The sequence below is a fragment of the Marinobacterium zhoushanense genome (assembly GCF_014641945.1).
Classification (GTDB): Bacteria; Pseudomonadota; Gammaproteobacteria; order Pseudomonadales; family Balneatricaceae; genus Marinobacterium_D; species Marinobacterium_D zhoushanense.
The window spans coordinates 230686-288356 of the sequence record NZ_BMIJ01000006.1 but is presented as its reverse complement, the minus strand read 5'-3'; the positions used below and the strand labels follow the sequence as shown (position 1 = coordinate 288356).

Annotated in this window: 44 protein-coding genes, 1 pseudogene and 2 riboswitches (2 of these 47 only partly in view); of the genes and pseudogenes, 18 read left to right on the top strand and 27 right to left on the bottom strand. The window is 55.9% G+C overall.

What is annotated here, in order from left to right:
• The 5 genes from hemH to IEX40_RS15480 all read right to left on the bottom strand — a co-directional run.
• A protein-coding gene (gene hemH, locus IEX40_RS15500; RefSeq protein ID WP_188749900.1) for a ferrochelatase crosses the window boundary here: on the bottom strand, positions 1-450 show its start. 648 nt of this gene lie to the left of the window's left edge; the window shows 450 of its 1098 coding nt (coding positions 1-450); its start codon is at positions 448-450; its stop codon lies beyond the left edge, outside the window.
• 109 nt (positions 451-559) lie between these two features.
• Positions 560-1069, bottom strand: a complete 510-nt coding sequence (locus IEX40_RS15495) for an META domain-containing protein (RefSeq protein WP_229680789.1) — start codon at positions 1067-1069, stop codon at positions 560-562.
• A 143-nt stretch (positions 1070-1212) separates the two neighbouring features.
• The gene (gene fabV / locus IEX40_RS15490; protein ID WP_188749898.1) at positions 1213-2406 is read right to left on the bottom strand and encodes an enoyl-ACP reductase FabV; all 1194 of its coding nucleotides are present in this window, start codon (positions 2404-2406) and stop codon (positions 1213-1215) included.
• Between the two features lie 85 nt (positions 2407-2491).
• Positions 2492-3265, bottom strand: a complete 774-nt coding sequence (locus IEX40_RS15485) for an ABC transporter permease (RefSeq protein ID WP_188749896.1) — start codon at positions 3263-3265, stop codon at positions 2492-2494.
• Complete coding sequence (locus IEX40_RS15480) at positions 3262-3918, bottom strand: ABC transporter ATP-binding protein (protein ID WP_188749894.1); 657 nt, start codon at positions 3916-3918, stop codon at positions 3262-3264. Before IEX40_RS15480 ends, IEX40_RS15485 begins: the two co-directional genes overlap by 4 nt.
• Positions 3919-4065: 147 nt before the next feature.
• On the opposite strand from IEX40_RS15480, the gene IEX40_RS15475 reads away from it, so the two are divergent.
• The 3 genes from IEX40_RS15475 to IEX40_RS15465 all read left to right on the top strand — a co-directional run bounded on the left by IEX40_RS15475 (position 4066) and on the right by IEX40_RS15465 (position 6922).
• Complete coding sequence (locus tag IEX40_RS15475) at positions 4066-4497, top strand: MaoC family dehydratase (protein WP_188749892.1); 432 nt, start codon at positions 4066-4068, stop codon at positions 4495-4497.
• A 126-nt stretch (positions 4498-4623) separates the two neighbouring features.
• Positions 4624-5157: a 2-thiouracil desulfurase family protein gene (locus IEX40_RS15470; RefSeq protein ID WP_188749890.1), complete on the top strand. Its 534-nt coding sequence runs from the start codon at positions 4624-4626 to the stop codon at positions 5155-5157.
• Between the two features lie 52 nt (positions 5158-5209).
• Positions 5210-6922 (top strand): proline--tRNA ligase, encoded by a 1713-nt coding sequence (locus IEX40_RS15465; protein WP_188749889.1) that lies wholly within the window; start codon positions 5210-5212, stop codon positions 6920-6922.
• Here IEX40_RS15465 and IEX40_RS15460 read toward each other — a convergent pair.
• The 3 genes from IEX40_RS15460 to IEX40_RS15450 all read right to left on the bottom strand — a co-directional run bounded on the left by IEX40_RS15460 (position 6915) and on the right by IEX40_RS15450 (position 11671).
• Positions 6915-10007 carry a putative bifunctional diguanylate cyclase/phosphodiesterase gene (locus IEX40_RS15460; RefSeq protein WP_188749887.1) on the bottom strand — a complete coding sequence of 1031 codons (3093 nt, stop codon included), beginning with the start codon at positions 10005-10007 and terminating at the stop codon, positions 6915-6917. The two genes, IEX40_RS15465 and IEX40_RS15460, sit on opposite strands and share 8 nt — an antisense overlap.
• Before the next feature lie 149 nt (positions 10008-10156).
• Positions 10157-10438: an acylphosphatase gene (locus tag IEX40_RS15455; RefSeq protein ID WP_188749885.1), complete on the bottom strand. Its 282-nt coding sequence runs from the start codon at positions 10436-10438 to the stop codon at positions 10157-10159.
• Complete coding sequence (locus IEX40_RS15450) at positions 10439-11671, bottom strand: YihY family inner membrane protein (RefSeq protein WP_188749883.1); 1233 nt, start codon at positions 11669-11671, stop codon at positions 10439-10441.
• Positions 11672-11802: 131 nt separating this feature from the next.
• Here IEX40_RS15450 and arsC point away from each other — a divergent pair, with 131 nt between their 5' ends.
• The 5 genes from arsC (at position 11803) to IEX40_RS15425 (ending at position 15777) form a co-directional block, all read left to right on the top strand.
• Positions 11803-12153, top strand: a complete 351-nt coding sequence (gene arsC, locus IEX40_RS15445) for an arsenate reductase (glutaredoxin) (RefSeq protein ID WP_188749880.1) — start codon at positions 11803-11805, stop codon at positions 12151-12153.
• Positions 12150-12752: an NAD(P)H:quinone oxidoreductase gene (wrbA, locus tag IEX40_RS15440; protein ID WP_188749878.1), complete on the top strand. Its 603-nt coding sequence runs from the start codon at positions 12150-12152 to the stop codon at positions 12750-12752. Before arsC ends, wrbA begins: the two co-directional genes overlap by 4 nt.
• A 15-nt stretch (positions 12753-12767) precedes the next feature.
• Positions 12768-13151: a DUF2069 domain-containing protein gene (locus tag IEX40_RS15435; protein ID WP_229680788.1), complete on the top strand. Its 384-nt coding sequence runs from the start codon at positions 12768-12770 to the stop codon at positions 13149-13151.
• Positions 13135-14796 (top strand): SufS family cysteine desulfurase, encoded by a 1662-nt coding sequence (locus IEX40_RS15430; RefSeq protein WP_188749874.1) that lies wholly within the window; start codon positions 13135-13137, stop codon positions 14794-14796. The genes IEX40_RS15435 and IEX40_RS15430 overlap by 17 nt, the downstream gene beginning before the upstream one ends.
• A 72-nt stretch (positions 14797-14868) precedes the next feature.
• Complete coding sequence (locus tag IEX40_RS15425) at positions 14869-15777, top strand: LysR family transcriptional regulator (protein WP_188749872.1); 909 nt, start codon at positions 14869-14871, stop codon at positions 15775-15777.
• 13 nt (positions 15778-15790) lie between these two features.
• On the opposite strand, the gene IEX40_RS15420 is transcribed toward IEX40_RS15425, so the two are convergent.
• Together IEX40_RS15420 and IEX40_RS15415 are read right to left on the bottom strand one after the other, a co-directional pair.
• Positions 15791-17785, bottom strand: coding sequence for a DNA topoisomerase III (locus IEX40_RS15420; RefSeq protein WP_188749870.1), 1995 nt, complete (start codon positions 17783-17785; stop codon positions 15791-15793).
• Positions 17766-18554: pseudogene (locus IEX40_RS15415) on the bottom strand (fructosamine kinase family protein); the annotation flags it as partial. The gene IEX40_RS15420 and the pseudogene IEX40_RS15415, both read right to left, overlap by 20 nt.
• A gap of 183 nt (positions 18555-18737) precedes the next feature.
• Here IEX40_RS15415 and IEX40_RS15410 point away from each other — a divergent pair.
• Complete coding sequence (locus IEX40_RS15410) at positions 18738-19916, top strand: BaiN/RdsA family NAD(P)/FAD-dependent oxidoreductase (protein WP_188749865.1); 1179 nt, start codon at positions 18738-18740, stop codon at positions 19914-19916.
• A 19-nt stretch (positions 19917-19935) separates the two neighbouring features.
• On the opposite strand, the gene IEX40_RS15405 is transcribed toward IEX40_RS15410, so the two are convergent.
• Positions 19936-22503: a thrombospondin type 3 repeat-containing protein gene (locus IEX40_RS15405; protein ID WP_188749864.1), complete on the bottom strand. Its 2568-nt coding sequence runs from the start codon at positions 22501-22503 to the stop codon at positions 19936-19938.
• Between the two features lie 575 nt (positions 22504-23078).
• On the opposite strand from IEX40_RS15405, the gene IEX40_RS15400 reads away from it, so the two are divergent.
• From IEX40_RS15400 to IEX40_RS15380, 5 genes are all read left to right on the top strand, one after another.
• Positions 23079-25265, top strand: a complete 2187-nt coding sequence (locus tag IEX40_RS15400; protein WP_188749862.1) for an OsmC domain/YcaO domain-containing protein — start codon at positions 23079-23081, stop codon at positions 25263-25265.
• Positions 25266-25324: 59 nt separating this feature from the next.
• Entirely contained in the window at positions 25325-25561 is a 237-nt protein-coding gene (locus tag IEX40_RS15395; RefSeq protein ID WP_188749860.1) for a putative signal transducing protein, read from the top strand.
• A complete protein-coding gene (locus IEX40_RS15390; RefSeq protein WP_188749859.1) occupies positions 25551-26342 on the top strand; it encodes an SDR family oxidoreductase in 792 nt (263 codons plus the stop codon). Before IEX40_RS15395 ends, IEX40_RS15390 begins: the two co-directional genes overlap by 11 nt.
• 242 nt (positions 26343-26584) lie before the next feature.
• Positions 26585-26791 carry a cold-shock protein gene (locus IEX40_RS15385; protein WP_188749857.1) on the top strand — a complete coding sequence of 69 codons (207 nt, stop codon included), beginning with the start codon at positions 26585-26587 and terminating at the stop codon, positions 26789-26791.
• A gap of 176 nt (positions 26792-26967) precedes the next feature.
• Positions 26968-27162, top strand: a complete 195-nt coding sequence (locus tag IEX40_RS15380) for a hypothetical protein (RefSeq protein ID WP_188749855.1) — start codon at positions 26968-26970, stop codon at positions 27160-27162.
• Positions 27163-27172: 10 nt separating this feature from the next.
• On the opposite strand, the gene IEX40_RS15375 is transcribed toward IEX40_RS15380, so the two are convergent.
• Both IEX40_RS15375 and IEX40_RS15370 read right to left on the bottom strand, forming a co-directional pair.
• Complete coding sequence (locus IEX40_RS15375) at positions 27173-27880, bottom strand: general secretion pathway protein GspB (protein WP_188749853.1); 708 nt, start codon at positions 27878-27880, stop codon at positions 27173-27175.
• Positions 27881-27882: 2 nt separating this feature from the next.
• Positions 27883-29640, bottom strand: coding sequence for an ExeA family protein (locus tag IEX40_RS15370; RefSeq protein WP_229680786.1), 1758 nt, complete (start codon positions 29638-29640; stop codon positions 27883-27885).
• A gap of 291 nt (positions 29641-29931) precedes the next feature.
• Between IEX40_RS15370 and IEX40_RS15365 the strand changes: the two genes are divergently transcribed.
• The 3 genes from IEX40_RS15365 (at position 29932) to IEX40_RS15355 (ending at position 36156) form a co-directional block, all read left to right on the top strand.
• Positions 29932-31347 (top strand): sigma-54 dependent transcriptional regulator, encoded by a 1416-nt coding sequence (locus tag IEX40_RS15365; protein WP_268235797.1) that lies wholly within the window; start codon positions 29932-29934, stop codon positions 31345-31347.
• Positions 31348-32759: 1412 nt separating this feature from the next.
• Positions 32760-35147 carry a prealbumin-like fold domain-containing protein gene (locus IEX40_RS15360; protein WP_188749849.1) on the top strand — a complete coding sequence of 796 codons (2388 nt, stop codon included), beginning with the start codon at positions 32760-32762 and terminating at the stop codon, positions 35145-35147.
• 157 nt (positions 35148-35304) lie between these two features.
• On the top strand, positions 35305-36156 hold the full coding sequence (locus IEX40_RS15355) for a DsbA family protein (RefSeq protein ID WP_188749848.1): 852 nt from the start codon (positions 35305-35307) through the stop codon (positions 36154-36156).
• Positions 36157-36211: 55 nt separating this feature from the next.
• On the opposite strand, the gene IEX40_RS15350 is transcribed toward IEX40_RS15355, so the two are convergent.
• A complete protein-coding gene (locus IEX40_RS15350; protein WP_188749846.1) occupies positions 36212-39136 on the bottom strand; it encodes an Ig-like domain-containing protein in 2925 nt (974 codons plus the stop codon).
• 65 nt (positions 39137-39201) lie between these two features.
• A riboswitch (cyclic di-GMP riboswitch) is annotated at positions 39202-39301 on the bottom strand.
• A gap of 1120 nt (positions 39302-40421) precedes the next feature.
• Positions 40422-40524: riboswitch (cyclic di-GMP riboswitch) on the top strand.
• 64 nt (positions 40525-40588) lie between these two features.
• Here IEX40_RS15350 and IEX40_RS15345 point away from each other — a divergent pair.
• Positions 40589-43210, top strand: coding sequence for an Ig-like domain-containing protein (locus IEX40_RS15345; RefSeq protein ID WP_188749844.1), 2622 nt, complete (start codon positions 40589-40591; stop codon positions 43208-43210).
• A 141-nt stretch (positions 43211-43351) separates the two neighbouring features.
• On the opposite strand, the gene IEX40_RS15340 is transcribed toward IEX40_RS15345, so the two are convergent.
• The 13 genes from IEX40_RS15340 to IEX40_RS15280 all read right to left on the bottom strand — a co-directional run.
• Positions 43352-46450 carry an MSCRAMM family protein gene (locus tag IEX40_RS15340; RefSeq protein WP_188749842.1) on the bottom strand — a complete coding sequence of 1033 codons (3099 nt, stop codon included), beginning with the start codon at positions 46448-46450 and terminating at the stop codon, positions 43352-43354.
• A 602-nt stretch (positions 46451-47052) separates the two neighbouring features.
• Positions 47053-49233: a type II secretion system secretin GspD gene (gspD, locus tag IEX40_RS15335; protein ID WP_188749840.1), complete on the bottom strand. Its 2181-nt coding sequence runs from the start codon at positions 49231-49233 to the stop codon at positions 47053-47055.
• Positions 49226-49831 (bottom strand): hypothetical protein, encoded by a 606-nt coding sequence (locus IEX40_RS15330; RefSeq protein ID WP_188749838.1) that lies wholly within the window; start codon positions 49829-49831, stop codon positions 49226-49228. Before IEX40_RS15330 ends, gspD begins: the two co-directional genes overlap by 8 nt.
• Positions 49832-49835: 4 nt before the next feature.
• Positions 49836-50432, bottom strand: a complete 597-nt coding sequence (gspM, locus tag IEX40_RS15325; protein WP_188749836.1) for a type II secretion system protein GspM — start codon at positions 50430-50432, stop codon at positions 49836-49838.
• Positions 50429-51520: a PilN domain-containing protein gene (locus IEX40_RS15320; protein WP_188749834.1), complete on the bottom strand. Its 1092-nt coding sequence runs from the start codon at positions 51518-51520 to the stop codon at positions 50429-50431. Before IEX40_RS15320 ends, gspM begins: the two co-directional genes overlap by 4 nt.
• Positions 51510-52463: a type II secretion system minor pseudopilin gene (locus IEX40_RS15315; protein WP_188749831.1), complete on the bottom strand. Its 954-nt coding sequence runs from the start codon at positions 52461-52463 to the stop codon at positions 51510-51512. The genes IEX40_RS15320 and IEX40_RS15315 overlap by 11 nt, the downstream gene beginning before the upstream one ends.
• Positions 52444-53178, bottom strand: coding sequence for a prepilin-type N-terminal cleavage/methylation domain-containing protein (locus IEX40_RS15310; protein ID WP_188749829.1), 735 nt, complete (start codon positions 53176-53178; stop codon positions 52444-52446). Before IEX40_RS15310 ends, IEX40_RS15315 begins: the two co-directional genes overlap by 20 nt.
• The gene (locus tag IEX40_RS15305; protein ID WP_188749827.1) at positions 53175-53573 is read right to left on the bottom strand and encodes a type IV pilus modification PilV family protein; all 399 of its coding nucleotides are present in this window, start codon (positions 53571-53573) and stop codon (positions 53175-53177) included. Before IEX40_RS15305 ends, IEX40_RS15310 begins: the two co-directional genes overlap by 4 nt.
• Positions 53563-54069, bottom strand: coding sequence for a GspH/FimT family pseudopilin (locus IEX40_RS15300; protein ID WP_268235803.1), 507 nt, complete (start codon positions 54067-54069; stop codon positions 53563-53565). Before IEX40_RS15300 ends, IEX40_RS15305 begins: the two co-directional genes overlap by 11 nt.
• Positions 54017-54451, bottom strand: a complete 435-nt coding sequence (gene gspG, locus IEX40_RS15295; protein WP_188749823.1) for a type II secretion system major pseudopilin GspG — start codon at positions 54449-54451, stop codon at positions 54017-54019. The genes IEX40_RS15300 and gspG overlap by 53 nt, the downstream gene beginning before the upstream one ends.
• A 35-nt stretch (positions 54452-54486) precedes the next feature.
• Complete coding sequence (locus IEX40_RS15290; RefSeq protein WP_188749821.1) at positions 54487-55704, bottom strand: type II secretion system F family protein; 1218 nt, start codon at positions 55702-55704, stop codon at positions 54487-54489.
• Positions 55705-55710: 6 nt separating this feature from the next.
• Positions 55711-57429, bottom strand: a complete 1719-nt coding sequence (gspE, locus tag IEX40_RS15285; protein ID WP_229680784.1) for a type II secretion system ATPase GspE — start codon at positions 57427-57429, stop codon at positions 55711-55713.
• A 166-nt stretch (positions 57430-57595) separates the two neighbouring features.
• Positions 57596-57671, bottom strand: partial view of a metallophosphoesterase family protein gene (locus tag IEX40_RS15280; RefSeq protein ID WP_188749817.1) — the end only. Its footprint extends 785 nt past the window's final position; 76 of the gene's 861 nt are visible here — the last part of the coding sequence; its start codon lies off the right edge, out of view; its stop codon occupies positions 57596-57598.

Here is a 57671-nt window from a genome sequence, read left to right as displayed (position 1 = left end):
TTGCGGATAAAGCGGCAACACCAGCAAACGCCTGACACCCTGTTCCTGCATGCGCTGAATGACCGTTTCTATCGACGGGTTTCCATAGCGCATCGCGAACTCGATCACGACCGGCAATCCCTCAGCCTCAGAAAATCGTTCGGCCAACGCCTCAGCCTGAGCATGGGTATGCAGGAGCAGTGGGGATCCACGCTCCGTCCAGACCTGACGATAGGCTTCCGCCGAGCGCCGAGGCCTGGTGTTGAGTATGATACCGTTAAGAATCAGCCACCAAAGTGGCCGTGGCAGCTCCACAACCCTTGGATCCCAGAGAAACTGCTTCAGGTAGCGGCGCAACGCCTTCGGAGTCGGCTCATCAGGGGTACCAAGGTTGGTCAACAGCACCCCGATACGATCCTCCCGCTGATGACTGTAACTCTTGTCTGCACCTTGAACACTGCGATACTTCATAACAACGACGCCTCTCCGGATGGCGAATTGGGTGAGCCGGCGTAGTGTACTTAAACTACACCAGTCACGACCAGCCGCAGGGCCCGTTCCGTTTTCGCGCCAGGGCAGATCAACCGTGATAGGGCCCACTCTTGACGGAGTCGCTAATCGCCTGCGTGTTATCGGGGCGCATGCGTATCGGCAGAGCACCCTCTTCGAAGTAGAGCAACAGCTCACCATCCGCCGTCAACCTGCCGCTTCTCACACCGCGCAAGCGATTGAGCAACAGTGCCTCCTGAAACATGATCGGCTCAGCGCAAATTCGGCGTGTAACCCGCATCTCACCAAACAACAACTGACCTTCCCGGCCCAGCGCATAATCGCCGAGAAAACGATTGCAACCGGCCATGCCACCAACTCGCTGCTGTTTACCAAAAGCGATACGGGGTGAATATTGCCCCTGCACCTCTCGCGCTCCGATTGATGACACCACCCATTCACCCTCCAGCTGCTCAGCACTGGCAATGACCCTTCCGGGCGGAACGGAGATCTGGGCGGTTGATGAGGAGGTTCCGACACAGCCGGAAAGAACTCCGACTATTGGAAAAAAGATATAGGCGAGCATCGTCCTGATATTCATAGCCAACTCCTTTCGGCTCTAGTCAAACGGTCGTTCAATTATTGCACAGCAGCGATAATTTCGCCATCCGATCTGCCCGCCTCGCTGAGAGACAAGCAAATAGAAAAGGCGCCCTGAGGCGCCCTTTCCATACGGATTCGATATCAGATATCGATCACGTCAAATTCGACCACGGGATCGACATCGGCATCGTAATCGATACCATCGATGCCAAAACCGAACAGCTTCAGGAACTCATCCTTGTATAGCTGATAGTCGGTCACTTCGAACAGGTTTTCGGTCGTCACCTTGGGCCAAAGCTCCTGACAGGGTTTCTGCACGTCATCACGCAGCTCCCAGTCGTCCATACGGTAACGGTTGCCTTCGTCAAGCACTGCACTTTCGCCGTACAGCCCTGTGCTGAAAAGACGATAGACCTGCTCCATACAACCTTCATGCAGGCCTTTTTCACGCATTACCTTGAATACCATCGACAGGTACAACGGCATCACCGGTATTGCCGAGCTGGCCTGCGTGACAACAGATTTCAGAACCGCCACATTGGCCTGACCACCCTCTGCTGACAGTGCGGTATTCAGCTCGCTGGCAGCACGATCCAGATCCTGTTTTGCCTTGCCCAGGGCACCATGCCAATAGATCGGCCAGGTGATTTCCGTGCCGATATAGCTATACGCGACGGTTTTACAACCAGGAGCCAGCACATCCGCCTCTTTCAGCGCCTGAATCCACAGCTCCCAATCTTCACCGCCCATAACGGTCACGGTATCGGCCACCTCTTGATGGGTCGCCGGCTCGACTTCCGCCTCGATGATGCAGTCCTTGTTGGTGTCGATCGCCGTGGAGCGGTAAGGCTCGCCGATAGGCTTCAGCGAAGAGCGTACAACTTCGCCGCTGTCCGGCATTTTGCGCACCGGAGACGCCAGCGAGTAGACCACCAGGTCAACCTGACCCAGATCCGCCTTGATCAGATCAACGGTTTTCTGCTTCGCCTCGTGAGAGAACGCATCGCCGTTCAGGCTCTTCGCATAAAGCCCCGCCTCATGCGCAAGACGCTGGAACGCGGCAGCGTTATACCAACCCGCAGTACCCGGTTTTTTCTCGCTGGCCGGCTTTTCGAAGAACACGCCGATGGTCGCCGCGCCGCTACCGAAAGCAGCGGCGATACGTGATGACAGGCCGTAGCCACTGGAGGCCCCGATCACCAGTACCTTTTTAGGACCATTTTCCAGCGGCCCCTGAGCCTGGGTGTACTCGATCTGCTCGCGCACGTTCGCTTCGCAACCGGCCGGATGAGTAGTGGTACAGATAAAGCCTCGGATTTTCGGTTTGATAATCATCGTCAGTCGTATCGGTGTCCAGTGAATTTAGAGGCGGCTAAGATACCCCATTTCCGGGTTTGATAACACAATATCCGGAAACGTCTTAGAGCCGGAGTTGATCGAAACGGGTAAAGCAACGGCGCAGAATCAGGTTCACAACGATCAGCGTGCCCAACGCCGTTGCGCCTACCAGCATCAACATCACCAGTATCTGGTAACGAATCGCTTGTTCAGGATCGACGCCGGCCAGGATCTGCCCACTCATCATGCCCGGTAATGAGACCAGGCCCACCGTCATCATCGCGTTGACCGACGGAATCATACCCGCCTTGATCGAGTCCCGACGCAGTCGCTGAGAGGCCTCCTGCCAGCTCCCACCCAAACTGAGGATCAGCTCAACTTCGGCCCGCTGCTGTCTCAGACTGCTCAGCAACCGCTCCAGCGACAGCGAGATCGCGGTCATCGCGTTACCGGCAATCATGCCGCCGAGAGGTATAAAATATTGCGGTCGGTACCAGGGCTCAACCTGGATCACCAGGCTGGTTACCATCGATGTGATCAACGTAAAAGTGACCGCCATCGACACGAAAGTAGGCCCCATAATCGCCACCTCCGACTCGTCGACCCGGCTGTGTATCGCCTGTGCCGCCCAAAACAGCATCCAGAGATAGAGCAGCAGGATCAACAGCGGATGTTCGAGATCGAAAATAAACTGCAACACGTAGCCGACCAGGGCCAGCTGCAGAAACGTGCGCACTGTCCCAACCAGCAGGTCTCGCTCCATCCTGAGCTGATAGTAGAGCGAAGCAGCCGCAGCCAGCAGAATAAACAGCAACGACAGCAGTAACTGCCCCCAACCGATCTCGATAACGCTCATTCAACCAGCTCCAGCCGCGCTTGGTTCAAGCGGTATTGGCGCCCGTACAGGTCCGGCAACCCCTGGTGACTGACAATAATTTGCGTCATGCCTGCCGCCCCCGCCTCGGCCAACACCCTGACAACCAGCTGAGCGTTCTCCTGGTCAAGCGACGCGATCGGTTCATCACACAACAGCACGTCGGGAGTCAGCATCAGCCTTTGTAACAGCGCTACGCGGGCTTTCTGCCCGGGCGACAGCCGTGTAGCGTTAGATTCCAGATCGATATCAAGATTTACGCTGGCCAGGGCGTCACGAAGGCGGTCGTCACTGAACTGCATCCCCTTATAAACCCGTAACGACAAGCCTAAACACAGGTTGTCGCGCACACTTCCCTCCAACATCACCGGCGTTTGTGGCAGATAGGCCATCGTTTTTCTAAGCTTAGGCATCTCCCAGCGTGCAGCCTGTTCACCCCGCAACCAAACCTGCTCCTCGTTACCGGGCTCCAGTGCACAAAGCCTTTTCAAAAAGGTTGACTTGCCACAACCGGAAGGCCCAGTAATCAGCAGCCGTTCCCCGGTCGCGATTACCATGTCGGTAGGCTCGAGCAACAAAGTGTCGTTGCGGCTTATTGCAAAACCGCGCAGTTCTATGACCGCTGCGTCCGTCATGCCTCCCCCTTCGCCATCCAGGCCCGTTGCGCTAAAATCCGACGAATATTGCATTGCAACATTTTGGCACTATCCTTCGCATCCTATTACACGCTCCATTAAGGATAGCGGTAGAGAATTTCACTATTACCTAACTGAGTACTTATAATGCACGACCAGCACGGCTACTACCTCGAAGACCTCGAGATCGGCATGAGCGAATCCTTTGCCAAAGTCATTTCGGAATCGGACGTCAACATGTTTGCGGAGATCTCCGGCGACAACAACCCTGTACATATAAATGAAGAGTACGCGAAGCAAACGGCCTTTGGCGGCCGTATCGCTCACGGCATGTTCAGCGCCGCACTGATCTCCGCCGTCGCGGGCACACGCCTGCCAGGTCCCGGATGCATATATCTGGATCAACAGATCAAGTTCAAAGCACCGGTACGCATCGGTGACACCGCCCGGGCAACAGTGACGGTCACCGATATCAATGTAAGACGTAAACGGGTTACCTGCCGTACCGATGTACATGTGGGTGAAAAACTGGTTGCCACCGGCGAAGCCACATTCATGGTAGACCCTCGCCCTGCCTGAAAATTGAGCACTCATGCTTGACGCCGATCACAGCAGGACCAAAGTCGATTTGTATCCGGTTGCAATCAGGGCTTAAAATTTGCCCGGCAGAATAAGAACAATAAAACAAACCGGAAGAACAGACTCATGGACAAGATACTGGTAAGTGCCTGCCTTTTGGGCGCACCGGTCCGCTACGATGGCGGACACAGCTTGATCAACCATCCAAAAATTGCCCGCTGGAAAAGTGAAGGCCGCCTTATCTCGGTCTGCCCGGAGGTGCTCGGTGGACTGCCGACACCCCGCCCACCCGCCGAAATTCAAAACCGATTTCCGATCCTGGTTACCACACGAGATGGACGAGACTTTACGCCGCAGTTCTTGGCCGGAGCCGAAATGGCGATGGATATCGCCCAGGAGTACAACGTCTGCTGCGCGTTGATGAAAGCGCGCAGCCCTTCGTGCGGCAACCGGACCACCTACGACGGCAACTTCACCGGCACGGAGTCCAACGCTCCCGGCATCACCGCGAACGAACTGATCAGAGGCGGCATACCGGTCTTCAATGAAAACGAGCTCGACGAGCTTATCGAGTTTATCGACTCACGCCCCCGCGACCCGCAATCGCGATTCAGCGACGAGCCGATTAATGACTATCACTACGGTTCGACTTGTGGCTGAGCTGCGCGCCCCATAAAATGGGTGCCATTTTTCATTTGGGACAAGCGGAGCCATGCGAGCAAGTCAATATCTGATCGCCACCCTTAAAGAGACCCCGGCCGACGCCGAGGTCATCAGTCACCAGCTCATGCTGCGCGCAGGCATGATCCGCAAAGTCGCCGCCGGGCTCTACACCTGGTTGCCGATGGGCCTGCGCTCGCTGCGTAAGGTGGAGCGGATCGTCCGCGAAGAGATGGACGCCGCCGGTGCCCAGGAAGTGTTGATGCCGGCTATCCAGCCCGCCGAGCTCTGGCAGGAGTCCGGCCGCTGGGAACAATACGGCCCGGAACTACTGCGTGTGAACGACCGCCATCAGCGCGAGTTCTGCGTCGGGCCCACCCACGAAGAGGTTATTACCGACCTGATCCGCAACGAGATCCAGAGCTACAAGCAGTTGCCGGCCAACTTCTACCAGATTCAGACCAAGTTCCGCGACGAGATCCGCCCCCGTTTCGGCGTTATGCGTTCACGCGAGTTCATCATGAAGGACGCCTACTCCTTCCATACCAGCCGCGACTCGCTGCAGGAAACCTACGACAAGATGTACAACGCGTACATCAAGATCTTTGAGCGCATAGGTCTGGATTTCCGTCCCGTTCTCGCCGATACCGGCTCGATTGGTGGCAGCTCCTCCCACGAGTTCCACGTGCTGGCCGCTTCCGGCGAGGACGATATCGCCTTCTCCGACAGCAGTGACTATGCGGCTAACGTCGAGCTCGCAGAAGCGCTGCCGGTAGGCGAGCGCGGTGCACCGTCCCAGGAGATGTGGCTGGTCGATACCCCCAATGCCAAAACCATCGCACAGCTGGTGGAGCAGCACGGTATCGCGATCGAGAAAACCACCAAGACATTGATCGTCGCAGCCAGCGATGAGATCGAAGCCGATTTCGTTGCCCTGCTCGTCCGTGGCGATCATGAACTGAATGAGATCAAGGCGGAAAAACTGCCTCAGGTGGCCTCGCCTCTGCGCATGGCCACTGAAGAGGAGATCCGCGCCGTGATCGGTGCCGGCCCCGGCTCTCTGGGCCCAGTCAACCTGCCGATCCCCTGCATCATCGATCGCAGCGTGGCAACCCTGAGCGACTTCGGCGCCGGCGCTAACATCGAAGACAAGCACTACTTCGGCATCAACTGGGAACGCGACCTGCCGACCCCGGAAGTTGCCGACCTGCGCAACGTCGTCGAGGGTGACGCCAGCCCCTGCGGCAATGGCAAGCTGGTGATCAAGCGCGGTATCGAAGTCGGTCACGTGTTCCAGCTCGGCAACAAATACTCCACCGCAATGGGTGCCACCGTCCTCGACGAGAATGGCAAGGCGATCACCATGGAGATGGGCTGCTACGGCATCGGCATCACCCGCGTCGTCGCTGCCGCCATTGAACAGAACTACGATGACAAGGGCATTCTCTGGCCCCAGAGCCTGGCTCCGTTCACTGTCGCGCTGGTACCGCTGAACTACGACAAGTCGGAAGCAGTTCGGGCCAAGGCGGATGAGCTATACGCCGCGCTGACCGAAGCTGGAGTCGACGTGCTGTTGGATGACCGCAAGGAGCGCCCAGGCGTCAAATTCGCCGACATGGAGCTGATCGGCATTCCACACCGCCTGGTGATCTCCGACCGCGGGCTTGGTCAGCAGACGCTCGAATATAAGGCTCGACGTGACGCCGAATCCCGCGACATTGACGCCAGCGAAGCGGTATCCTTCCTGCTCAGCCAGCTCAGCTGATCGATGAGAGGGGCGCGATCTCATCGTCGCGCTCCTCCCTCAACGGCCTCAGCACCAACCCCAGCGCCTCATCCGACAGCCAGGATTCCAGCGGCGCCGGTCGAGCAAAAAGATAGCCCTGATACAGAAACACCTTGTGCGCCTTGAGCCACTCCATCTGCTCCTGGGTCTCCACACCCTCAGCGATGACATGCATCCCCAACCCCTCAGACATGCGACCGACGGAGTTGACGATCGCCTTGTCCGGCTCTGAATGAGGCAGCTCGCGAATAAACTCGCGGTCGATCTTAAGGTGCTCTACCGGAAGGCGCTTAACGTAGGCCAGCGACGAATAGCCGGTGCCGAAATCATCGACGGCAACCCGTATACCCATTTCACGTAACGCCTGCAGCACCTGAATAACCCGTTCGGGATGTTCCAGGAACTGTCGTTCAGTGACCTCAAGGGATATCCAGCTCGGCTCACAGGCGGACTCGTCCAGAATCCTCAACAGCCGTTCAATGAAGCCGTTATCCAGCAGTTGCTGACCGCAGATATTGATCGCCACGCAGGAGCCTCCCGGAACACGCCGCGCCAGCAGCGACGCCGCGGAGATGGCTGATCTTAGCAACCAGGGCTCCAGCAACATGATCCAGCCGCTCTCCTCCAGCAGTGGGATAAAGCGATCCGGACTGATCAGCTCGCCCTGCTCGTCGCGCAGTCGCATGAGCGCCTCGAACTGCTCGATCCGCCCGCTGACCGCGTTGACGACCGGCTGATACCAGAGTTCAAATCTTGCTTCTTCGATCGCACGCTTCAGGTACTCTTCGAGATTCAGCTGCTCGCGGTTGCTATCGGCAAAATGCGGTTCGAACACGGACACCTGGCCACGCATCCCCTTGATGTTGTTCAGGGCAACCAGAGCCGCCTGCAACAGCGGCTCAAACTGGCGCGAATGCTCCGGCCAGTAGGCAATACCCGTAGAGAAACTGATTTTGATCAGCTGCCCGGCCAGCTCCATCGGTTCCACCATATGAGCCCTGATGGTTTCGATCTGCTCAAATACCAAGGCTTCATTGCCTTCACAGACCAGCACAAAACTATCCGCGCTTAGCCTGGCGACCAGAGCATTGGGTGCTGCCTCAACCAAGCGTCTGCTGAACTGCCGGATGGCGGTATCACCGGCGCGATATCCAAGGCTATTGTTGATCATGCGCAAGCGGTCGATATCGATCACCATCAACGCCAACCGCTTATCCGGCGCCATCAGCGACTCGAACTCCCGTGCCAACTGAACACGGCTGGCCATGACCCGCAGCAGATCCTTCTCCCCGAGCCGATTCAGCTGCTCTTCCGTTTCAAGGTACTGAGTGATATCGCGAACCGTCATCGCATAATGAATCACCCCCTGGTAATGACAGATACGATGCAGCACATAGTTGATCGTCCGAGCCTTTCCGCCTCGAACCAACTCCCCGCTACCCTCGGCCCGGGCTCCATCCTGACCGAGTCCGGCCATCAGAACGCGCAGATCATCATCCAGATGGAAACCCAGATCTTTAAACCCGATCGACGTATCCCCGGCATTTGCAATGCCCAATAGATCCTTTGCCCGTGAGTTTATGAACCTGATGGTAAGGTCAGCCTGCACCAGGAGAATCATCTCCTCCGATGCATTCAGGATCATGCCCAGCTCGAACTCCTGACGGCCGTGCGTATCGAGCCGGCCGGATTCCGAGAGTACGATCAGGTGATGAGGCTGGCCCCCGATCAGAAGATGGGATACGCAGGCGTGCAGCAACCTCGGCGGCTCTGAATCCACAATCAGCTCCGCTGGCCCAGCCCGTAGGTGTCCGTATCGGCACAGCTCAGGCAAGACCCTATGGACGGCAAAGGCGTCCTCCGCTTCCTCCAGGCGGCAATCCAACAAGCGACGGGCGGCATTGTTGCCTCTGACCAGGCGCTGTTCCTGATCGAACAGCAGCACGCCCTCGCCAAGCTGAGCGATCAACGACTCATTCTCTTTGGCGCGCACGTTCGCCTCTTGCTCGAACCGGCGACTGCTCATCAACGCACGCTCGACCTGAAACGACCGTCGCAACAACTGGATACAGAACAACAGCAGGGACACCAGCAACACCAGTGACCACAGCAGCTGCAGTAACGATTGCTCCCGGGGGAACAGTGATATGCTGTCGCGCATGATCACGAACCAGGGCATCGAGGGGGCATGCACGGCCAAGGTGGCCTGACTGCTACCATTGATGGGCTGAGCACTTAATCGCACCCTGGCCGACACTTCCCCTGCGGCCTGACTGATACTGATATAGAGATCTTGCTGAGGTGCGGTCTCAAACAGCGAGCTCGATAGCTGACCACGGGGCATTTCGTACCCGCTTTGCCAGTAGGGCAGACCACTGCTATCGATCAGCAGCCGCCCCGCGTTATCGGCCAGGAGCAATTCACCCGGTGCCAACTCCATCTCCAGTAGCGGCCCAAGCAGATAGTTCGCATCGACATTGAGCACCAGCATCCCATCGCCATCAAGCGCTTCGGCGCTGGCAAGCCGCAGTACGAAACGCACCATTGGCCTAAAAGGTCTCTCGATCACCCCCTGCTCAATATTGAGATCAAGCGGCGAAAGGTAGAGCTGCCCGGGCACCAGAGACTGTGCCTGGCGAAAATAGTATCGATCAGATTTGTCCTGCAATTCAGATGCGGGCACTACCAGCACCTCAGCGCCATGCACTCGATGGACCCGCACCCGCTCCCGACCCTGTTCATCCAGGTAACGCAGCTGTTGAAGATAGGGACGATCACCGAGGTAACGACGCCAGACCTGCTCCAACTCGGAGCTGTTGAGGTCAGGATTTGCCTGCTGCTCGCGAAATTGGGACCCTTGACCCAGGAAAATAAGATCGGAGTAAATGGAGTTGATCTGGCGAGAAATGGCATAGCCCGCGGCGACCGCCCGCTCGGCTGTCTGGCTAACCTGTATGTCCTTTCTTTGGCTATAGTCGAGCGCCCAGAACGCGATCATTCCGGTCAGGAAGAGCGCGACGACCGACAGTACACCCCAGGCTGCTGTTCTGGTTTTCAGCTGCATATATCCTTATGCTCCATTGCTGTACCGGATCCACGTACCTCCGGCGGCGTGTTCGGCGGTAGGAAGCTGTCCCCTCAGTGTAGTCTGGATTTTCCGCCCTGGTAGCCGCCATGGCTACTCAAGTCACCCGGACTGACCGCCTTTATCGATCAGGCATCCGCCCTGATTTCAAAGCTTTCGAACTGCTCCGGCGACACATCGGTTGCCTCTACCGAGGTTACTCTTGCTGAGTCAGGGCCTCGGTTCAACCAAGCCTCTACGTGACGTACGGCGCGCTCATCGCCACACAGCATCGCCTCCACACGGCCATCGGCAAGATTCCGCACCCATCCAGTTACGCCGTTGGACTGGGCATGTTCCTGGGTAAAGCGGCGGAACCAGACACCCTGTACCCGACCACTCACCACCAGATGAGTACAGATCTCGGCCATTCAATCCTCCTGTTTTTGTATTACCGAACCGCTAAACAGTGCGCTCAACGACAGATTCAACGTATCCTGGCGCCGCTGACTGAGCTCATCCAGACGCTCACCGACCCACTGTTTCCATTCGCTATCTGCCTGGCTTAATCCGGATGGCAACGGCCAAGGCAACAGTGCCTGGAGTTGAGCCAGGGTAAAGGTCGACAGGTCCCGACTCAGCAGATAATGGCCATGTTCGGTCCTGCGAACCAGCCCCGCCGTCATCAACAGCTGGGCATAGTCATCCCAACGCCCTTGATCCAATGCCGGAACGTCATGCAAAAGCCGACTGTCCTCCAGCGGCTCACCACGCTGCTGCGCCCGCCAAAGTCGTTCAAGTACCGAAAGCAGGGTATAAAAATGGGGTTCGCGACGTTTCCGGTTACCCGCGTGATAGATAGTCAATGCCCGTGATAGCTCTGCGCCGAGCAGAGCGATGGTCCAGCAGATAAAGATCCAGACCAGAAACAGTGGTACAGCGGCGAACGCTCCGTAGATCAGCTCATAGGAGGGGAATTGGGTCACGAACAGCGCAAAGCCGCGTTTGGCCAGTTCAAACATGAGCGCCGCCGCCACACCGCCGATCAATGCGTTCTTCAACGGCACCCGGCAGTTCGGCACGGCGGCATACAGCAGCGTAAATGCCAACGTCGACAACAGCGGTGGAAAGAGCGCCAATAGCTGGGCCTGACCAACCATGGCCGTGGCATCGGTGAACAACGGCAGCGATGCCACGTAGGAGGTCAGCAGCAAGCCGAAACCGATCAACAGCGGCCCCAGACTCAGTACTGCCCAATAAAGTAGGAAACTGGACATCCCCTTGCGCGGCTCACTGACCCGCCAGATCCGGTTTAGCGCTGCCTCGATATTTTTCATCATCATGATCGATGTGATCAGCAGGAACAGGATACCGACCGCCGTCAGCTTGCGCGCCTGACTGGTAAACCCTGCAAGATGCTCCTGCACTACGGCGCCGGTGGCGGGCACGAAGTTGTCGAATACCCACCCCTGGATCATCTCCCCCACCCCCTGAAATGAGGGTATAGCCGCCAGCATCGCGTAGGAGACGGTCATCAGCGGCACGACTGCGAACAAAGTGGTATAGGTCAGCGCGGCAGCGTTGAGTATGCCTTGGTTGGCTTTGTACTGGCGCACCAGATCACGCAGGAACAGTAGCGCTACTGGTAACGGGCGTTTGATCATTCCTAATCCTCTTCGCTCTTCATAGCGGTATGTCATAACGGCGCGCGGGGGCTCGCAGCTTTGTAACCATCTGACAAGCCTATACAATAGGGCGCCAAATCAAGCAATGAAAGTGCCTCGACGGAGTTCCCATGGCGATCATCATCTACCATAACCCTCGCTGCTCGAAATCGCGCGAAACCCTGCAACTACTTCAGGACCGGGGCATCGAACCCGAAATTCGCGAATATTTGAAAGATGTTCCCTCCGCAGCAGAGATTAACGAACTGCTGAGCAAGCTCGGCATTGGGGCACGCGACCTGCTGCGTACCAAAGAGGCCGAGTACAAGGAGGCGGGCCTGGACGATGCATCGCTGGATGATGCTGCCGTGATCGCGGCGATGACCCAATACCCGAAACTGATCGAGCGTCCGATCGTCATCAACGGCGCGCGTGCACGTATCGGCCGTCCGCCTGAGTCGGTGCTGGAGATCCTGGAGTGAGCGACCCGTACGTCCTCGTTCTGTACTATAGCCGTCATGGCGCTACCCGCTCCCTGGCCCGTCACATCGCACGCGGTATCGAAGAGAGCGGGATGCGTGCCATGCTACGCACGGTACCGCCCATCTCCGCCACCTGCGAGGCGGTAGCACCCGCAGTGCCTGAGCAGGGGGCGCCCTACTGTACCGAACAGGAGTTGGCCAACTGTTCCGGCCTCGCCCTGGGCAGCCCAACCCGCTTCGGCAATATGGCGGCGCCCCTGAAGTACTTTATCGACTCCACCAGCAGCCTCTGGTTGTCCGGTGCTCTGATCGACAAACCCGCCTGTGTTTTCTCCTCCAGCGCGTCGATGCACGGCGGCCAGGAGAGCACACTGTTGAGCATGATGCTGCCGCTGCTGCACCACGGCTGCGTTCTGGTGGGCCTGCCGTTTAGCGAGGATGGCCTGAACAGCACCGACGCCGGCGGTACCCCCTACGGCCCGACCCATGTATCCGGGTCCGAAGGGCTACAGGATATCAGCGCGACAGAACTGGAGCTGTGCCAGGCACAGGGCCGCCGCCTGGGCCGGATCGCCCGTACACTGAGACCCACAGCTTAAGGAATGCCAGACACCATGTCTCTCGCCTGTAAAACCCGATTCACCCGGCGGCTGACCCTGGGCAGCTATGCTGGACTGCTGGTGCTGTTCAGCCTCTGGTATCTGCTGCTGTCACCCGCTCAGTCAGACCACCCCTGGGTCATCTGGCTGGTCCACCTTCTGCCGCTGCTCGCATTTCTGCCCACCATCATATCAGGCAACCCGCGCGGTCATGCCTGGCTCTGCTTCGTGCTGCTGCTCTATTTCCTCGAAGCGGTGGTGGCGGCCCTGGTACCCAACACCCGGTGGTTGGGGCTGATCGAGTCCCTGCTGCTGGTCACACTTTTCACCAGCGCAATGCTCTATGCCCGCTGGAGAAGCAAGCTGACCAAGGCCGAGCACGATGCCGACCGAGTTTGATCCGTCACGCGTCAGACGGGAGTTTCCGATCCTCTCGTCGCGCGTCAACGGGCAGCCACTGGTCTACCTCGATAATGCCGCGACCACGCAGAAGCCTCGCGTGGTGATCGAGGCCATCAGTCAGTACTACAAGCGCTACAATGCCAACGTTCACCGGGCAGCCCATGCCCTGTCGGCACAGGCCACCACAGCCTTTGAACAGGTACGCCGCAACCTGGCAGAATGGATCGGCGCCACCTCCACCGATGAGCTGATCTGGACCCGGGGCACGACCGAGGCGATAAACCTGGTCGCGCAGAGCTACCTGCGCCCCCGGCTCAAGGCCGGCGATCGCATACTGCTGATGGAGTGTTCCCACCACGCCAACATCGTGCCCTGGCAAATGGTGGCAGAGATATGCGGTGCCGAGATCGATGTACTTCCCTGCGCCGACGGCGAGATCGATCTTGAGCTGTTTAAACGCTTGCTAAGTCGTCAGCCGCAGCTCGCCGCACTGACCCATACTTCCAATGCCCTGGGCTCGGTGTTCCCGATCGAACAGATGTGCGCACTGGCGCGCGCAGCCGGTGTGCCGACGCTGGTCGACGGTGCACAGGCACTGCCCCACTTCGATATCGACCTGGCAAGACTTAACTGTGACTTCTACGCCTTTTCCGGCCACAAGCTCTTTGGCCCCACCGGGATAGGCGCACTTTGGGCACGCCGGGCACTGCTCGAATCCATGCCCCCTTGGCAAGGCGGCGGCGAGATGATCGAGCACGTGAGTTTTGCCGGTACCCGTTTCGCCGGTCTGCCATTTCGCTTCGAAGCCGGAACCCCGGATATCAGCGGCGTTATCGGCCTGGGCGCCGCCATCGACTACCTGCGCATCCAAGACAGAGAGTCGTTTGAACGGCATGAGCAGCAGTTGCTGCAGCATGCCTTGGCGTGCTGCGCCACCCTGCCCGGCTTTCGCCCGCTCAACGCCGGTCACGACAGGGTAAGCCTGATCTCCTTCCTGATCGACGGTCTGCACCCCCAGGACATAGCACTCTGGCTCGACCAGCAGGGGATCGCGGTGCGCGCCGGACACCATTGTGCCATGCCGTTGATGAGTGCTTTGGGAATACCGGGCAGCGTGCGCGCCTCCTTTGCCTTCTACAATACGCTGGACGAAGTGGAGAAACTGGCGCAGGCACTGGATCAGCTGATTCGCAGCCAGCACAGCCAGATCAGCCTGCCGCAGGCGATTACCGCCGACCAGGCGCAGCTGGACAGGGTGCATCAGGCGAAGGGGTGGAACGAACGTTACCAGGCGCTGATGGCGCTGGGGTCGAGCCTGCCCGACCTGCCACAGGAGTGGCGACGAGACGAGTACCGCCTGCATGGTTGCGAATCTCGCGTCTGGCTGATCAATACGCTGGATGACTGCGGCCGCCTGGCATGTCGCGCCGACGCTGAAGGTCGTATTCTCCGGGCCCTGCTCGCGCTGCTGCTGGAATCGGTCAACGGCCTTACGCCCAACGAGGTACTGGCACTGGATCTGCCGGGTAAGATCGCCCAACTGGATCTGCAGCGCCACCTTAGCCCAACCAGGGGTAACGGCCTTAACGCCATGATCGACGCTCTACTGCAGTTCGCACGCGTTAGCCAGCCCACCACCTGATGCATCCGGATTGTCGCGTAGAAATTTTGACGAACCGTTGTTTTGTCCATCTGTACGGGAAGATCGGTAACGATGAATCTGAATGACCTCAGCCTGTTCATCCGCGTGGTGGAAACCGGCAGCTTCACCTTCGCTGCCGAAACGCTCAACGTGCAGAAATCGACAATCAGTCGCCGTATCGCACAACTCGAGGACAGCCTAGGCACTCGATTGATCCAGCGTACGACACGCAAGCTGAAGCTGACGCCGGAGGGTCGCGAACTGTTCGAGCGCTGTCACGACCTGATCGACGAACTGCAACTGATCCGCGACCAGATCGCGGCCGACTCCAATGAACTGCGCGGCCGATTGAGGATGACCATGCCCACCGAACTCGGCATGTACCTGATGAGCGGTGTCATCGCCAGTTTTATGGAGCGGTACCCCGGCGTCGAGGTCGACGTAGAGCTCAGCACCCGCGCCGTGGATCTGATCGAGGAGGGGATGGATCTGGCACTGAGGGTGGGCCCCCTGCCCGATTCGTCGATGATCGCGCGCAAGGTCGCAACGCTGAACCGGGCTGTCTATGCCAGCCCCGCGTACCTGAGCAAGCACGGCACTCCCGGTACCCCTGACGATCTCGCCGAGCATCACTGCATCACGCTGGTCAAACCCTTCGATAGCTGGCGATTCACCAACTGGAACGACGGCGAGCCGGTCAGCTTTGGTGGTCAGTTGCGCACCAACAGCATCAGTTTTGCTCGTGAGATGGGGCTGCAAGGCGTTGGCATAATCCGCATGGCACACGTGATTGTGGATGAGCTGGTCGAGCAGGGAAAACTGGTGGAGATACTGCAAGAGTTCCCGATGGCGCCGACCGAGATCAACGCCATCTATACCAGCAGACGGAATCTGACACCCAGAGTACGTGCCTTTCTCGACCATATGACGGAGCGACTTCAGGCGCACCCGTGGATCACCGACTGCGCCAGCGTCAGTTGAAGCCGCAGTGGGTTTAGCCGTTTTCCGCTACGCTCTGTTTGCGTCTGCGTCGCGGCGCTGTTTTTCGGCCGTTTCCACCCTGTTTTCCTGCTGCGGCAGCCTGACCCGCTCGTCCCGCCGTTCGACGACGCGCGCCACCAGCGCGTCGCCGTTTTGGCGCGTCGACACCACGCAGGCTCTCCGGCGCGGCGGCACCGAGCTGCCCGATCAACTCGGTAAGCGAGCTTTGAAGCGCCGTCATAAACTGCTCGTAGCGCCCCTCTCGACGCGCCATGGCATCGAGCGACGACTCCCAGTGTGCGGTCAGATCCGGTTTTTGCACCTGCTCCGGCAGTGCATCGATCAATCCCCTGCCCGCCGGCGATGAGTGGATGCTCTTACCCTGGCGCTGCAGGTAACCACGGGTGACCAGCAGCTCGATGATGCCGGCCCGGGTCGCTTCGGTTCCCAGGCCATCGGTCTCTCTGAGCACCTTGCGCAGTGCCGGATCGCCGACAAAGCGGGCGATGCCGGTCATCGCGGCCAGCAGGCTGGCATCGGTAAACGCCTTAGGCGGCTGGGTCTGCTTCTCCAACACTTCGCCACGCTCACAGCTCAGGCTGTCTCCAACCGCCAGTAACGGCAGCTCCGACGCTCCATCCGCAGTTTTACCAAGCAGTGTCCGCCAACCCGGATCCTCGGTCTGACGGGCCCGGGCGATAAACAGTCCGCCCTCGATACGCAGCTTCAGCTCGGTGTCGTTGTAGCGCCAGGCGGGGTAGAACTGCATCAGGTACTGCCGGGCGATCAGCTCATACACCTTCGCCTCGTGACCGCTCAGTGAGCCCTCCCGCGCACTCTTGGCGGTGGGAATAATGGCATGATGCGCCTCCACCTTGGAATCGTTCCAGGCGCGGCCCTTTATGCCGATATCGGCGCCGGACGCGGCCTGCGCAAGGGTAGACGCCGTCTGCTTGATCGCGCCGATCACCGCTCCCGCCTCTCCGTGATGCTCCTTCGGCAGATAGCGGCAATCGGAGCGGGGATAGGTGATCAGCCGATGCTTCTCATACAGCGCCTGGCAGGCATCGAGCACCGCCTGGGCACTCATCCCGTAAGCCTTGGACGCATCGATCTGCAGCGACGACAGGTTGTAAGGCAAGGGTGCCGGCTGCTGTGCTGGTTTGCGACCGGCTTCTTCGACCACCGCCTCCTTGCCGCTGATCCGGTTGGCCACGTTCTGCGCCAGCTCGCGGCTGAGCACCCGGCCCTCCTCATCCTGCCAGCGGGCACAGGCTTCACTGGGCTGCCAGCTTGCACTGAAGCGCTGCCCCTGCTCCGTCAGCAGATGGGCCAGCACCTCGTAGAAGGGCTTGCTGACGAACGCCTCGATCGCCCGGTCGCGCTCGACCACCAGCCCCAGAACCGGGGTCTGTACCCGGCCCACCGAAAGCAGGCCATCGAACCCTACCCGCCTTCCCTGCAGGGTCAGCGCACGGGTCAGGTTGATGCCGTAGAGCCAATCCGCCCGCGAGCGGGCCAGCGCCGATACCGACAGGGGTATGAATTCGCTGTTGGGCTTGAGCCGCTCCAGCGCGCGTTTCACCGCGGAGGGGTTAAGATCGGAGATCAGTAGGCGCTGCGTCGCCCGCCTTTTGCTGTCGGGCACGCCAAGGTACTCGATCACCTCATCCACCAGCAGCTGTCCTTCGCGGTCCGGATCGCCGGCATGAACCAGCTGATCCGCTTCGCGGGTCAGTTTACGCAGCGCCGTCAGTTGGCTGCGCACCTTGGGCCTGGGCTTGAGCTGCCACCGGTCCGGGATGATCGGCAGATGTTCGAAGCGCCACTGCTTGTAGGCGGGATCATAGGCTTCCGGCTCCGCCTGCTCGAGCAGATGGCCGACACACCAGCTGACCAGATCGCCATTGCCGCAGCGGATGTACCCCTCCTCCCGTTTCTGCGGCCCCGGCAGTACCGCCGCGATAGCCCTGGCCAAACTGGGTTTTTCAGCGATGTAGAGTTTCATCGAGCGCAGCCATTCCGTCTTCGCACCCCGGCAGATAGCTGCTGCCAAAGAGGTTGTAGTGGTTCAGATAGTGATAGAGGTTATAGAGCCGGCGTTTGAGTGGATAGTCCTGTGACAGCGGCCGCAACTCCTGATAGGCGTTATAGAAATCGGCACTGAAGCCACCGAACATTTCGCTCATCGCCAGATCCACCTCCGGATCGGCATAGTAAACCGCCGGGTCGATCAGCCATACCCCCTGGCGGTCGAACAACACATTGCCGGACCAGAGATCGCCGTGAACCAGCGCCGGCGCTTCAACCTGGTCGTTGAGAAACTCGATCAGCGCCTCGCGGCACCTGGCCAGCGTTGCCCGATAACGCCTGCGAATATCCTCACGCGTGATGCGCTCGACCTGGAACGCCAAACGGCAGTCGGCAAAGAACAGGCCCCAGTTGTCGCTCCAGCCGTTGCGCTGAGGCGACAGCCCGATGTAGTTGTCCCGGTCCAGGCCATAAACCTGCCCCGGCTGACTATGTAGCCGAGCCAGACCGACACCCAACCTGAGCATCTGCTCCCGGCTCGCCGGATGCCGGTCGATGTGCTCCAGTTCAAGTCGATCCCTGTCAGCACAGACCCGCACCGGTATCTGCAACTCGGTGACACCGGCACTGGCCAACGCCTGCTCAAGCAGAGACAGCCCCTCTGCTTCACGTAGCAGGCGGTCGGATCCTGGTTCCGGGTTCTGTTTCACAAAGCTCTGCATCGAGGTAAAGGCATCGCTGATTCGATAATAGGTGCGGCCGCCGCATCACGTCGCGGCCCGTAAACAGCCCTACATTCTAGCAACTTATCGAACTGAGGTGGCCAGCGTACTGATCAGGCCAGCGTTCTGTTGAACGATCCGAGGAGAGAGTCTCTGTCCGACATGGTAGAATCGCCGGCCCAACCCAGTAATGAATGAGAACCGGCCTTGGTCCGATACGACGTAGTGATAATTGGCGGTGGCGCCTCGGGCCTGATGTGTGCAGCGACGGCGGGCTACCGTAACCGCTCAGTGCTGGTGATCGAGCACACCAACAAACTCGGGCGCAAGATCCTGATGTCCGGTGGTGGGCGCTGTAACTTCACCAACATCCACAACGGTGCGGCCAATTTCCTCTCCGCTAACCCCCATTTCTGTAAATCGGCGCTGAGCCGCTATCCCGCGGCGCAGTTTATAGAGCTGGTGGAGCGCCACGGAATCGAGTTCCATGAAAAGACACTGGGCCAGCTGTTCTGCAACGAGTCGAGCCGGGAGATACTGCAGCTGTTGCTGACCGAATGCGAATGGGCCGGCGTCGAGTTGCGCCAAAGTACTCATGTCGAAAAGATCGAACGCCAGGATGATGGCTTTCGCCTGGTCACCAGCTCCGGTGAACTGGAGTGTCACTCACTGGTGATCGCCACCGGCGGCCTGTCGATTCCCAACGGTGGCGCCACTGGATTCGCCTATGACGTGGCCCGTCAGTTTGGCCTCCAGGTAAGTGAAACCCGCGCGGCACTGGTTCCCTTCACTCTGCAACCGGCCGACCTTGAGTACATCAAACCGCTGTCGGGTATCTCCCACCCGGTCAGCGTCAGTTGCCGTGGCCAGCGTTTCAGGGAGGCGCTTCTGTTTACTCATCGGGGCTTGAGCGGACCCGCTATCCTGCAGATATCCTCCTATTGGCAGCCGGGCGATGAGATCGAGATCGACCTGTTCCCGGAGCTGGATATGCTGGAGTGGTTCAAGCAACAGCGCGAAGCACGCCCCCGCGCCGATCTGCAGACGGTACTCGCAACCCTGATGAGCAAGCGCGTGGTGCAGGCGCTGTGCGAACACTGGCAGTTTTCCGGCCATATGGCCGACCTGGGCAACAAGGTGTTGGAGCAGATAGCCGAACAACTGCACCACTGGCGTATCAAACCCAGCGGTACCGAGGGCTACCGCACCGCCGAGGTAACAATCGGCGGCATCCTGACCGATGAACTGTCGTCGAAAACGATGGAGGCGAAACAGGTGCCCGGACTCTACTTTATCGGCGAGTGCCTGGACGTGACCGGCCATCTGGGCGGCCACAACTTCCAGTGGGCCTGGGCATCAGGCGTCGCGGCTGGACAGGCGGTCTAGCCGATGAAAATCCTGTCGATTATTTCCTTTTTACTGTCAGAATCCATTGAATCACGGTCTCAACGGGATTCGCAGGTTCCGTTACATCGGTGAAGGTAATCGTGCCCGTATACCTCCCCTGAGTAAGCAAGTTAGCCTTGTTTTTGAGTCTTACATCGACCAAGTCGCCACTCTGAGCCGCCACCGTCCCGGATTGCGTCCCAACCACGAGCCAGTCGACATCGCTGGAGACGGTATATTCAACCGCGCTAGCGCCGGGGTTTATCAGGTCGAACGTTTGCGATTCGGGATTAAAGGGGCCTCCAATAACACCACTTGCGCGTATATCCAACGTCGGATTTACCTCCAAACTTCCCGGCTCGGAGGGATCTGCGAGCTTCTTCACGACAGTAATGATCTGGACGCCAGCGGCCTTATTGGCGGCAGCATCCTGCGCCTCCCAGACCACCTCGGTGACCCCCAAGGGAAAGACGCCATCGGCCGGTGCGTCGTTCACAGGGCTACAACATGGCGTTCCATCAACCAGATCATCCCCCACCGCCACACCTATATCGACAAACGCACCATTGGCATTCCCCTCCACGGTCACATCCGGTGGTACAGATAGTAGCGGCGATGTCGTATCTTCCACTGTCACCACCACCTCATCGCTCGCGCTATTGGATAGATTATCGCTTGCCGTAATGGTGACCAGCGTAGTCCCTAGCGGATAGGTCGTAAGTGACGGTTCAATGGCGATCACCGGAGCCGTGTCACAGAGATCATTAACGATCGGCTGAAGATCGTAATCAACCCCAGTCGCTGATGTGGCCTCCAGGGTAATATCAGCGCCGGCGTTTACACTGGGCGCAGTCGTATCGGAAATTGTTACCAGCAGACTGTCGGTATCACTTGCCAAGCCATCACTGACCGTGAGTTCGAAGCCCTGAATGCCGACAGGGTAACTAGCGCTGGTTACGGCGCTGGTAGCGCCAGTGCTCCACAAAAAGGTAAGCGCATCGCCGTCCAGGTCGTAGGAGTTGGAGCCATCGAGCAGTACAAGGGTTGATTCGCCGGTACACTCAAGCGTCTGGTCTGCCCCAGCATCAGCAACAGGAGTTCTGTTCTCATTAGCCTCAGGTAGCTCAAAAGCAAGTGCCGTGATGCTATCCATCGCTTTCACAAAACCCGTAATCTGCCCCACAGGAATCGTCTGTTGGGTATCCAGATCGATCTGGTAGAGATAGGAAACACCACTCGGACGCTGGGTCGTATAGAGGTTATCAAGCTGGTCAAATGCCAGACCCAGCCATACCGTCCTCCCCATGTTGAATAAAGGTGTTGATGTACCATCTACCTTATCTACAACCACTAAATCCTTAGTATCACCGTCGATCACGTATAGCACGTCATCCCGACCAAACGTAGCGCCGTTCGTGAATGGAAAGGGTACGCTGTTTATAAGTGTTTTATCACCTGAACTTAGGTCATATATGGCGATGTCATCCAAATGGCCATCGATACCATAAAGAGTGCCGTATATATCGAACGCGATTTGGTGCAGATTCACGTTGGGTGGTACGGTCGTCAATACACTGCCTTCGCCGCTCGATATATTGATCTCAATGAATTCGTAAGTTCGCCTTCCAAAGGTTACTATTTTACCATCGGTCGGATCAGTAGACAGAGTTATAATGCTGTTCACATCTTGACCCAAATCACCGATATAAGTTGCCAAGCCATTGGACTGGTTAATTACATAGAAATCCAACATTGATGATATTGCATAGAGTTTCTGCATGCTGGGGTCGACACAGGCATCACCAAAACCATCGCCGTTCATGTCGGTTTGGTCAGGATTAAACAGGTAACGGCAGTTGTCTTCACCATCATCGATAGCGTCATTATCATCATCTGGATCGCACAGATCGCCGAGACCGTCGCTATCCAAATCAGTCTGCCTTGGGTTATAGACTGTCACACAGTTGTCAACAGCATCCTCTATGCTGTCACCATCAGAGTCGGGCACAACATCGCCTGCGCACTCCAACACCAGATCATCTACAAACACCGCTGGCGTCTGTTCGAACCCGTATATTTCGAGTAGTTGAATGCCTTGAAATTCGGGAGGAAGGCCGAAGTTCAGCCTATCGCCGACAGGGAATCCATCTGAAGGTATATTAAACAAAACCTGTCCTCCATCCGGCTGGGTTCCGACAAGTATAAGTTCACCATTAACCTCCTCATTTTTTACCAGAGATGCGGCAATTAGAGTGAATAATTGTTGATCAGGAAAGTTATTACTGGGTGGACAGCCTGGTGCCACTATTACGAGTGGAGAAAATGCGTCTAACGGCCTAACCGCATTATTTCCCGTCAGCTGAGGTATTTCACGAATATCGAGATCGAATCCAGTAGAAAAAATTCCTTCCTCCGAATAGTCCTGATATGCGCCTTCGGGGACCTTATCGAATGATTGGACAACGAGGTTTGCCATGGATGCCACTGGAACCATTAACGTCAGCAGAATACTGACACACCTTACCACAACTCTTAAAAAACCTTTGGCCAAGCATTTCGTCAGCTCTGATCTTACAAAGATACGCATTGAACCAGCCTCGCATATGCTTTAGTCGAACATTCCAAACCCGGAATTCTGGCAGGAACCATGCAGAGGCCATTCCATGCCAATTGGCTAGGCACTCAATTGATTGATTTCCCGTTACTTTTCCATAGCCGACTTTGAACCATCCTTATAGATCGTGCCAAAGCGTTAATAAACGTTACACAGAGATAGATATTTTCCTGCCATCTTTCGATTAGAAAAACCGGTAGCCCGTATTATTTTTGCTTAAAACTCATATAGTTAATTATGAAGATAAGACCTAGCCATGGACTTCGTACAGCCTGCCCGTGTCTGTAAACGTAAGAATACACATGGACACCAACAACGAACGCCAAACAGCGTTGCACCGATCCGAAAGGAGACTCGCCGCGGCGAAAACAGCCACCTCAGGATCCTGATCTGTTCGTAAGCAGCGCACTTGCATCAGGGAAGCAGCCATCGAGCATCCGACAATGACAGCTTTTCTTCGGATTAACACCTACGGCCGTGTTAACATGACGCCCTTTCCCCACGCCCTGCATGCCATGCAGACCGACTGACTTAAAACGATCATTCCGATGGAAATCAAAGTAAATTTTCTAGACAACCTTCGGCTCGAAGCGAAGTTTGACGACTTCACGGTTACCGCAGACCAGCCGATTCGCTACAAGGGCGACGGCTCGGCACCGAGCCCGTTCGACTACTTTCTCGCCTCGTCGGCGCTCTGTGCGGCCTACTTTGTGCGGGTCTACTGCCTGGCACGCGATATCCCGACCAAGGATATCCGTCTGTCGCAGAACAATATCGTCGACCCGGAAAACCGCTACAACCAGATTTTCCAGATCCAGGTCGAGCTGCCGGAATATATCTCCGATAAGGATCGTCAGGGGATCCTACGGTCGATCGATCGCTGCACGGTGAAAAAGGTGGTGCAGCAGGGGCCCGAGTTCAAGATCGAGTCGGTGGACAACCTGGATGAAGAGTCATCGCTGATCTACATGGACCCGTCTAAAGAGGACTCCAGTACCTATATCCTCGGCAAGGACCTGCCGCTGGAGCAGACGATCGCCAACATGACCGGGATCCTGGCCGAGCTTGGCATGAAGATCGAGGTCGCCTCCTGGCGCAACATCGTGCCCAACGTCTGGTCACTGCATATACGTGATGCGGCCTCCCCCATGTGCTTTACCAACGGCAAGGGGGCGACCAAGGAGAGTGCGCTGTGTTCGGCGCTGGGCGAGTTCATCGAGCGGGCAAACTGCAACTTCTTCTACAACGACCACTACTGGGGTGAAGAGATCGCCAATAGCGAGTTTGTTCACTACCCCAATGAAAAGTGGTTCAAGCCTGGTCCTGATGACGCTTTGCCGGAGGGACTGCTGGACGACTGGTGTCTGGAGATCTACGACCCGGACAATGAGCTGCGCGCCTCCAACCTGATCGACACCAACTCGGGTAACGTCGAGCGCGGTATCTGCGCCCTGCCCTACGTGCGCCAGTCCGACAACGAGGTGGTCTATTTCCCATCGAACCTGATCGAGAACCTGTTCGTCAGCAACGGCATGAGTGCCGGCAACAATATCTACGAAGCCCAGGTACAGTGTCTGTCAGAGATCTTCGAGCGCGCGATCAAGAAGCAGATCATCGAGCAGGAGATCGTACTGCCCGATGTGCCTCAGCATGTACTGGAGAAGTATCCCCGCATCCTCGAGGGGATCAGGGGTCTGGAGGAGCAGGGCTTCCCGGTGGTGGTCAAGGATGCCTCCCTGGGTGGGCAATACCCGGTAATGTGCGTGACCCTGATGAACCCGAGAACCGGAGGCGTATTCGCCTCGTTCGGTGCGCACCCGAGCTTTGAGGTCGCCTTGGAGCGCAGCCTGACCGAGCTGTTGCAGGGACGCAGTTTCGAGGGCCTCAACGACGTCCCACCGCCGACCTTCAACAGCCTCGCGGTCACCGAGCCGAACAACTTCGTCGAACACTTCATCGATTCCACCGGTGTGATTTCATGGAAGTTCTTCAGTGCCAGACAGGATTACGAGTTCTGCGAATGGGATTTCTCCGGCAGCAACAAGCAGGAGAATGACACCCTGCTCGGCATACTGCGTGATCTGGGCAAAGAGGTATATATCGCGGTATTTGAGGAGCTGGGCGCGGTCGCGTGCCGCATACTGGTGCCCGGCTATTCCGAGATCTATCCGGTAGAGGATCTGATCTGGGACAACACCAACAAGGCCCTCGCCTTCAGAGCCGATATCTTGAACATCCACTCCCTCGACGACGACGAGCTGGAAGATCTGGTCATGCGTTTAGAGGAGAGCGAGGAGGACAACTACACGGTCATCTCGACCCTGATCGGGATCGAGTTCGATGAGAACACTGTGTGGGGCAAGCTCTGCGTAGGCGAACTCAAGATCCTGATCTATCTGGCGCTGCAGCAGTTTGAAGAAGCCAAGGACCTGGTCTCGGACTATCTGCAATATAACGACAACACCGTCGATCGGGGTCTGTTCTATCAGGCGGTCAACGTGGTACTCGACATCGCGCTGGATGACGAACTCGAGCTCGAAGACTATCTGCCCAACCTGACCAGAATGTTCGGCGAGGAGCGTATGAACAACGTGGTCGACTCGCTCAATGGCGATGTTAAGTTTTATGGTCTGACCGAAACCAGCATGAAACTGGAAGGGCTGGATCGGCACCTGAAGCTGATCGAGAGCTATCAGAAACTTCATAACGCCCGAGCCGCCAGAATCGCCCATTGAGGAGATAGGCCTTATCGTCGTTTAAACTGTAGTCATAAGATAACGCCGACGAGGCCAGCATGCTGATCGTCTATCACGCACAAGATATCGCCGAAGCCCACATCGTGGCCGGGATGCTGCGCGCGCAGGGGATCGATGCTCATGTGGCAGGACACTACCTGCAGGGTGCGCTCGGCGAGGTGGGCACATTCAATCTCGCCCAGGTTCAGGTCAGTAACGAGGATTTTCTCGAAGCCCGTATTCTGGTCGAGGAGTACGAGCGCAACAGTCAAAACGAGGAGCAACATGGATCTTAATCTGAAAGACCAGGTGGTCATGGTCGCAGCAGCCAGCAAAGGGATGGGCTACGCAACCGCATTGGAGTGTGCTCGAGAAGGCGCGATCGTATCGATGGCGAGCCGCGACAAGGAGGCCATCGAGGCCGCAGCCGAGAAGATTCGCCAGGAGACCGGCGCCAAGGTCAAAGCCTACAGCTTCGACGCCAGCGATGCTCAGAGCATTGCGCGTTGGGCCGAGGATACGCTGACTGAACTAGGACCGGTGAAAGGGTTGCTGGTCAACGCCGGCGGGCCGCCCACAGGTCAGTTCGACAGCTTCGACGATGCCGACTGGCAAAGTGCGTTCGAACTGACGCTGCTCAGCTCCGTTCGCATGATCCGCGCGGTACTGCCCAGCATGCGCGCCTCCGGCGGAGGCTCGATTGTCGCCATCACTTCATCATCGGTGAAGGAGCCGATCGATATTCTGATTCTGTCCAATGTGATGCGTTCCGGCGTTACTGCGCTGGTCAAGTCACTGTCCCAGCAGTTGGGCTCCGAGAATATTCGCCTGAACACACTGATCCCCGGCAAGATCGATACCGACCGGCTGCGCGGCACTAACACCGCACAAGCGCAGAAGAAGGGGATCAGCCTGGATGAGCACAACGCGCAGATGGCCGCACAGCTGCCGATGCGGCGTTTTGGCGATGCCGAGGAGGTGGGCAAAGCCTGTGCATTCCTGCTATCCGACGCAGCCAGCTATATCACCGGCGTCTCGTTGGCAGTCGACGGCGGCCTGATCAAAACAGTCTGGTAAGGTCGCCACAGCCAGGGCCCATAAAAAATAAAAAGTATTTGTTGACTCCTGCAAGGGGCCCTGTAGACTGATCGCAGCTAGTAAGTAAGTCTCATATTTATGCAAACCATTTCGACGCCCTGCCTGTAGTAGTTCGTCCTGTATTCATAAGTACGGCACCACTTCAAAGCACCATCGCCCCATCGAAGTCTACGGACATCTCGAGAAGGCACCCTAAAAATTTTGATATTCAGGAAATGACAATGTCTACCACTACCGGCACTGTAAAATGGTTCAACGAAACTAAAGGCTTCGGCTTCATCGAGCAGGAAAACGGCCCGGACGTTTTCGCTCACTTCAGCGCTATCAGCGGTTCAGGCTTCAAGACCCTGGCCGAAGGCGATCGCGTACAGTTCACCGTGTCTCAGGGCCAGAAAGGTCCTCAGGCCGAGAACATCGTAAAGATCTAAGAGGTTCTAGCGGTCGCAAGACCCTAACCACTTACAAGGGAGTGAAGCCTAGTTTCACTCCCTTTTGTTTATCTGCCGCAGACTAAAACAGCCTTTTAGACAATTGGCCGCCTAGTAATCAAACAACAAACGTCGTACACTGGCGACAGATTAACCGGCTATCGGAGTCTCTACAGATGGATATCTCCTCTATCGACACCTTGATGAACCAGGCGATGACTCAGCAGGCGCACGCCGCGAAGATCAATTCGATGGTTAAGGATCAGATGGAAACCAACGGCGCGTTGGCGGTTGAGCTGGTCGAGAGCGCCTCCACCCGTCCAGTTGACCCTTCCAGCCCGGTCGGCCAGAACATCGATATTCACGTCTGACCCTGTGAGATCAACGCGTCGGCACTTTGAATAGTTGCTCGCGATAGCGCATCACTACCCCCTTGGGTATGATCGCTTCAATACGGAGTTCGGGTGCCACCCCCTGCCCCTCTTTCATCATTCGATCCCCCAACTTCACTAGCCTACTCTCGCGCGACTCCGCATAGATATGCACACTGAATCTGAGCTCTGGGAGTTCCCGCTGGATCTCTGCGGGCAGTTGTCGTTGATAGGGGAGATCCGCATAGGGATCAGGCTGAATCTGATCCGCTACGGGTTCCGTTCCTGGTTGCACAGGGGCTCTTATGAAATCTTTAGCCGGCCCGGCGGCTTTCGTTGAGCTCGGAGGCTCGGCATCTGCCTGCGCAACAGGCGGCGTTCGCTCCTCTGGTGCATCAAGTACCAGTCTGACACCAACCAGTTCTGATTTATCGGTATCGATTACCGTACGCTGTTCTGCTTGTTCCTGCTTGGCGGGTATCGACTGCGGCCCAACGTCCTCTGCTTCCAACGCATCTGGCAGTAGCTTAATCAGCACTACTCCGGCAACCAAGGACACCAAAACGGCGCCCCCAAGCCACCAACCGAGCGAAATCCGCTTATTCACAGCTGAACCGGCCACGATATCCGAGCCTGGTGCTTGGATCTCAACCTCTGGCGAGGTATTCGCCCCACGCTTAGCTTCAGACTCTTTCAGCGCCTGCAGGATATAGGACATGCTCAGCTCCTAGGCCCATTTAGCCTTGGCAGGTCATCTTCCGTGGTGCCGTTCAGCAAGATCAATGTACGCGGCCCTGCCACACCATCGATATCCAGTCCTTTACTGCGCTGAAAGCTACGTACCCGCTCCACCATAGTAGCATCGTAGTGTTTGCGCTGCGGCTGCGTCAGCACCTTGCCCTCGGCTCGCGCCAGATGAAGTTCGAGCCAAGCCACCGAATCACCACTGGCACCGGGCCAGAGCGGTGTACTGTAATCCGGTGGCGGGCGCCAGAGGAGTGTGAAGCGCCCCTGCCAAGCCGCGTCCAGCTGGCTACGCCGAACAATGAACTCTGCACCGTCCGAATATATCTGCGCCTCTCGTTCATTGAGCGACAACACCAGTACTTGATACCCGATCCCATCCTGTTTCAGTTCTGTTACTGCCGGCCGATCGAGTTTCTTCAGTAAAGCGGTTGAGCCATCCAGGCTCAAGCAGGCGAGTCCTTGAGACTCGGCATAATCACACACCACCGGTTGTTGCCGCGGGTCGTAATCGATCCCCCATGCCTTGAACAACCGACGATAAGCCAGCACCTCCGCGAGATCCCGATCCTCCTGAGCCTGCCACTGCCAGCTCGGTATCCTTGGCTTCTCACTCGGTGCTGCAGCATTAAGCGGTACCGACTCGGGCGCCGCCAGTACCCTTTTTTCTATCAAAGCCAGATCAGATTCAGCTACTGCCATCGGGGGGGCTACTGCTGCTGGGGTAAGCGTACTCTCCTGACCTCCCTGCTCCGCCGGTTGCTGCTGCGGTTGAGCAACGACAGGCCGATCTACCTTGCGAACCTCTACCGGTTGCGAAGTATCCGCCTGAACCGGCGAATTAAAAGCAGAGGTTACGCGCTCGAACCAAGCGCCAGCGCCATCGTTGTATATGACCGACAGTAGAAAGCCTGTACCCCATGCCAGCAAACCGGCAAGCAGCGCGGCGGTAAGTATCATACGTTTGCTGGTCCGCGCCGGCATCGGCAGCGGCACCTGATCACCCAGCACCTCCTTGGCCGCCTGCTTAAGCGTTGCGGGGCTGACCTCATTCTGCTTTTGCACATACGCACCGAGCAGCGCACGATCGCTGATCAGGTTGATAAGGCGCGGTAATCCTCCAGACAGATGATAGAGTTGCTTGAGTACCGGTTCTGAAAATATCGGTCGGTTCAGGCCAGCCACCGACAGGCGGTGTCGGATATACAATGGCAGCTCTTTCATCGACAGCGGTCCCAGGTGATAACGAGCGGTGATCCGCTGGGAGAGTTGGCGCAGCTCTTCCCGTGCCAGCAGCTCAAGCAGCTCCGGTTGCCCAAGCAGGACGATATTCAACAGTTTGTGCTCGCTGGTTTCCAGATTGGTCAACAGACGAATCTGTTCCAGCAGATCAACCGACAGCTGCTGCGCCTCATCGATCAGCAATACAGTGTTATGCCCCTCCGCATATCGACGCAGCAGCTCCCGCTGGATTCGGTCTACCAGCTCTTTCACGCTGCTACTCTTCACAGGCGGCAACTGCAGCTCATCGCAGATCGACTGCAGAAGCTCGATGACACTTTGCCTCGGATTCAGAATGACAGCTACATCGGTATGCTCTGGCAGCTGTTCAAGCAACTGACGTGCAACGGTGGTCTTACCGGTTCCCACCTCACCGGTAAGCAGGACAAAACCACCGTCGATCTTGATGCCATATAAAAGATGCGCAAGCGCCTCCTGATGCTGTTCGCTCATGAACAGGTATCGGGGGTTGGGGGCTATCGAAAACGGCGATTCACGCAAGCCAAAATAGTTACAGTACATGTTCGGCGCCAAACTCTATGTTCGATACCGTTCACTATAGACACAACTACGTATCTTTGCGGTCTCAGAACTGGGACAGCCAGCACATGAAATTTGCGCAATTTAAGCCAATCCTGCGTGTAAACTTATCCTGTCGACTAAATAGAACGTTAACTATACTTTCCACCAGTCAGTGGAAATTAACTTTTTAAATAACACTGTCACTATATTGGGCATCAAGCCGTGGATACCATTAGAGTCAGAGAAAATCCCAGAACACCGGGGATAAGGGACGCTATCCTTATAGATCTGTCTCCTGACACAGATAATATAAACGAACTGGACGCAATACCGGGTTGGGTGTTACATCAGGAAACCAGCTTCGAGCAGGCTGAAAAAGCGTTGCTGGAGAGAAGCTTTTATGTGGGTATCGCACACTTTGACTGGTCGGACCCGTTACTCCGGTCTCAGTTGATCAGCTTCTTCCAACAGCACAACCAGATTGCCTGGATAGCGATCATACAACCTGAACAGTTACGCGATATCGAGCTGCGACGGGTTCTATTCGAGAACTTCTACGACTACTTCTCGCTACCGCTCAACGACAACATCGACAACCTGGCAACCGTTTTAGGCCACGCCTACGGCATTTTCCACCTTCAGAACCTGGAAAGTGACTCGGTTGGCATGGATGACGAGTTCCAGATGGTTGGTACCAGCCGCGAGATGCTGGATATCTTCGACCAGATCCGCAAGGTGGCCAAAACAGATGCTGCCGTTCTAATCACTGGCGAGAGCGGTACTGGCAAGGAGTTGATCGCCCGTGCCATTCATCAGCGTTCAAAGCGCAGCCCCTACCCCTTCGTTGCCGTCAATTGTGGCGCCCTGCCAGACAGTCTGATCCACTCCGAACTGTTCGGTTACGAGAAAGGCGCGTTTACAGGCGCGGCACAACGGCGGCTGGGCAGGATCGAAGCCGCCGCTCAGGGCTCGCTGTTTCTCGACGAGATCGGTGACCTGGACCTGAACCTCCAGGCCCATATGCTGCGATTCCTGCAGGAGGGCACCATTGAACGGCTGGGTAACAACACCCCGATGTACATTGATGTTCGCGTCATCGCGGCCACCAATATCGACCTCGAAAAAGCGGTCGAGCAAGGGCGTTTCCGTGAAGATCTGTTCTATCGTCTCAGCGTGCTCAATATAGACCTGCCGCCGCTCAGGGATAGGGGTGAGGACAAGGAACTGCTGGCAAGATTCTTCTTCAAGAAGTTCGCCAGTGACCATAACGGTCAGCTCCGCGGATTTACCGATGACGCAATCGAGGCGATCAACAGCTACGCCTGGCCAGGCAACGTGCGCGAGCTCATCAACCGGGTCCGTCGCGGTATGATCATGAGCGACAACCGCTTGATCACTGCACAAGACCTGAAGCTCTCGGATGACCTGGTCAGTCAGGAACCCTTGCGTACGCTGGACGAAGCGCGCTCTGTCGCCGAAAAGCAGGCGATATCTCAGACTCTGAATCGCTACGATCACAATGTCTCACGTGCCGCGAAGGCCCTTGGCGTCTCACGTGTGACACTCTACCGGATGATGGAGAAACACCATCTGGATGGCCGTAATCAGTCATCCTCGTACGGTACCCACCACGGCTGACGGCTAGCGGCCTGTTTATGGCTGTTCACCCGTCATTACATTTTTGACTTTTCGGGCGGTGCATGCCCCTGCACTATTTTGCCTTAAGTCTTTGAATTACGGTAGCTACCTCACGTATGGCCCGTATGCTGCATTCTTCTCGCAGTAAATGGAGCACAGCCGTATGATCCGACCGAACAGGCGTGTTCTTCTCAAACGCCGCGTGACTACTAAGGAATCCGATACAGGACGTGAGAACCTTGAGCCAAACGAGTCTGTTGCCGAGATTGCGACAGCTCCCGCTCCGGAGGCCGGTATACATGCGCTCACCGGCAGCCTCCCACCGAAATCCTGGAAGCGTTACAAACCGAGCTTCCCTACCATCGAAGCGATACATGCCCGCTCCCCCATTGTCCTATGGGATGAGTTGGACGGCTCTCATAATAATACGATGTGAATTATCCGGCTATTCTATTAAGTATCGGGGTGTAATAATTTGCTTACACCTGATCTATAGAAAAACATTAGTTGTAACAAAAAATAAACAAAACAGAAAAATTTAACAGTAAAAACGTTTCATAAAATTAACAGCATGAATATTTAATGCGCTCTTTGTAACATTAAAGAATCAGTATCACCTCTATTAAATGGATTCCCTAACGAATCGCTTTATAACTGCACAAGTTGGTTTTATAGATCCGCTTAACACCTAACAGAGATAACCAAAGCCCAGTACTAGACATCTCCTCTGCCCGCAGCCAACTCTGTATCGGGTTTGTATCAAGCACAAGGTCACGCTGATTGGATGGTTCAGGATCATTACAGGTACCGGTGTTAAGTTCCCCGGCCCTTCAATCTGACCAGCTAGCCTCCTGCGTGGTTGCACCCTGCTAACGGCGTGAGGTGCGGGCAAGATGGCATTTCCGATGAGCGTGTAAAAACTCTGTTACTGAACACGAACAAACCCAATTAATAAAAACGTAATATTTTTCAATAGGTTAGGTACATTCCACTTTATATCTGTAAGCCTTGATTTACGAGTCTCGCTTCACCGTCTGAAAACGATCTCAAAAACCACATAACAATCAACCAGTTACAGCGATGGTCCAGCTCTTGCTTCTATTGAGACTAGCAAGTTTCGGAGCGGGTTCATTCATGCCCGAAGCTGAAGGGGAGCGCCGGGGTGCAGTAACAATCATCAGCATTTCTTGCGTTCTCTCGAAGGTGGTTTCTGCTCTGGTCGCGACAAGAGGTGTGGAAGTACCTCTGGCTACACCAGCGCACAAGAGCAAAGAGGATCTGTCGAAGCTACCGGTTACAGGGAGAGCCAAATAACCACTTAGGGACTGCGCACAGTCGATAACGACCAGTGCGGGACCGTTCCGAGCATGGCGGCTAGCGATTGAAAACCGTCGTGATCATGGAGGTGGAAAATGAAAATTGTTACGTCTCGATTTAAGAGGCCGTTCTTTAGAGAGATGGCCTTTTTGACGCGAAGTGTATCGCTGGTGTGTTTGCTGGCACTCTCTTCAACCGCCGCGTTGGCAACAGGTCCGGTAGGTACAGCCTCTGGGTTTGAGGATGACGATGGGGATCTCGCTGTAGGTGCTCTCTTCGACTGGAATGGCTTTGCCTCCGGCGCCGACCCCGATTGGACGCCGCCGCCAGCAGCTCCCTATCGCGAAGCCGAGTCGGTAATGCAAGGCTGGGACTTTAAGGGGATAGAGGACGCCCAGGTGACGACCTCCGACACCGCCTTTGCCGGCGGCGTCAAGCAGGACGATAACTGTCCCAAGCTGAAAGACGGTAAGGCACCGAACAAGGATGACCTCAAGCGTATCTATCTCTCCACCAAGAATGTTGGTGGCAGTACCTATCTGAACCTGGCCTGGGTCCGAATTCCACAGAACTCCACGTCGGCATCGGCGCATGTGGGGTTCGAATTCAACCAAGGGGAGGTTGGCTGCGCCAATTCGGATCTTGTGAATCGGGTAGTGGGTGACGTGTTGTTCGTCTACGACTTCGAGGGCGGCAATATACCTCCTACGATCACCATGCGTCGGTGGATAGACGCAGACTTTGCAACCGATGATGATCAGAACGGCAACAACACGGGAACAGCATTCTTTACGGATGCGGCAAGCCCGTGTGATATCGATTCCGACTCCCCGCCATGCTGGGGTGATGCCAGAGACCTGACGAGCTTAGGTTTCGCCGAGGCCGAGGTAAACCGAGGAATTGCGGGTACGATACCAGACGACATTGCTCCGGATGGGACAGATAACCTCGCTGACAGCGAGTTCGGCGAGGCCGGTATTGATCTTACTGGCGCTGGCGTATTCCCAGAAGGACAGTGCACAAGCTTTGGTACGGTCTTCGGTGTCAGCCGTAGTTCCGGTAGCTCGGGTACGGCACAGATGAAGGACCTGGTTGGCCCTGGAGATTTCACTTTATCCAATTGCGCCACCGTCACGATCCGCAAGCAAACCGACCCGGATGGCGACACAACAACCGACTTTACCTTCTCGACCAGCATCGAAAGAGACAATGGTCAGTCGGTCGCCAATTTCAATCTCAAGGATGACGGGGTTAATGTTATTACGCTTGTTGACCCTGGTACCTATGCCGTAACCGAGTCTGATCCATCCCCGGGATATCGGCTTACCGATATTACCTGTACCGGACTGACCCTCGATGATGATGATCTAGGTGGGGACGACGATGTCGATGAATCGACAAGAACGGTCAACTTCACTATCGCGGCGGGCGAGAGTCTGGACTGCACCTTCTACAACGCCAAGAACCCGATCATCAAATACGAGAAGATCACCGTCGGTGGTGATGGCCAAACCGGGTTCGACTTCGTTGGTACCAACGGTGTCGGTAATGATACTCTGACACCAACAGGCGATGGTGATGCTAACAAGGATGTATCCGCTAACTACACCGTAAGTGACGTTACCACTGACGTGACCATCAATGAAACCTTGCCTGGTGGCTGGGAGTTCACCTCGGCGATCTGTCAAACAGCCACCTCTGGTCAGCTGGCAACAGTGAACGAGGCGACAGAAACGGCCACCATCTCAGCAGCCAATCTGGCGGCGAATTCGGGTAAAACCATTACCTGTACCTTCACCAATACCAAGTTGGGTGACGTCACAGTTACCAAGGCGGTGGTCAACAATTGTGCCGTCGATTCTGGAAGCTTTACCCTTGAGATCAGGGAAACTAACGCGGGTGGCTCGCTTTTGAAAACAGCAACCGGTGGCGATGGCACCACGACAACCAAAAGCGATCTCTCAGCCGGAACTTACTGGACAGGAGAACTCGCCAACTCTGCCTATACGGCGACTGCCAGTGGTGCTTGTGGCTCCGTTCCATTGGCAGCCGGTGGGTCGAACAGCTGTACCATCACCAACGTCCGTAAACCAACCGTCACGATCATCAAGAAAGTGGCTGATGGATCAACGTGGGATCTGCTGGTCGATGACGGCGGCGACGGGTTTGATGAGGAGGCACTGGCTAAGGCTAATGGTGGATCTATTGGCCCCATAACCATCTCCACAATTGAATCTGGAAGTGGAATCAACACAGTGTATGGACCCGTTGTATTGGCCGAGGAGGCGGCGGATGGGGCTGACAAGGCTTTGGATGGACTTGGAGACTACAACGCCTACTGGCGTTGTAACAATAGCCTAGGTAGCACAAACTCGTTTGATGATACCGATAGCATCACGATCGATCAGTTGCAACCGGGTGAAAATATAACCTGTACCGTGACCAACATCCCTACTGCTGGAGCGGCATGTATTACACCATAACAGCTTAGGGGAATCTAATCCTAAACCAGGAGTGAGCGGCGGCCGAACAGGCCGCCGCTTTTCTGTGACTTCCACGCAAATCTAGTCAAAATAACATCAAAGACTACTCTTAGGTTAGCAGGCTTTGACTGACTGAAACGAAGCAAGGGGGCTCACGATGGACAGCAGATGTAGCTTAAAAGGGTTACGTAAGGCCGGCAGTTTTTTCGGTGTAGTGCTATCACTGTGTTTAAGCCTACCGGCCGTGGTTAAGGCCGATACCGATAGCGAGTTAGCAACGCTCAAGACGGAAGTGGAAAGGCTTCACGATGAACAGCAGGCTATGAAGCAGGAACTACTTGAGATCAAACAGCTGTTAAGTGGCTCCGCATCCGAGGAGCCTAAGGACAGGGTTGCGAAGACACCTCCCGAGACCCCGCCTCTTCCCATGCAAATGAGCACCGCCAACTCCCCTTATCTGGGTGATCCTGAGGCACCGGTAGTCCTGTTTGAGTTTACCGACTACCACTGCCCCTTCTGCCGTCGGCATTTCGAGCAAACCTATCCGAGGCTGGTAAAGGAGTATGTTGAGAGCGGAAAGCTCAAGATCATATTGAAGGAGTTCCCGATCCAGAAGCTGCATCCGCTGGCCGCAAGGGCTGCAATGGCGGCCCAGTGTGCGGGTGGTCAAGATAAGTATTGGCCCATGCATGACCTTCTGTTTCAGAACCAAAGACGTACCAGAATGGAAGATTATGAAAGCTTTGCCGCATCGCTGGACCTCGATACGGTGCGCTTCATGGAATGCATGGAACGAAACGCCTATGCCGATCAGATACGAGCCGATTTCGATCTGGGCGTAACGGCGGGGGTCAGGGGAACACCTTTCTTCTTTATCGGCCCGAAGAACTCAGCCAACCTCGAGCAGGTAAGGGTGGAACGATATCTGTTCGGAGCACAACCCTTTGATGTGTTCAAACAGTCTATAGAGGCGTATTTGGATACGGAACACAGCCAGGCGGCGAACTGAAAGCAGAAAGGGGTGCCATCCTGACGCCCCTGCTCACTTATTTTGATTTGTTCGCTTATTTGCTGGGTCCCTTACCGTTACCGCCCCCTTTACCACCGCCCCCGGTTGTGTCGGTAGCGCCGCTGCTCACCAAGATGGTTACAGTTGTGCTGGAGATCAGGCTGCCATCGCTGATGGCATAGGTAAAGCTGTCACCATCCCTGAAGTTCTTGGCCGGATAATAGGTCAGCGTCCCGTCATCGTTGAGTGCGACACTCCCCTTACTACCCTGCGTTGCCGAGATCAGTTGCAACGTATCGCCATCGGCATCGCTGTCGTTGGCAAGTACCGCGATCGTTACCGGGCTCTGTTTATCGGTTGCTGCACTATCGGGCTGCGCTACCGGCGCGCTATTGGTGACCGGCGCTGCTGCAACATCGACATTGACCGTAGCACTGGCACTGCCACCCTGGCCATCGGAGATCGAGTAGCTGAACGTCACGGTGCCACTAAAACCCTTAGCCGGTGTATAGGTGATCGTACCGTTGGCATTGATCAGCGCGCTGCCGTTGAGATTGTTCACCTGCGTTACAGTCAGAGCGTCACCATCAGGATCCGAATCGTTGCCCAATACATTGATGATAACCGCCTGTTCGTAGTCGGTGCTGGCCGTGTCATTCTGAGCGACAGGCGCGCTATTGGTGACCGGTGCTGCTGCAACATCGACGCTGACCGTAGCGCTGGCGCTGCCGCCCTGGCCATCGGAGATCGAGTAGTTGAACGTCTCGGTTCCACTAAAACCTTTTGCGGGTGTAAAGCTGATCGTACCATCTGAATTTATCAGTGCGCTGCCGTTGAGATTACTCACCAGGGTCACTGCCAAGGCGTCACCGTCAGGATCCGAATCGTTGTTCAGCACGTCGATGATAACCGCCTTTTCGTAGTCGGTACTGGCGCTGTCGTTCTGGGCGACAGGCGCGCTGTTGACTACCGGGGTGTCTACAACGTAGGTCATTGAATCGGTCACCTGGTTGCTACCGCCGGAAACAGTGACCGGAATATCATAAAAACCATCGGCTGCAGTCGCCGACGAGGTTACATACAGGCTGCTGCTGGCGGTCTCACCCGGCGCCAGTGAGGCAGTCTGACTACCGTAGCTCTGCGTCCAGCCTGAGGGTACGGTGCTGCTCAGTTGGTAGGTCGTCGCCGGGCATGCCTGGCTATCGTTATTGACGATATTGACGACAAACTCCACCTGGGTTCCAGCTGGTACCCATTCACTGGTTTTAGGCGTCAGGCTAAGCGTCGGTGCTGCAGGTACACATTCCATCGGCGCGGTGGTGATGGAAACGTTGATCTGATCGCCATTAACCCAATTCGTTGCGATTTCGACCCCCGAGTTGGCATCGTAGAATCGCTCTCCCACTTCCAGTGCCGAGTCATTAAAGTCGAAATTGATATTCGCGTCGGACCCAGGCGTCATATCCAGCAACCGGCTGCTATTGTAATCTGAGAGGTTTCCGCGGTTGATAACCACTCCGTTCATGACGTTTGCAGCATCTACCGGGTAGCGGCTGGTAGATGTCGTAATAAAGCTATCGAACCCAATGGGCTGGCGGAACTCGATGTAATACCAGGTCTGTTCTCCGGTGCTGGCATCAGTACCTTGCAGCACCTTAAGCGCTTTAGTCGTGCTGCTGTCGAGGCTGTAGGGCTCAAGCGTGTAGGTACCGCCACTGCTGACAGTGGTTAACCCTTGATCCAGCCACCCTAGTCGCTCCTTTTGAAAGGCGTTGAAATGGCCGGTGTTGGGCGACCCCATGATGTCGAGTCTGTTACCGTACGCGACGCCAGTACAGGATCCTGCTCCCTCGATAACATCACTTCCGCACTCCAAGCCACCCGAGTGGCCCAGACCCAGATTGTGTCCCAGTTCGTGTCCGGCAACATAGGGTGTTACATAACCGTTCAGCCAGGCGCGTGAATAGGTGCCGCTTCCAATGGTGCCGAGACCGGCCCAGCCACAAGCATTTTTCGGAAAAGCGTACACAATACGCTGATATGCAGAGGTGTCGATACCCGCCGCACTGGCTGCTGAAGCAGCCGCTGAATCGAGACCATAATAGTCGCAAACGGTGCTGCTTATCGGCAGCGTCAACCATCCGGTAACATCTCCGGTCAACCAGGTACGATTGCTGGAGTTTTCAAGATAGAAATCGTTAACGGTGCCAAACACGACATCCCGTACCTGCTCTGTGGTCCAGGGCTGAGTTGTGTTGTCCTCAAAGTTGACCAGCATGACCAGAACTTTCTGTTCACCGAAGGTGTAACGTCCGGCTGGTGGAGGGCTAGTGGTGGTGGACTCCTGCGTACAGCACTCGGCAGTCACGATTGACTCTGCCTTCGCCACCATAACACCATCAGAATCTGTCGCGTCCTCAGTCGGCAGCAACACACCATCTACTGAGAGAGACTCACCGCTCTGCAAGCTACCTTCCGAAAGGCTGGAACTCAGCTCAAAGCGCTCACCAAACGGTGTTTTAACAAAGCGGCGTAATTTATGTGACCCATCTGCGTAATCCTCGTAGAACACGTCGGACTCACCGGTTATCTCAACCTGTTGCTCCAACAAGCTAACAACCTCTTGCGGCATCCCAAGTTGCCTCTTATCGGGAATGGCGGCACGAAGCACCTCTTCAGGATGAGTCATGGCTAAATCGACAAGGGCGGCTCTGCGCTCTTGTGCGGCATGAATCAGATTTTCCAGTGCACGCGACTTCTCGGCACCCTTGGCGTTGGCCCACTGCTTCTGCAGCGCCACCAACGCCTGGGTCAGGTCGGTTGCCTGCTGACGTGCCTGGGCAGCATCCACAGCCTGGGCCGGCGCTGTATGTGTATGCCCGTGAGTAGCAGAAACAGCCGAAAGAGCTGTCAAAGATAGAGATGTAGCTAGACCCAATGCGGCCAGCAAGCGGCCGTATGGAGACACAGAAAGGCGCATCGAGGCTCTCCTGAATATCTATCAAAAGATCCTCTGGCGGCCTGCCCGTATTGAGGTAACTCTCCTTTGGCGGTCCGGCGATCCCCCCTACCGTAAAAGCTGCTTTACAGAGGGGGACCCGTAACTTTGCGTCGCCCGGTTACCCGGGCTTTGCCTTTATCCGGAGAGGATCTTTCCTGGTTAAGAGTGTTTAGGGTGCAGGGGCCCCTAAGGCATTTACCTGCATCCGGTAGTACATAACAGATGTTGTCCTTAACCGTTTGCCTTACAGACTCCCTGGCGATACGTCTCCTGAACCGTCCTGTATCACTATCCTTACGATCCCGTCACTGCCATTTGATAAAGTGTAGAATTTGCGCGCTTCATCTACGTAGGCAGTTACAGATTCGTATCAATTTGTGGTTCGGAATAGTGCATTCCAGCGAATCTGTAAACTACTGCATGCACGAGGTGTAAATATTTATACCGATCAGGCGTAAACAATTCAATAAAAATGGACAATTTATTTAAGATCAGGATAAAGTGTTTACTATTCAATACAGTCAATGGTCAACAATATGTAAACTGTTAAGTAAATTTAACAAACAAGATATATAGAAAACATATAGACTGTTACATAAATGGTACAAATTTGAATTTTATGCAAAAGGAAATTATGGGAGTCCCGCAAGATGGCGCCTTAATGCCTCCACACTCAAAGGCCCCTACTCCATCCGATTCCTGGTTCGAGTTCTGCCGGTAGCAAAATCAAGGGAACTAGCGCCCATCGGGGCCCTTGATAGACAGCAAGTAATTAAAAATCATTAGGTTATGAAAAAATATAATAATAAACCAGATGAAACATATAAAATATGAAGTGTTGCATATGCTTAACATAATCTTATAAAAGATGTAGTCAAACACAAACAAAACCAATAATCCCCCTTAAAAACCGACTTTTTTGTTTCATTAGATTAACAGTTAAGCTGGATTATATAGCCTACTGTTAATTCAATGATGCATAAATATCATTAAGTTGACACATCGGCCAATTCATCCAGTCACCCAAGGCTCTTAACCTTACACCTCATCCTTGCTAACATTCGCCTCACATTTGAGTTGTTAATGGAAACGAACAAAACGCCAAATATACGGTCACATCTGTATTCCATAATTATAACAACTTAACTTTTAAGACTTCACTGTGTCAGAAGATTGAAGCTTCGCCACTCGCTCAGTGTTGTGAGAATCAGAAGACTGCCTATGTAAATGACATAGATACAACTGACTAACTTGTGTCGATCCTCTACCGAAATGGCTAAACCCGAGTAATCGGGCGTCGCAAAGTTACGGGTCCTCTCTGTTTTGTAACCATATGTTTACATAGAGAGGATCGCCGGACTGCCGAAGTAGAGACACTACGGTTCGCCGCTAGAGGATCTTTGCTGAATTTTATGTATCAGGAGAGACCTAATGCGCCTGTTCCGACCCGCATTCGTACAATCGCTGGCAGTTGCCGGCATTGCCACAGCTCTGAGCTGTACCGCCCTCCCCGCCTTCTCCGCCGAAAACCATGCCCATGGTACGGCGAATGCGGCCGTGGACGTAGCCCAGGCACGGCAGCAGGCCTATGACCATACTCAAGCGTTGATCGCTCTGCAGAAGCGCTGGGAAAAGGCCCAGGGGAGCGAGAAATCCCAGGCACTTGAACAGCTGGTCGCGAAAGCGGAAGAGCGTCGCGTGTTCCTGCTTGAGCTGATGCAGAGCAACCCGGCCGAAGTGCTGCGCGTCGCTATTCCGGAGGATAAGCAGCGTGGCATGCCAGCTGAAGTTGTTCAGACACTGGAACAGCAGTTAGAAGTGGAAGGCGACCTGCATCAGACTTACTATCACTACAAGGATGAGTCAGTAAAACTGCGCAGTTTTCTAAAGACTCCCTTTGGTGAAACCTTCGAGGTCCACTCCTCAGAAGCACTCAATGCGCCCGGCAACAGTAAGAGTGTCGCAATCCGAGGTGTACTGATTCCTAATTCAGACAATGAATATGGCAGTGATGGCGCGGTCGCACTCGGTACGGATGAAGATGCGATTGTATGGGCATACTTGGGAGGTGACGGTTCCTCAGCTGACAGCCTTAATGGCTTATCGGGCACTGCGTCCGATTTGACGCCAACCAAAGGTGAGCAGCGAGCGGCGGTATTTCTGGTGAACTTCCAGGACGACCCTAATAACAAGCCGTGGACCGTTGCAAGCATCCAGAACACCATGACCAAAGTGGATCAGTTCTATCAGGAAGGCTCATATCAGCAGACCTGGTTCAATACCGATGTATTAGGTTGGTACACTATTCCCTATTCCGGCACTAACTGTGACAGCGAAGCCTGGCAAGATGCGGCTTTAAACGCAGCGAGCAGACAGAATAACCTGTCCCAATACACTCGCTACATCTTTATATTCCCTAACAACTCATGCACCTGGTCAGGCGCCGGTTCTTTGACGTCTCTGCCATCCCGTGCGCATCTGAACGGCTCGCCCGGAGCTGGCTCGATCGCTCACGAGCTAGGCCATAATCTGGGACTCAACCATTCCAGCTCCATCAACTGTGGCAGCAGCTCAATCGGCGGTAGCTGCACCACGAAAGAGTACGGTGACATTGCCGACCAGATGGGTAACGCCTTCGCCCACTTCAACGCTCATCAGAAGGAGCGTCTGGGTTGGTTAAGCGGCAGCGATATCCTGACCGTATCCTCAGACGGTACCTATAAAATTTCACCGTTCGAGAAAAGCGGAAGCCTGCCCAAAGCATTGAAGATATATAAGGGCGATGGGGGCATCGGCAATATGTGGGGTGACCCTGCCTACTACTATGCTGAGTTTCGTCAACCGACGGGGTTCGATAGCCTTTTGAGCAGCTACGGCGGAAACCTGACTGACGGGGCGCTGATCCATTTTGGATACGAATCGTACTCCGGCAAGAGCTATCTGCTGGACATGAACCCGGACGCCTATGGCAATCTGACGGATGGTGCATTGGTCCCGGGCGATCGTTTCACCGATCCAGCCTCAGGCTTGAGCATTACCACCATTAACAGTGACAGCAGCGGTCTTACTCTAAGTGTTCAGAATGTACAAGCTGGCACCGTCGGCTGCGTGCCGGCGCAACCCAGTCTGGCACTTAGCCCTGCGCAGGGCCCCTGGGTAGCGGCAGGCACTGCCGTAACTTACACACTTACATTGACCAACAACGACAGCAACGGATGCAGTAGCAGCAGTTTTGGACTGAGCACCAGCAAGCCGAGTGGTTGGGCGACAAGCTTCAGCGCTACGTCGTTAAACCTGGCACCGGGTCAGAGTGCCAGCGCCAAACTCACGGTTACCTCAAGCAGCAGCGCGCTGGATGGTTTCTATAGCCTGTCGATTGCGGCCGCCAATGCCAGCCATAGCGCAACGGGTACTGTGACCTACGTTGTCGATAACCCAAGCACCGTCAATTCCGCGCCTGTGGCCAACAATGACAGTGCGTCAACAAGCGAAAATACGGCAGTGACCATTAATGTGCTGGCCAATGACACTGATGCGGATGGCGATGCTCTGTCGATCTCCTCTGTGAGCGGCGTGAACAGCACGGCAAAGATTAATAGCAATGGTAGCATTACCTTCACCCCAGCCACTGGCTTTACCGGTATCGAGAGCTTCAGTTACACGGTGACCGATGGCAAGGGCGGCAGCGACAGCGCAACCGTGAGCGTTAATGTGACCGCCGCGACGACGAGCACCAACCAGGCACCCGTTGCCGTCGATGATAGCGCTTCGAGTGACGGCAATAGTGCAGTAACGATTGCAGTGCTGGCCAACGATAACGACCCGGATGGCGATACCTTGACCATCACCGGCGTTAGCCAGGCCGCTAAGGGTTCAGTGAAGATCAACGCCAACGGGACGGTAACCTTTACACCTGCCAAGAACTTCAAGAATGGTGATTCGTTCAGCTACACAATCAGTGACGGCAAGTCAACTGCATCGGCCAACGTCAATATCGCAATGGCGGGGGGCGGCAGCTCTAGTACAGGTAAGGGTAACGGCCGCAATAAATAACGGAACACAGGGAATATCAGGATAACGCCCAGGCAGGGGCAGGATTGATCAGGGTACATTAGGGAGCGCGAAGGAGCGCGTAAAAAAGGGCGATGCCAGCGGCATCGCCCTTTTTAATGCTTCGTTCCTAAAGCACACCCATTAATTTGTCAGGAACAACTGTCCAGACAGCGGGCAGGAGTCTGATCCCTCATTGTCAATAAACACACCGTTATTGGCATTGTCGAGATCAGTGGCCAGTGCCAGCATTACATCAGGATCACTGCTCAATGCGTTGTTCACTGCTGCAATGACGTCTCCAGCTGAGCCGTACGCATAGTCCACATCCGGGTGAGACGCATTCAGTACGGCAGCCACAGCGGCCCGCAAGAGGATCTCGGCTTTACCACCAGGATCATTACCACCTTGGAAGCTCAGGGCTTCAAGCATAGTGTACCCTGACAGCGCAGCAACCTTGCTGTGGGCGCCGGTAAAGTCAAAGACATCAACCAGTAGCATATCCGGCAGATAGCCAGTTGGTAGCCAGTGACCGAGGTGATGATCCTGTTTCCAGAAGCCCGGAGTACAGCCTTCATCGCCCGGAACGTACTCATTGACATAAGTACAAACGACAGTCTCACCATCCTCAATCGAGATGTTCGCTACATTAGAGCCAGCAGCAACGGAGGATTGAGTGTTGTTCGACTCATCCGGTACCTGGACTTCATAGCAGCTCAGACTCTTGAAGAAGACTTGAGCACCGAGATTAGCGAGTATCTCTTGGATATTGTAAGTCCCTTCATCCACTGTATCGATGTAATGGCAGGCATCGATCAGACTGGTATCAACAGTCGTATCAGGACATACCACATTGATATCATCACCCGCAGCCGCCATCAGGCTGAACGGCAGGATAACCTTGGCGCCAGTACCACCGGTGGCACTAGGACCTGTTCCGCCAAGCCGTTCATAGTCGAACGAAGCAACGGTACCTGTCGGCCCCTCAAGCACTTTACGGATCAGGATATTACCCGGACGCTGCAGTCTGGTATTGACGTAGATACAGGTAACTGTTTCACCCGGATCTGGCGTGATAACGACTTCGCGAACATTGCCGCCTGCCACATAATTCGAACCTGAACACTGATATTCAGAGAAGGTGATCGGGAAGGTCGGATCCACCTCTGCAATAGTGTGGGCTACACCCGGAATCACGTTGGCAAACACTTCACAATCGTCGTCAGACGCGCCACCCGTACAAGTCGGAGGAACAATAGCGCCGTCAAGCGATTGACCCGTAGCATCGAGATCGAACAACTGTGCGGCTTCGCCACTTGGTGTGAAGCTGAAGTCGAAGTTCTCAACATCACCATCAAACAGTGCGGCAACCGTATAAAGCTTCAGGATACGGATATTTGCTCGTGCCCTGTTGTTGAAAGTACAGGTCACAATTTCACCCGGATCCAAGCCGATAGCTGAAGGAGCACTGCCATCGTCACAGGTTGCACTGGTCAGATCCCATCCGGCCGGCACGGTTTCAGTCACGCTGTAGCTGCCCGGTACAAGATACCCGGAGTCATTCGGCGTTGTGGCATCGGCCAGTTGGAAGGTAGCACCACCGTTGTAGCTCGGTGTGAACGTGAACGGTGTCGGATCTCCACTCGGATCAGTCACCTTGTCGACAATGATCTTACCGCGCTTGGTGTTAGTGAAGGTACAGGTAACCACCTCACCCGCAGCCAAACCGATAGAAGCCGGCGAGCTGCCATCATCACAGGTTGCACTGGTCAGATCCCAACCCTCAGGAACTGTTTCAGCGACACTGTAGGTGCCCGGCATCAGGTAGCCCGAGTCATTCGGTGTCGTAGCATCCGCCAGGTTGAAAGTCGCTCCGCCGTTGTAGCTTGGCGTAAAGACAAACTCTTGAGGGTCGCCTGCAGGAACCGTGACCTTATCGACTATGATCTTGCCTTGCTTCACGTTCTCGAACAGACAATGTACGGTCTCGTTACGAGACAACACAATTGTCGCTGCACCGTTTGTTGATGAATCACCATCCACCCCAGCTGGCGGAACCGCATCTTCATCATAATCATCCTGACAGATGATATTATCCAGTGCCCATACAGGAGACGGATCAGTTTCATACGCTGCATAGGTTCCTGGAGGAACATCGGTGATGTGTTCGCTCTGGCCATCTTTCAGCATGAACGGAGTCACGATGTCGACATTTTCTGAGTCTTCCACATCGAAGCTGAAGTCATCAGTTGCACCATCGGGATCTGTCGATTTCTCGATGATGATCTTGCCGCAGGTGTTTACGTTCTCAACACTGAAATCATGCAGAGCGGAGGTCTTCTCGATAGAAGCTCTGTATTCCGTCAGTACGGTATTAAAACAGGGTTCTTCTCCACCGCCATACAACTCAAAAATCTGAGTAATGTTGGCTGCGCCTTCAGCAAACTGGCCTGGTATCAAGTCACCCCGCCAGGGAGTGGTGATATTTCCGGTCTCGGCCCCTCTCGGCCCGTTAACCGTCATACAGGCAAAGGGGCTAGCGGTGTGATGGCCATCAGAGGGTAAGGTACAGTCTGCGGTATTGGAGTCGAAAATAAGGTTCAGGTTGTTATCGGCCGTCGGATCCCAGAGGTAGCCTCTGATCGTAGCCACAAACCCGCCGTTACTGTAATCGGCCACCAACAACAGGTCACCGATGGTGCGCTCACCAGTCCAGTCACCGGTAACGGGGTCACAGAACATCTCCTCCTGTGCCAACCAGACGCCAAATCCCTTGGTACCGTTGACTGCGTCTCGATCCGCACCAAATGCAACCCACAAATCCCCTCCCATGTCATAGAAAGAAGTGTAGGTATATTCGAGGTCGAAGTTTGGCCCGACATTCTTTTTAGAAGTACAGGCGTTGTCTGCCATCAGGTTGTAATCTTTAGAACCTTCTGCCCACACGGTTCTATCGATTCCATCAGTAGCTGCATTGTTGTCGTCGCTAAACGTACTCGCAAAGTTTGCGGGGTTTAACACTACAGTAATCGCATCTCCATCATGATTTTCATAAATGCTGTCCCAGTCGTCACCTGGATCTGCACCAATATCGACCGTATTTGCATCGAGCTCGAACAGCCCGTCATCATGCACAGCGGATGCCGTGTACATGATTACAAGGCCCGCGGCAAAGACAGCCCCCATTATGAACGACATCGTTCGAAAGAACGGCGCCTTTAGAAAAGATAAGGACGTTCTCATGTCCCACCTCCCTCGGTTTCCCTGCTGTGAGAGAAACCATTTTGTTTTGCCTCCGGGCGTGCTCCGATAACCGGTCACATGGCTTTGGCTCAAGGATCTCCTGTAACCGACCGGTATCGAATTGGGGGATAGCGATCCAGATGATTCATTCTGCGTCCTGCACGCCTATCCCGAACACACACGGATGACGGATTTCGCATACGAGGAGCAGAAACCCTGGACTCTCCGACTCCAGAGGCCTCCGGCAAGCCGGAATTGGTCACGCGCATGCAAACGCCAAAGCCGTTGGGTGCCCTTTTTCACGCAAAGAGCATGCCCATTAGCTAGTCATTTGTTTTTAAAGGAGTTTTATAAAACAGGGAAAGGATGAAGGGCTTAAAACTGTAATCATTTTAGATTACAACCTGATAAGAGATAGCTAATCCATTGATAACTAATATCATTTTTTCAATAAACGGCTGTATCAACAGCGTAACGCATGGTTTACGCCAACTTTAGCAGCTTGCGCACCGAACTCGCCTCCTGCGGATCGATGCGCTATCGATGGATGCCTGCGGGATCGCATTCCGCCGTCACTTTTTCAATCGTTTCAAACAACTGTATCAATTTACCGGTTTGTCATTTGAGTCCAACGGACGGTTTGGCAATTCCAAACCTCTCAGTTTATTTCGATACTCTCGTGTAACTTCTCTGGCGTCGGCAGTATCGGTGACCGCCGTCGGCGTTATCATTACCACCAACTCTGTACGATTCACACTTTTACCCCGACTGCCAAAGGCCCAGCCCACTACCGGCATATGACGCAGGAAAGGCACCCCCTCTCCACCATTGGTTTTGTTCTCCTTGATCAGTCCGCCCAGCACCAGCGTTTCACCGCTCTGCACGGCAACACTGGTATTGATCCGCCGCTGGATAATAGTCGGCGAGTCGATATCGGAGCTGGTGGTGTCTTCCGCCACATCGTTGACCTCCTGAGTGATATCGAGTACCACCATGCCACCGGCATTCACCCTGGGAGTGACCTCCAGCAGCACCCCGGTATCCCGATACTGAATAGTACTGGTGGTGTTGAGATCATCACTGGCGGTGTTGGTGGTGGATGAGGTGCGTATGGGTACCTGATCACCGACGCGGATCTCGGCCGTATGGTTGTCCAACACCATCAGCGAGGGTGAGGACACCACATTCAAGCGCGAGTCCGAAGCGAGCAGGTTGAGCAGAGCCCGTGTTTGTCCCGCCTTGAATACCTCGAAAGTCGCACTGGCCGCATCTGCGGATAAGCCCGCCGCGGTTTGAATCGGACTACTGCCAATCGTTCCAATACCCTTACTCGAATTACCCAGATGACTCTTGAAGAACCAGTTCAGGCCATACTGCAGCTCATCCTGCAGTGATACCTCAACAATCGTGGCCTCAACCAGCACCTGAAGTGGCAAGACATCCAGCTTCTGGATAGCGCGGTAGACCTTATCGTAATCCGTGGGCGACGCCATGATCAGCAGTGCATTGTTCTCGTTATCGGCGATGATATCGACATCACCCACATCCAGGTTTGCCGGAGCTGACTGACTGGCCTCACTGCGTGATATTACGCCGCCCCCCCCCTGTCCCTCTGTAGCATCAGCTGCAGGTTGGCTTGGTTGGGCAGGTTGATTGGCTTCAGTTTCCTGGCGACTGCGTCTTTGCCCCTCGAACAGACTGCTTAACATCTCCGCCATGCTTTCGGCTCGTCCGTTCTGCACGTAATAGACATACATGCCCAGTCCCTGAGCGCCCTCGGTACGATCTAGACGACGTATCCAGGCTCTGGCATCGGTGAGGTACTTTTTCTGCGCCGTGAGCACCAGCAACGCGTTTAGCCGCTCGATCGGCAGGAAACGCACGACTCCCGCGAGTGGTCCCTCAGCGGAATCGCCGAAGATCACCTCCAGTTCGCTCATCAGTTGTTCAGGGTCCACTGACTGTAAGCGGAACAACCCAACCGACATCCCCTGCAGTTGGTCCACATCAAACACCTTGATCGTTTCGCGCAGGTTGATCAGTTCGGCCTGAGTGCCGGCTAAAGTGATGAGATTGCGTCGCTCGTCCGCTTCCAGCAACCCCTGTTGGGGCTTCATCGGCTCCAGTATCTTCACCATCTCCTGAGCGCCGATGTAACGCAGAGGTATCACCAGCAGCTGATAACCACGATCGGCGCTTAGGTTAGCCTTCAGACTCACGGTCCCGCCGTTGATGCTATCGATTGGAACCACTTCATAGAAGTCGCCCTGGTCCACCAACGCCGCTCCATTCACCTGCAGCAGCTTTTCCAGCGTCGGTATCAGCGCATCGCGGGTAATTGGACGGGTTGTCTGCATATTGGCAGCCCCCCGGACCCGGTCATCGAGGATATAGTTCACTTGCAGGATGTCGCCCAGGATAGTCTTTACGATCTCGCCGATTTCAGCGTCCTGGAAGTTGAAGGTGATATCCCCTTCTATGGGCTGTACATCGGCACTTCTGCCCAGATTCAGGAAAACCCCGTTACCGCCGTAAAGCTCGACATCGTCCATCTTGGTACTAGTGGCTGGCAGCTCCTCCGAAGCAAAGCTGTTCTCACTCAAGCTCTGGCGCAAACGCCTTTGATTGGCCAGAGTTTCACCCACCGGTATTGTCGCCTGGGTCGGCGATTCACCCGGTCGCAGGCTGTCCAGCGCATTGGGATTTTGTGAGTTCTGTAGTGCGCAGGCACTCAGGCCTAATATGCAGCCTGCAAGCCACAGGCTTCTGAAGTGCTTATTCATTGCGCTCATCCTTTGTTGTCTGAATGTCCTGCCGCAGACGTTCGGCGGCCTCTTGGGCGCCCTGGTCCAACGGGCGAGTTTCACCGTCGCCGTTTTGCCCCTCTGCTGCAGTACTCTGTTCCGGCTCGGCCGGTGCTCTATCTCTGGGCTCAATCAGTTCCAGGCGAACTTGCTCCTCCCCCGAATCCATGACGACTGCATCAGCCCTGATCTCCTCCAGCAGCCAGCTGTCGTCCAAGGGCATGCCGACGCTCAATACCATATGCCGCTCACCATCTCGCTCTTGCAACAGCGCCTTGGTGTCACTTCCGACCATGATGATGCCGGTGAGGCGCCAGGTTTCCCTGAGCTCACGTGCTGAGATGGCGGCTCGCCCCTCTTCGGTGGAGGTGGGGCGGCGATCACTGGCAAACAGGGGCCGCTGTAGGATGCCCTCGAAAGCTTCTCGGGGCGGCATCTCCGGCAGTTCAAGTTTTTGAACTGGCGCAGCCGCTTTCTGGTCTGCAGAAGGGGTTGGCACTTCGTCACCCTCTGCCGCCCCCAGGCTGCACGTCAGGGTAAGGAGACAGGCTGCGATCAAATACTTGAAAACGTTCATCGCTTCACTCCCTGCCTGCATAGCCGGTGAGATCGAATCGCATATCGAGAGCGGGAATCGCCGCTAATCGCTCACGCAACTCGTTTTGTCTAGCGCTTCGAGCCTGCCGTCTTGGATTCGATAGAATTCTCAGGTTATCGACCAGTAACACTGGGCGTCCCGACTCCAGGGCGTAAAGCAACTCCACCAGATCGCGCAACTCGCCGCGTAGATGCACCTGAATGGATACTGCCTGCAGAGGTGAGTCCTCATTGCTGTTTAGAATCTGAGTACTGATCACCTGTCCGCCCGACGACCCGACCTGGCGGTGCAGAAGCTGCTGCAATCCGGCCGCCGCCAGCGCCGGCGTCGACTCATTCAAATACCAGTCCGCCGATGGCAGGTTGGCTTGCAACTCCATCAGCCTCGCTTGACTGGCCTCCAGCCCCTCACTCAGACGTTCGTAAACGACCAATCTGTTCTCCAGCGCCTTGATGCGTGCGCCGTAGTCTTGCCAACTCACCCAGAGCGGAACCAGGAACACACGTACGACCAGCAGCACGACGGCGATGAGTAATGCAATCGCAAGTATTCTGCTCTGCCGAGGATTCATCTTTTTCATGGTGTTTCCTCCCCGACTACCTTAGCCATAAGGCTGAATCTCTCTTTCTGCGAGCGAGGATTGATCGTGACCGGTGAGGTAAAACTGACCTGCTCGAACAACGGCGATTGCTCAAGTAGACCTATTAATCCTGAGGCGCTGGTCGACTCGCCCTGGACCCTTAATTCATCACCCTCGAGTTCGAAGCGACTTAACCAGGTATCATCGGGTAGCAGGGTGGTTAGCTCATCGAGCAGGATCAGGGTAGCTGGCCTCGCAGTCTTGCGTTCGTATAGATAACGGCCACCCGACTCCAGTGCTTCGATCGCTTCACGTACGGTCTGAGCCTGTTCTGCAACCGCCTGCCTTGGCCCAGCCATCTCTTGCAGCTCGGCCAGACGCTCCTCGCGCTGATAGAACAGTACTGCGATCACCAGAGAAACAAGCAGGACCACGATCACCGGGCGACTGCGCAGCAGCGCTCGCCTCTGCGCCTTAGGCTGCTGATGCTCGGGCAACAGGTTGAGCGAGCTTCTCGCGCGGTTATCACCAACAGAGACTGCCGGCAGAATTGCCGAAGGCCGCAAGCCACTTTCCTCCAGAGCCCCATTAATACGCTCAAGAACCGTGTTGGGCAGAACGAAAAGCTCTACCTCAAGACGCTGGGCGGTGCGATCATGTTTAACGATTCGGTAGCCGAAACTGGCCTGGGAGGCATTGAATGGGGTGTGACGATCCAGCTCGAATCCGATAACAGAATCCAGCCGACTCTCCGTAGCCGCCGGCAGGGAAATCACCTTGTGTAACAGATCTTTCGGATCGATGGTGACCAACAGTCCAATCTTGCCTGCGTCCAGGGTGCGCCAGGTGGCTAAAGTCGGATCGGATCCGGCGCGGTCCAGCGGGATGCGCAGCAGTTGCCCCCCCTCTTTGGTTTCAAAACTGCCGGATGAGAAATGCAGAATGCGCTCACGGCCCTCCATCTTCCGACTCAGTTGCGCAGGCATGAGTACGGACAGCTCACCGGACCACCAGAGCCAGAAGCTTTTAACGGTGGCTACCAGGCTACGCCATCCGCTATTCATCCGCATAAACGGTTCACTTTTCATCACTAGACTCTCCTGAACCGGGCTGACTCATATCTCCATCTAACAGCGGTGGAGCCAGCTCGACACTCGGAACCTGGCCCCTGCGCGTAATTTCGTAGATATTTCGTATCCGCGTATAGGGCTCAATCGTCGCGCTGCTTATGGCCGTGAAAAATATCCCACTGCGCGTATCCGATACGTAGGGGGCGCCGTCGAACGGCAACTCCGGCATCGGTAGCCGGTTGCTCCATGCACTGCGTCGATCATCGATATAACCCTGAACAACGCCCTCACTCGCATTGGGCAGCGTCATCAGCACCTCGAACGACGCGACCACGGGATTGATCGAGCGTACTCCGCTCCTAACAGTCAGGTTTGAGCTCACCTGCCGATAGATCTCCAGATCCATACCCAGTACGCTCAACAGCTCCCGAACCGACTCGAACGAACGATTGGCGGGCCCTTGTTTGCGGCCCGCAGCCAGGTATTCCTCCTCCTCAGCACCGTTGAGCCGAATGAGATCGTCCTCATCCCGCCAATCCTCGATCGCCGCCACCAAGGCGGCTCTGCGGCCATCCTCCTCGACTACTGGCTTCAGCAAAGCATCGAGCAACTCCGTCGGCGCAGCGTTCAGATCGAGCTTGCCGCTTTCGTCATACAGCTCAACGTTCACCCACACCTCCCCCAACTTCATCCGATGCGCGGATCCATCCGCGAGCCAGCTGTTCTGCTCGTCCTGCTGCAGGCTCCATAATGCCCACACCAACCCGCCATTCGCCGCTTGGGTTGCAATCGTGCTCTGCTCGATATTCTGCGTTTGCCTTGCAAAGCCTCGGCCGGCAAGCGACAGGTTCCCGGCTATCAGGCTCAGCAGAATCAGCACCCAAAGCACCGTAATCAGCACCACTCCCCGCTGAGAGGAGAGCGCCGAGCCAATGCCTCGCTCAATCCGTCCGTACGCCATAGGTGTACTCCTGAAGAGCAACACTCAGCTCATTCCAGGCAGCAGACAGGGGCTCTATCCTTACTCCATCACCAAGCCCCCGGGCTTCCTGGGCTAACGCGTCATTTTCCAGTTTTATGGTCACTAAGTTTGGCAACCTGGGCTCTTCAACCCAGAGTTCAGTCTCCTGTTCGAACTGACTTTCGTCATACGACAGATAGCGAAACTCCAAACTGCCCTCTCCCACAATACGTAACTCATACTGTTTTGGTGGGCTGATCTCCTCTCCCTGTTCGTCAAACTGGGGGGACGGATCGAACAGCAGGTCCCAATCGACGAGCCCCGTATTGCTGTACGTCTTGGTTTCCAACATCAACGCCTGTGGCCTCTCAGTAGTTGCCTCGGCCAAGTAGAGCCGATACCAAAGTAAATTGTCGCCCGAGCCACTCAGCTCCCGCGGCGCGATGAACACCAGCTGATGACGCTCACCCCTAAAAGCCACCTGAATCACTCCATTAGCATCGCTGACCCGGTCATTTCTGGCCTGAGTAACTAGCCGACGCAGCAGCATCTGCAACTGGTACTGTTCCGATAGCTGTTGCTGACGGTCCACCGCATCCCAGCTGCGCGAGCCGATCCTCAAACTGCTGAACAGCAGCATCATGACCAGGCCGGTCAGTACCAGCGCTATCAGTAGCTCTATCAGCGTAAAACCCTGGCTCCGTCTCTTTTTCATAACCGCGTAACCAGCCTGAGTGTGTTCAACGTCAACGACTGGTCGCGGCCCCAAAACACGCTGACCTCTATCTCGTACGGCTCTACCGGGGTCTCATTCTCACTCGGCTCCCAGTCGGGGAAATCAAATTGCCTGACCCGCACCTCCCACTCGAACCGTTCATCCTCAAAACGCCCGGTTTCACGTCCCTGTTCTAATCTCGGGTTGGCCAATACGCGATCCATCTGCGACTGCGCCAACATCAGCGCTTCTTGTTTGAGCGCAGCTCTTCTCGTGGTATCCAATGCCAGCGAGTTCAGATTCAGTACAACACCCAGCATCATCGCCAGCAGCACAAAGGCCACCAGCACCTCCAAAAGGGTGAATCCGCGTTGAACAGGATGTTTACTGACCACGAATACTCACCCTCCCGCTCAATGCATCGACTGCTATCACATAAGCAGTTGCGCCCTCCCTGGTTATACGGAGTTCACCCCCACCGCTGCTGCCGTCAGGAAAAAACAGCAATGCTGGCTCAGTGCTATAGGGCGAACGCAGAAAGTCGAACTCCTCGTCTTCACGCATCACCACCTCTATACCCTCAGGCCAGGAGACAAGTACTTGATTGCCCGAACGATATGCCTGCAACTCGTCGTCTGGAACCAACGACCGCACCCGGCTGAGGCTTACCGCTTCACTCCTCAACTCTCTTAGCAGCGCCGCGCTCTGTCGGGCAAAGGCCTTCAACTCGCTGCCGGGCAGTACGTTGCCGATATTGGGCGCCACCAGTGCCAGCATCAGCGAGGCGATCACCAGCACCACCAGCAGCTCCAGCAGTGTCATCCCGCGTTGCCTGCTATCACTCCCAGTTCGATACGTCGCTGTTTTCACCCTCGCCCCCCTCCCGACCATCGGCGCCAAGGGAATAGAGGTCGTACTCGCCATGCTCACCAGGAGCACGGTAGTTATAGTCGTTACCCCAGGGATCCTGACGGATTACGTTCTTGCTCAGGTAGGGACCATTCCAGTTGGTGGCGCCTGATGGCTGGCGTATCAACGCTTCCAGCCCCTCCTGAGTGCTGGGGTAACGCCCAACCTCCAACCGATAAAGGTCCAGCGCCGCGCCGAGTTCCTGAATCTGCAGTGCGGCGGTCTTGGTCTTGGACGTACCCACATGGCGCAGCACCTGGGGACCGACGAGACTTGCCAGCAAACCTAAAATCACCAGTACCACTAGCAGCTCGAGCAGCGTGAAACCAAGTATTGGCCGCCTCTGTACTTTCTCGTGTTGCATATACTCACCCTCTACTCTTGGCATCGGAGCGGGCCTTAAAGCGGCAGCTCGTTAATCGACATGATCGCCACCAGGATCGACATGATGATTCCCGCGATCAGCAGGCCGAGGCCGACGATCAGCAGGGGTTCCAGAATCGTAAGCATCCGCTGGATATTCAGCCCCACCTCGCGGTCGTATAGCTCCGCCACCTTCAATAGCATCTCATCCAGCTGTCCCGTCTCTTCACCCACCTGAATCATCTGGATCGCCAGCGGCGGAAACTCACCGGTGGCCTGCAACGGCTCACCGAGCCGACGCCCTTCGCGTACGCCGTCAGTCACCTGAGCGACGAGGGATGCCAAATGCTGGTTGACCAGGGTACCGCGAGCAATTTGCAGGGCGTTCACCATCGGCACACCGCCATGCAAAAGCGTGCCCAGGCTACGACTGAAACGTGCTGTCTCCATGCGCTGGATCAGACCGCCAACCAGCGGCAGATGCAGAATCATCCCGTCCCAACGTAAGCGCACCTCGGCCTGCTTCAAGCGCTGGCGAAACATCAGTCCCGCCACAACCAGCGCGATCAGAATCCACGGTCCGAACAGACGCACGAAATCGGCCACCGCCATCACCACACGGGTGGGCAGCGGCAGGGCTTCGCCCATATCGGCAAAGAGTTGTTCAAATTGGGGAATAACATAGGTAAGTATCACCACCAGGGAGAGAATCGCGACAAACAGCAGGATCATCGGATAGAGCAGAGCCGACAGTACTTTCTCGCGCAGGGCTCGGCTGCGCTCCAGATAAAACGCCATATCCCGTAGCCCCTCGGCCAGGCTGCCGGCGGTTTCGGCGGCGTGAATCATGCTGACGTAAAACGGAGAGAACAGGCCATCCTGCTCTTTAAGCGCGTGCGACAGGGAGCGTCCCCGCTGTACCCCCTCCTCTATTCTCTTGAGCAGCGCGCGCTGCTCCGGGTCTTCGTTAACCTTGGAGATGATCTGTAAGGCACGATCCAACGAGAGCCCTGCACGCATCAGTTCGGCCAGATCCTGAGTGAACTGCAACACCCGCTGCTGTTTGCTCTTGCCCCCCGGCTCCAGCTTCAGGAAGGAGGCAAGGTCTGACTTCGCACCGGCGGGCTCCACCAGCAAAGGGATCAATCCCTTGCCCTGCAGTTGACGCACCACCCCTTGGCTGTCACGAGCCTCAAGTTCCCCCTTGAGCTCTTCTCCCTCCTGGGTAACGGCGCGGTAGATAAACTGGGGCATAGACCATCACTCCTGAGTCACGCGAATGACTTCTTCGAGGTTGGTCAGTCCCTGCAACGCCTTGGCACAGCCATCTTCATACATGCTGCGCATACCACTGGCGCGCGCGGCATCATGTATACGACCGGCATCGGCGTGATCGAGCGCAAGACGGCGGATCTCATCGTCCATCAGCAGGAGTTCATGGATCACCAGGCGGCCATAAAAGCCGGTGCCCTGGCACTGATTACAACCGGGCGCCCGCCACAGACGGATCGGCTCGTCACTGGCGTAGCGCTGCAATCCGGTTTCGCGCACCAGTTCGGGCAAGGGTTCGTAGGACTCGCGGCAGTGGGGACAGAGTAAGCGCACCAGGCGCTGGGCGATCACTGCATTCAGCGTGGAGGTCAGCAGGTAGTCCTCGACCCCCATCTCCAGCATGCGGGTGATACTGGAGGCGGCGTCGTTGGTATGCAGGGTGGAGAGCACCAGGTGGCCGGTCAGTGCCGACTGGATGCTGATGCGGGCGGTTTCCAGATCGCGCATCTCACCGACCATGATCACATCCGGGTCCTGACGCACGATAGAGCGCAGGGCATTGGCGAAGCTTAGCCCGATGGACGACTTTACCTGGATCTGGTTGATCCCCTCGAGCTGGTACTCCACCGGATCTTCGACGGTGATCAGTTTGCGTTGCGGTGTGTTCAGTTGGTGAAGCGCGGTGTAAAGCGTGGTTGTCTTACCGCTACCGGTCGGACCTGTCACCAGGATCATGCCGTTGGGGATCGCCAGCAGATTGTTGAGCTGAGCCCGGCAGGCATCGGTGAAGCCCAGCGACTGGAAATCGAACGAGATACTCTCACGGTTCAGTAGCCTGAGCACCACGCTTTCGCCGTGCATGGTGGGCACGGTCGAGACACGAATATCCAGATCCTTGCCCTGAACCCTCAGTTCGATACGCCCATCCTGAGGTAATCGCCGCTCTGCAATATTGAGTCGTGCCATGATCTTGATGCGGGAGATGACTGCCGGCGACAGCTGCACCGGCGGAGCCTCGCCCTCCTGCAGCACGCCATCGACACGATAACGCACCTTGAGCCGGCTCTCGAACGGCTCGATATGGATATCGGAAGCACGCGCCTCCACAGCACGTTGGATGATCAGGTTAACCAGGCGGATGACCGGCGCGCCGCTGGCCAGGTCCAGCAGCTCCTCGACGCTCTCCTCCTGCTCCTCGCCCGGTGTCACATCGGCGAGGATATCGCCCATCTGGCTCTGCCCCTCGCCATAGAGCTGATCCAGCGCCTGCAGAATATCCGAACCCAAAGCGACGCGTGGCTCTACCGCCACGTCGAGCGCCAGCGATAGCGCCTCACAGGCATAGCGATCGAGTGGATTGGCCATCGCCACCGGCAGGCGATCCCCCTCCTGCTCCAGGGGCAGCAATTGATATTCACGCAGGAAGCGGAGCGATAACCGCTCGTCCGGTGTCCGGTCCTTGGGAAACTGGTCTTTGGATACAAGGGGCAGCTGCAGCGCTTCAGACAGCAGAGAGGCGATATCCCGCTCGGATACCAGGCCCAATTTAACCAGCAGAGTGGTAAGCGGCGCCGGACCCGTTTGTCCACGCTGCATCTGATTGATCCGACTCAAGTCGGCTTCGCTGAGGAGTCCCCGCTGTACTAGGATTTTGGCAAGTTCCTCCTCCTGCGGATCCGGCTGGGTTGGCAATGTGTCATTCATCATCGCCCTTCTTGCCCGTTACGACGGGCTCCGTATCCTCGAACTACCGGGAAGTGTAAAGCGGACGTTACAGTTGCAGGTTCACGAGACGTACACCACCTCTCGGGTATACAAACACTATAGACGTGGGTAACGGAATTGCATCGACCGGCGAAAAATTATTACCCGCTCAGGAGACCGGTAGCGCGTGTCGGTCCGGATGATCCGGTCGCTGCGCTTCGCCCAGTACCCATCCCGTCTCCGCT

What these genes read in the sequence shown, in the direction of transcription:
- IEX40_RS15465 (WP_188749889.1), top strand. Translation starts at nt 5,210, where the DNA reads ATGCGAGCAAGTCAATATCTGATCGCCACCCTTAAAGAGACCCCGGCC.
- IEX40_RS15455 (WP_188749885.1), bottom strand. Translation starts at nt 10,438, where the DNA reads ATGGCCGAGATCTGTACTCATCTGGTGGTGAGTGGTCGGGTACAGGGT.
- IEX40_RS15405 (WP_188749864.1), bottom strand. Translation starts at nt 22,503, where the DNA reads ATGCGTATCTTTGTAAGATCAGAGCTGACGAAATGCTTGGCCAAAGGT.
- IEX40_RS15495 (WP_229680789.1), bottom strand. Translation starts at nt 1,069, where the DNA reads ATGAATATCAGGACGATGCTCGCCTATATCTTTTTTCCAATAGTCGGA.
- IEX40_RS15330 (WP_188749838.1), bottom strand. Translation starts at nt 49,831, where the DNA reads ATGAACGTTTTCAAGTATTTGATCGCAGCCTGTCTCCTTACCCTGACG.
- IEX40_RS15470 (WP_188749890.1), top strand. Translation starts at nt 4,624, where the DNA reads ATGGACAAGATACTGGTAAGTGCCTGCCTTTTGGGCGCACCGGTCCGC.
- IEX40_RS15345 (WP_188749844.1), top strand. Translation starts at nt 40,589, where the DNA reads ATGCGCCTGTTCCGACCCGCATTCGTACAATCGCTGGCAGTTGCCGGC.
- IEX40_RS15300 (WP_268235803.1), bottom strand. Translation starts at nt 54,069, where the DNA reads ATGGTCGGGAGGGGGGCGAGGGTGAAAACAGCGACGTATCGAACTGGG.
- fabV (WP_188749898.1), bottom strand. Translation starts at nt 2,406, where the DNA reads ATGATTATCAAACCGAAAATCCGAGGCTTTATCTGTACCACTACTCAT.
- IEX40_RS15350 (WP_188749846.1), bottom strand. Translation starts at nt 39,136, where the DNA reads ATGCGCCTTTCTGTGTCTCCATACGGCCGCTTGCTGGCCGCATTGGGT.
- IEX40_RS15340 (WP_188749842.1), bottom strand. Translation starts at nt 46,450, where the DNA reads ATGAGAACGTCCTTATCTTTTCTAAAGGCGCCGTTCTTTCGAACGATG.
- IEX40_RS15430 (WP_188749874.1), top strand. Translation starts at nt 13,135, where the DNA reads ATGCCGACCGAGTTTGATCCGTCACGCGTCAGACGGGAGTTTCCGATC.
- IEX40_RS15390 (WP_188749859.1), top strand. Translation starts at nt 25,551, where the DNA reads ATGGATCTTAATCTGAAAGACCAGGTGGTCATGGTCGCAGCAGCCAGC.
- IEX40_RS15385 (WP_188749857.1), top strand. Translation starts at nt 26,585, where the DNA reads ATGTCTACCACTACCGGCACTGTAAAATGGTTCAACGAAACTAAAGGC.
- IEX40_RS15290 (WP_188749821.1), bottom strand. Translation starts at nt 55,704, where the DNA reads ATGCCCCAGTTTATCTACCGCGCCGTTACCCAGGAGGGAGAAGAGCTC.
- IEX40_RS15435 (WP_229680788.1), top strand. Translation starts at nt 12,768, where the DNA reads ATGTCTCTCGCCTGTAAAACCCGATTCACCCGGCGGCTGACCCTGGGC.
- IEX40_RS15355 (WP_188749848.1), top strand. Translation starts at nt 35,305, where the DNA reads ATGGACAGCAGATGTAGCTTAAAAGGGTTACGTAAGGCCGGCAGTTTT.
- IEX40_RS15395 (WP_188749860.1), top strand. Translation starts at nt 25,325, where the DNA reads ATGCTGATCGTCTATCACGCACAAGATATCGCCGAAGCCCACATCGTG.
- gspG (WP_188749823.1), bottom strand. Translation starts at nt 54,451, where the DNA reads ATGCAACACGAGAAAGTACAGAGGCGGCCAATACTTGGTTTCACGCTG.
- IEX40_RS15310 (WP_188749829.1), bottom strand. Translation starts at nt 53,178, where the DNA reads ATGAAAAAGAGACGGAGCCAGGGTTTTACGCTGATAGAGCTACTGATA.
- gspD (WP_188749840.1), bottom strand. Translation starts at nt 49,233, where the DNA reads ATGAATAAGCACTTCAGAAGCCTGTGGCTTGCAGGCTGCATATTAGGC.
- IEX40_RS15380 (WP_188749855.1), top strand. Translation starts at nt 26,968, where the DNA reads ATGGATATCTCCTCTATCGACACCTTGATGAACCAGGCGATGACTCAG.
- IEX40_RS15420 (WP_188749870.1), bottom strand. Translation starts at nt 17,785, where the DNA reads ATGAAACTCTACATCGCTGAAAAACCCAGTTTGGCCAGGGCTATCGCG.
- IEX40_RS15375 (WP_188749853.1), bottom strand. Translation starts at nt 27,880, where the DNA reads ATGTCCTATATCCTGCAGGCGCTGAAAGAGTCTGAAGCTAAGCGTGGG.
- IEX40_RS15460 (WP_188749887.1), bottom strand. Translation starts at nt 10,007, where the DNA reads ATGCAGCTGAAAACCAGAACAGCAGCCTGGGGTGTACTGTCGGTCGTC.
- IEX40_RS15475 (WP_188749892.1), top strand. Translation starts at nt 4,066, where the DNA reads ATGCACGACCAGCACGGCTACTACCTCGAAGACCTCGAGATCGGCATG.
- IEX40_RS15485 (WP_188749896.1), bottom strand. Translation starts at nt 3,265, where the DNA reads ATGAGCGTTATCGAGATCGGTTGGGGGCAGTTACTGCTGTCGTTGCTG.
- arsC (WP_188749880.1), top strand. Translation starts at nt 11,803, where the DNA reads ATGGCGATCATCATCTACCATAACCCTCGCTGCTCGAAATCGCGCGAA.
- IEX40_RS15315 (WP_188749831.1), bottom strand. Translation starts at nt 52,463, where the DNA reads ATGGCGTACGGACGGATTGAGCGAGGCATTGGCTCGGCGCTCTCCTCT.
- IEX40_RS15370 (WP_229680786.1), bottom strand. Translation starts at nt 29,640, where the DNA reads ATGAGCGAACAGCATCAGGAGGCGCTTGCGCATCTTTTATATGGCATC.
- gspE (WP_229680784.1), bottom strand. Translation starts at nt 57,429, where the DNA reads ATGATGAATGACACATTGCCAACCCAGCCGGATCCGCAGGAGGAGGAA.
- gspM (WP_188749836.1), bottom strand. Translation starts at nt 50,432, where the DNA reads ATGAAAAAGATGAATCCTCGGCAGAGCAGAATACTTGCGATTGCATTA.
- IEX40_RS15320 (WP_188749834.1), bottom strand. Translation starts at nt 51,520, where the DNA reads ATGAAAAGTGAACCGTTTATGCGGATGAATAGCGGATGGCGTAGCCTG.
- IEX40_RS15360 (WP_188749849.1), top strand. Translation starts at nt 32,760, where the DNA reads ATGAAAATTGTTACGTCTCGATTTAAGAGGCCGTTCTTTAGAGAGATG.
- IEX40_RS15425 (WP_188749872.1), top strand. Translation starts at nt 14,869, where the DNA reads ATGAATCTGAATGACCTCAGCCTGTTCATCCGCGTGGTGGAAACCGGC.
- IEX40_RS15480 (WP_188749894.1), bottom strand. Translation starts at nt 3,918, where the DNA reads ATGACGGACGCAGCGGTCATAGAACTGCGCGGTTTTGCAATAAGCCGC.
- IEX40_RS15450 (WP_188749883.1), bottom strand. Translation starts at nt 11,671, where the DNA reads ATGATCAAACGCCCGTTACCAGTAGCGCTACTGTTCCTGCGTGATCTG.
- IEX40_RS15400 (WP_188749862.1), top strand. Translation starts at nt 23,079, where the DNA reads ATGGAAATCAAAGTAAATTTTCTAGACAACCTTCGGCTCGAAGCGAAG.